This is a genomic window from Methylobacterium sp. HJ2, assembly GCF_056431005.1.
Window position 1 is genome coordinate 1 of sequence record NZ_JBWJYM010000006.1, and the last position, 57,127, is coordinate 57,127.

50 protein-coding genes and 2 pseudogenes (1 of these 52 cut by a window edge) are annotated in these 57,127 nt (G+C 72.3%); 41 read left to right on the forward strand and 11 right to left on the reverse strand.

The annotated features are described in order from the left end of the window. Window positions 1–707, reverse strand: a pseudogene (locus tag ACS5RC_RS15385) (hypothetical protein); the annotation flags it as partial. 674 nt (window positions 708–1,381) lie between these two features. Between ACS5RC_RS15385 and gltB the strand changes: the two are divergent. Continuing rightward, entirely contained in the window at window positions 1,382–6,076 is a 4,695-nt protein-coding gene (gene gltB, locus ACS5RC_RS15390) for a glutamate synthase large subunit (RefSeq protein ID WP_478344763.1), read from the forward strand. A gap of 101 nt (window positions 6,077–6,177) precedes the next feature. After that, the gene (locus ACS5RC_RS15395) at window positions 6,178–7,611 is read left to right on the forward strand and encodes a glutamate synthase subunit beta (RefSeq protein ID WP_478344764.1); all 1,434 of its coding nucleotides are present in this window, start codon (window positions 6,178–6,180) and stop codon (window positions 7,609–7,611) included. A 103-nt stretch (window positions 7,612–7,714) separates the two neighbouring features. Here the strand turns inward: ACS5RC_RS15395 and ACS5RC_RS15400 are convergent, their stop codons facing one another. Further along, a complete protein-coding gene (locus tag ACS5RC_RS15400) occupies window positions 7,715–7,984 on the reverse strand; it encodes a hypothetical protein (protein ID WP_478344765.1) in 270 nt (89 codons plus the stop codon). A 406-nt stretch (window positions 7,985–8,390) separates the two neighbouring features. Between ACS5RC_RS15400 and ACS5RC_RS15405 the strand changes: the two genes are divergently transcribed. Continuing rightward, window positions 8,391–8,801: a hypothetical protein gene (locus ACS5RC_RS15405; protein ID WP_478344766.1), complete on the forward strand. Its 411-nt coding sequence runs from the start codon at window positions 8,391–8,393 to the stop codon at window positions 8,799–8,801. A 312-nt stretch (window positions 8,802–9,113) separates the two neighbouring features. Here ACS5RC_RS15405 and ACS5RC_RS15410 read toward each other — a convergent pair whose 3' ends face one another. Beyond that, entirely contained in the window at window positions 9,114–9,464 is a 351-nt protein-coding gene (locus ACS5RC_RS15410) for a hypothetical protein (protein ID WP_478344767.1), read from the reverse strand. Between the two features lie 257 nt (window positions 9,465–9,721). Beyond that, complete coding sequence (locus ACS5RC_RS15415) at window positions 9,722–10,513, reverse strand: hypothetical protein (protein WP_478344768.1); 792 nt, start codon at window positions 10,511–10,513, stop codon at window positions 9,722–9,724. Between the two features lie 151 nt (window positions 10,514–10,664). On the opposite strand from ACS5RC_RS15415, the gene ACS5RC_RS15420 reads away from it, so the two are divergent. From ACS5RC_RS15420 to ACS5RC_RS15430, 3 genes are all read left to right on the forward strand, one after another. Beyond that, the gene (locus ACS5RC_RS15420; protein ID WP_478344769.1) at window positions 10,665–10,874 is read left to right on the forward strand and encodes a hypothetical protein; all 210 of its coding nucleotides are present in this window, start codon (window positions 10,665–10,667) and stop codon (window positions 10,872–10,874) included. 327 nt (window positions 10,875–11,201) lie between these two features. Beyond that, window positions 11,202–12,635, forward strand: a complete 1,434-nt coding sequence (locus ACS5RC_RS15425) for a mannose-1-phosphate guanylyltransferase/mannose-6-phosphate isomerase (RefSeq protein ID WP_478344770.1) — start codon at window positions 11,202–11,204, stop codon at window positions 12,633–12,635. Between the two features lie 596 nt (window positions 12,636–13,231). After that, entirely contained in the window at window positions 13,232–13,912 is a 681-nt protein-coding gene (locus tag ACS5RC_RS15430; protein WP_478344771.1) for a response regulator transcription factor, read from the forward strand. 147 nt (window positions 13,913–14,059) lie between these two features. Here ACS5RC_RS15430 and ACS5RC_RS15435 read toward each other — a convergent pair whose 3' ends face one another. The 3 genes from ACS5RC_RS15435 to ACS5RC_RS15445 all read right to left on the reverse strand — a co-directional run bounded on the left by ACS5RC_RS15435 (window position 14,060) and on the right by ACS5RC_RS15445 (window position 18,638). Further along, complete coding sequence (locus tag ACS5RC_RS15435) at window positions 14,060–15,808, reverse strand: flagellin N-terminal helical domain-containing protein (protein WP_478344772.1); 1,749 nt, start codon at window positions 15,806–15,808, stop codon at window positions 14,060–14,062. A gap of 485 nt (window positions 15,809–16,293) precedes the next feature. Beyond that, window positions 16,294–18,033 (reverse strand): flagellin N-terminal helical domain-containing protein, encoded by a 1,740-nt coding sequence (locus ACS5RC_RS15440; RefSeq protein WP_478344773.1) that lies wholly within the window; start codon window positions 18,031–18,033, stop codon window positions 16,294–16,296. A 368-nt stretch (window positions 18,034–18,401) separates the two neighbouring features. Beyond that, window positions 18,402–18,638 carry a PilZ domain-containing protein gene (locus ACS5RC_RS15445; RefSeq protein ID WP_478344774.1) on the reverse strand — a complete coding sequence of 79 codons (237 nt, stop codon included), beginning with the start codon at window positions 18,636–18,638 and terminating at the stop codon, window positions 18,402–18,404. Window positions 18,639–18,861: 223 nt separating this feature from the next. On the opposite strand from ACS5RC_RS15445, the gene ACS5RC_RS15450 reads away from it, so the two are divergent. The 18 genes and pseudogenes from ACS5RC_RS15450 to ACS5RC_RS15535 all read left to right on the forward strand — a co-directional run bounded on the left by ACS5RC_RS15450 (window position 18,862) and on the right by ACS5RC_RS15535 (window position 35,545). Beyond that, the gene (locus ACS5RC_RS15450) at window positions 18,862–19,560 is read left to right on the forward strand and encodes a hypothetical protein (RefSeq protein ID WP_478344775.1); all 699 of its coding nucleotides are present in this window, start codon (window positions 18,862–18,864) and stop codon (window positions 19,558–19,560) included. Window positions 19,561–19,678: 118 nt separating this feature from the next. After that, window positions 19,679–20,971 carry a DUF1217 domain-containing protein gene (locus tag ACS5RC_RS15455; RefSeq protein ID WP_478344776.1) on the forward strand — a complete coding sequence of 431 codons (1,293 nt, stop codon included), beginning with the start codon at window positions 19,679–19,681 and terminating at the stop codon, window positions 20,969–20,971. A gap of 4 nt (window positions 20,972–20,975) precedes the next feature. Then, window positions 20,976–21,701, forward strand: coding sequence for a flagellar basal-body rod protein FlgF (flgF, locus tag ACS5RC_RS15460; protein WP_478344777.1), 726 nt, complete (start codon window positions 20,976–20,978; stop codon window positions 21,699–21,701). A gap of 4 nt (window positions 21,702–21,705) precedes the next feature. Then, the gene (gene fliI / locus ACS5RC_RS15465) at window positions 21,706–23,031 is read left to right on the forward strand and encodes a flagellar protein export ATPase FliI (protein WP_478344778.1); all 1,326 of its coding nucleotides are present in this window, start codon (window positions 21,706–21,708) and stop codon (window positions 23,029–23,031) included. Between the two features lie 93 nt (window positions 23,032–23,124). After that, window positions 23,125–24,291, forward strand: coding sequence for a flagellar hook protein FlgE (locus ACS5RC_RS15470; protein ID WP_478344779.1), 1,167 nt, complete (start codon window positions 23,125–23,127; stop codon window positions 24,289–24,291). 37 nt (window positions 24,292–24,328) lie between these two features. After that, on the forward strand, window positions 24,329–25,810 hold the full coding sequence (gene flgK / locus ACS5RC_RS15475) for a flagellar hook-associated protein FlgK (RefSeq protein WP_478344780.1): 1,482 nt from the start codon (window positions 24,329–24,331) through the stop codon (window positions 25,808–25,810). Window positions 25,811–25,916: 106 nt separating this feature from the next. Then, window positions 25,917–26,957 (forward strand): flagellar hook-associated family protein, encoded by a 1,041-nt coding sequence (locus tag ACS5RC_RS15480; RefSeq protein WP_478344781.1) that lies wholly within the window; start codon window positions 25,917–25,919, stop codon window positions 26,955–26,957. Window positions 26,958–27,025: 68 nt separating this feature from the next. Further along, window positions 27,026–27,373 carry a flagellar biosynthesis regulator FlaF gene (flaF, locus tag ACS5RC_RS15485; RefSeq protein ID WP_478344782.1) on the forward strand — a complete coding sequence of 116 codons (348 nt, stop codon included), beginning with the start codon at window positions 27,026–27,028 and terminating at the stop codon, window positions 27,371–27,373. Window positions 27,374–27,381: 8 nt separating this feature from the next. Continuing rightward, a pseudogene (gene flbT / locus ACS5RC_RS15490) lies at window positions 27,382–27,747 on the forward strand (flagellar biosynthesis repressor FlbT); the annotation flags it as partial. 236 nt (window positions 27,748–27,983) lie between these two features. Next, entirely contained in the window at window positions 27,984–28,394 is a 411-nt protein-coding gene (flgD, locus tag ACS5RC_RS15495; protein WP_478344783.1) for a flagellar hook assembly protein FlgD, read from the forward strand. 88 nt (window positions 28,395–28,482) lie between these two features. Beyond that, window positions 28,483–28,749: a flagellar biosynthesis protein FliQ gene (gene fliQ, locus ACS5RC_RS15500; protein WP_478344784.1), complete on the forward strand. Its 267-nt coding sequence runs from the start codon at window positions 28,483–28,485 to the stop codon at window positions 28,747–28,749. 121 nt (window positions 28,750–28,870) lie between these two features. Then, complete coding sequence (flhA, locus tag ACS5RC_RS15505; RefSeq protein WP_478344785.1) at window positions 28,871–30,955, forward strand: flagellar biosynthesis protein FlhA; 2,085 nt, start codon at window positions 28,871–28,873, stop codon at window positions 30,953–30,955. A 7-nt stretch (window positions 30,956–30,962) separates the two neighbouring features. Then, the gene (fliR, locus tag ACS5RC_RS15510; RefSeq protein ID WP_478344786.1) at window positions 30,963–31,718 is read left to right on the forward strand and encodes a flagellar biosynthesis protein FliR; all 756 of its coding nucleotides are present in this window, start codon (window positions 30,963–30,965) and stop codon (window positions 31,716–31,718) included. Between the two features lie 4 nt (window positions 31,719–31,722). Beyond that, window positions 31,723–32,124: a hypothetical protein gene (locus ACS5RC_RS15515; RefSeq protein ID WP_478344787.1), complete on the forward strand. Its 402-nt coding sequence runs from the start codon at window positions 31,723–31,725 to the stop codon at window positions 32,122–32,124. Between the two features lie 59 nt (window positions 32,125–32,183). Further along, complete coding sequence (locus ACS5RC_RS15520) at window positions 32,184–32,687, forward strand: rod-binding protein (protein ID WP_478344788.1); 504 nt, start codon at window positions 32,184–32,186, stop codon at window positions 32,685–32,687. Between the two features lie 4 nt (window positions 32,688–32,691). After that, the gene (locus tag ACS5RC_RS15525) at window positions 32,692–33,024 is read left to right on the forward strand and encodes a flagellar protein FlgN (RefSeq protein WP_478344789.1); all 333 of its coding nucleotides are present in this window, start codon (window positions 32,692–32,694) and stop codon (window positions 33,022–33,024) included. Continuing rightward, window positions 33,021–33,467, forward strand: coding sequence for a hypothetical protein (locus tag ACS5RC_RS15530; RefSeq protein WP_478344790.1), 447 nt, complete (start codon window positions 33,021–33,023; stop codon window positions 33,465–33,467). Before ACS5RC_RS15525 ends, ACS5RC_RS15530 begins: the two co-directional genes overlap by 4 nt. Before the next feature lie 701 nt (window positions 33,468–34,168). Continuing rightward, window positions 34,169–35,545 carry an NAD(P)H-dependent oxidoreductase gene (locus tag ACS5RC_RS15535; RefSeq protein ID WP_478344791.1) on the forward strand — a complete coding sequence of 459 codons (1,377 nt, stop codon included), beginning with the start codon at window positions 34,169–34,171 and terminating at the stop codon, window positions 35,543–35,545. A gap of 278 nt (window positions 35,546–35,823) precedes the next feature. Here ACS5RC_RS15535 and ACS5RC_RS15540 read toward each other — a convergent pair whose 3' ends face one another. Beyond that, window positions 35,824–38,448 carry a heparinase II/III domain-containing protein gene (locus tag ACS5RC_RS15540; protein ID WP_478344792.1) on the reverse strand — a complete coding sequence of 875 codons (2,625 nt, stop codon included), beginning with the start codon at window positions 38,446–38,448 and terminating at the stop codon, window positions 35,824–35,826. Window positions 38,449–38,593: 145 nt separating this feature from the next. Here ACS5RC_RS15540 and flgB point away from each other — a divergent pair, with 145 nt between their 5' ends. The 17 genes from flgB to ACS5RC_RS15625 all read left to right on the forward strand — a co-directional run bounded on the left by flgB (window position 38,594) and on the right by ACS5RC_RS15625 (window position 55,332). After that, window positions 38,594–38,980: a flagellar basal body rod protein FlgB gene (gene flgB, locus ACS5RC_RS15545; RefSeq protein ID WP_478344793.1), complete on the forward strand. Its 387-nt coding sequence runs from the start codon at window positions 38,594–38,596 to the stop codon at window positions 38,978–38,980. Then, on the forward strand, window positions 38,977–39,393 hold the full coding sequence (gene flgC, locus ACS5RC_RS15550) for a flagellar basal body rod protein FlgC (protein ID WP_478344794.1): 417 nt from the start codon (window positions 38,977–38,979) through the stop codon (window positions 39,391–39,393). The genes flgB and flgC overlap by 4 nt, the downstream gene beginning before the upstream one ends. A gap of 8 nt (window positions 39,394–39,401) precedes the next feature. Further along, window positions 39,402–39,758: a flagellar hook-basal body complex protein FliE gene (gene fliE, locus ACS5RC_RS15555; RefSeq protein WP_478344795.1), complete on the forward strand. Its 357-nt coding sequence runs from the start codon at window positions 39,402–39,404 to the stop codon at window positions 39,756–39,758. Window positions 39,759–39,770: 12 nt separating this feature from the next. Beyond that, on the forward strand, window positions 39,771–40,559 hold the full coding sequence (gene flgG / locus ACS5RC_RS15560) for a flagellar basal-body rod protein FlgG (protein ID WP_478344796.1): 789 nt from the start codon (window positions 39,771–39,773) through the stop codon (window positions 40,557–40,559). Between the two features lie 134 nt (window positions 40,560–40,693). Then, on the forward strand, window positions 40,694–41,215 hold the full coding sequence (gene flgA / locus ACS5RC_RS15565; RefSeq protein WP_478344797.1) for a flagellar basal body P-ring formation chaperone FlgA: 522 nt from the start codon (window positions 40,694–40,696) through the stop codon (window positions 41,213–41,215). Window positions 41,216–41,241: 26 nt separating this feature from the next. Continuing rightward, on the forward strand, window positions 41,242–42,366 hold the full coding sequence (gene flgI / locus ACS5RC_RS15570) for a flagellar basal body P-ring protein FlgI (protein WP_478345098.1): 1,125 nt from the start codon (window positions 41,242–41,244) through the stop codon (window positions 42,364–42,366). After that, window positions 42,363–42,953 carry a MotE family protein gene (locus ACS5RC_RS15575; protein WP_478344798.1) on the forward strand — a complete coding sequence of 197 codons (591 nt, stop codon included), beginning with the start codon at window positions 42,363–42,365 and terminating at the stop codon, window positions 42,951–42,953. Before flgI ends, ACS5RC_RS15575 begins: the two co-directional genes overlap by 4 nt. Continuing rightward, entirely contained in the window at window positions 42,947–43,669 is a 723-nt protein-coding gene (flgH, locus tag ACS5RC_RS15580; protein ID WP_478345099.1) for a flagellar basal body L-ring protein FlgH, read from the forward strand. The genes ACS5RC_RS15575 and flgH overlap by 7 nt, the downstream gene beginning before the upstream one ends. Before the next feature lie 98 nt (window positions 43,670–43,767). After that, window positions 43,768–44,259: a flagellar basal body-associated FliL family protein gene (locus ACS5RC_RS15585; RefSeq protein WP_478344799.1), complete on the forward strand. Its 492-nt coding sequence runs from the start codon at window positions 43,768–43,770 to the stop codon at window positions 44,257–44,259. Further along, window positions 44,256–45,041, forward strand: a complete 786-nt coding sequence (gene fliP, locus ACS5RC_RS15590) for a flagellar type III secretion system pore protein FliP (RefSeq protein ID WP_478344800.1) — start codon at window positions 44,256–44,258, stop codon at window positions 45,039–45,041. Before ACS5RC_RS15585 ends, fliP begins: the two co-directional genes overlap by 4 nt. 300 nt (window positions 45,042–45,341) lie before the next feature. After that, a complete protein-coding gene (locus tag ACS5RC_RS15595) occupies window positions 45,342–47,012 on the forward strand; it encodes a methyl-accepting chemotaxis protein (RefSeq protein WP_478344801.1) in 1,671 nt (556 codons plus the stop codon). Between the two features lie 118 nt (window positions 47,013–47,130). After that, entirely contained in the window at window positions 47,131–48,810 is a 1,680-nt protein-coding gene (fliF, locus tag ACS5RC_RS15600; RefSeq protein WP_478344802.1) for a flagellar basal-body MS-ring/collar protein FliF, read from the forward strand. Further along, window positions 48,807–49,598 carry a hypothetical protein gene (locus ACS5RC_RS15605; protein ID WP_478344803.1) on the forward strand — a complete coding sequence of 264 codons (792 nt, stop codon included), beginning with the start codon at window positions 48,807–48,809 and terminating at the stop codon, window positions 49,596–49,598. The genes fliF and ACS5RC_RS15605 overlap by 4 nt, the downstream gene beginning before the upstream one ends. A gap of 2 nt (window positions 49,599–49,600) precedes the next feature. Further along, entirely contained in the window at window positions 49,601–50,950 is a 1,350-nt protein-coding gene (locus ACS5RC_RS15610; RefSeq protein ID WP_478344804.1) for a MotB family protein, read from the forward strand. Continuing rightward, complete coding sequence (locus ACS5RC_RS15615; RefSeq protein WP_478344805.1) at window positions 50,947–52,296, forward strand: chemotaxis protein MotC; 1,350 nt, start codon at window positions 50,947–50,949, stop codon at window positions 52,294–52,296. Before ACS5RC_RS15610 ends, ACS5RC_RS15615 begins: the two co-directional genes overlap by 4 nt. Window positions 52,297–52,298: 2 nt before the next feature. Continuing rightward, window positions 52,299–54,806 (forward strand): flagellar hook-length control protein FliK, encoded by a 2,508-nt coding sequence (gene fliK / locus ACS5RC_RS15620; RefSeq protein ID WP_478344806.1) that lies wholly within the window; start codon window positions 52,299–52,301, stop codon window positions 54,804–54,806. Beyond that, entirely contained in the window at window positions 54,760–55,332 is a 573-nt protein-coding gene (locus ACS5RC_RS15625) for a transglycosylase SLT domain-containing protein (RefSeq protein WP_478344807.1), read from the forward strand. Before fliK ends, ACS5RC_RS15625 begins: the two co-directional genes overlap by 47 nt. Window positions 55,333–55,357: 25 nt before the next feature. Here the strand turns inward: ACS5RC_RS15625 and ACS5RC_RS15630 are convergent, their stop codons facing one another. The 3 genes from ACS5RC_RS15630 to ACS5RC_RS15640 all read right to left on the reverse strand — a co-directional run. Further along, window positions 55,358–56,047, reverse strand: coding sequence for a response regulator transcription factor (locus ACS5RC_RS15630; protein WP_478344808.1), 690 nt, complete (start codon window positions 56,045–56,047; stop codon window positions 55,358–55,360). 279 nt (window positions 56,048–56,326) lie between these two features. Further along, complete coding sequence (locus ACS5RC_RS15635; RefSeq protein ID WP_478344809.1) at window positions 56,327–56,779, reverse strand: hypothetical protein; 453 nt, start codon at window positions 56,777–56,779, stop codon at window positions 56,327–56,329. Then, on the reverse strand, window positions 56,776–57,127 hold the 3' portion of the coding sequence (locus tag ACS5RC_RS15640; protein ID WP_478344810.1) for an EscU/YscU/HrcU family type III secretion system export apparatus switch protein. Its footprint extends 713 nt past the window's final position; only the last 352 of its 1,065 coding nucleotides appear in the window; its start codon lies beyond the right edge, outside the window; the stop codon is at window positions 56,776–56,778. The genes ACS5RC_RS15635 and ACS5RC_RS15640 overlap by 4 nt, the downstream gene beginning before the upstream one ends.

The following is a 57,127-nucleotide window of genomic DNA, read 5'->3' on the forward strand; positions in this document are numbered from 1 at the left end:
CGCCGCGGCGCGGCCGGAGCGCGGGCCGCCGGCGCGGCGCGGCCGGCCGCCGCATCCGGGTTGAGGCCGAGGGGATTGGCCTCGGGATTCGCGCCGGACCGGGCTGGGGCCGGGTCTGTGGCCGAGAGCCGCGGAGCGCTCGGGATCCGCGCCTCGCGGCGCGGGGGCTCGGCCGCGCGCGCCGGCTCGTCCGCCAGCGGGCGGGTCGGATAGGGGGAGCGCCCCGCCCGCAGCGGAGCCGCGTCCGGGATGTCGGCGGGCGGCAGCAGGCGCTCGGCCTGACGGAGGGGGCGGCGGGGCTCGTCCGCCTCGGTCCAGCCGTAGCCCGGCGCCGGACGGACGGGCCGGACGATCGCGACCTCCGGCTCGTCGAGGCGCCGGCGCGCCAGGATGGCGCCGTCCTCGGCATCGACGACGAGACGGACCCGGGCGCCGGCGGGGCTGTAGGCGTCCACGATGTAGGCGCGGCCGTCGAAGCGGGGCCGGCTGATCTCGGTGAAGCCGCGGTCGGCGAGGCGCCAGACGACGGCGCGCCCGGGGAGGATCGGGTCGTCGAAGACATATTGCGCCTGCGCGGGCGCACACAACGTCGCGGCCGCCAGGAGGGTGGAGGCCGCCAGGGCGATCCGGAGGCGCCGCGGGCCGGCGCTGCCGCGGCGGTCCCGGGCGTACGATCGAGTCCCGCCGGGCTTCTGGCTCAGGTCCATCGCTGTCTCATCCGATCTGGCTCGCCGGTCGGCCGCCGGGCCGGCACGGCCCCGCGCCTGGGCTGCCGCCGGCTGCGGGACCGTGCCTGCAGGATCGTTGCCCGCATGCCGCTTGTGCTCGGCACGCTCTTCTAAGCGAACGATTTGGGCGAGATTGCGGGCCGCGGCGCGAGCCGGCGCGGAATCGGTGCGGTCCTTGCTTCGCCGGTGCGGCGCGCCGCGGATCGGGGCTTGCCTCGGCCGGGCCGGGGCCCGGCCGGTCGGCAGGCGCGAGAGGGCCGGCCGCGTCGCGGCTGGACGCGATCGCAAGGCCTCTTGCTGGAACGTTTGAAATCTGGCAATTTCCCGCGTTAGGACAGTACCACTGTCCCATTTGACGGCGGGCGCCGAGGGCGGCGCCCGGATCCTGGGCAGAAGGTTTCGTCACGTGCACGCCGCAACGTCGAAACGGAATCCGAAACCGATCGCCTCGCGGGCGATCCGGGCCCACGCCGGCTGATCCCCAGCCGGCGAGCCCGCGGATGGCGGGCGCCTTCCCCCCGGGGGAAGAACCGGCCTGACCCGACGGGACGATATGACAGGCCCGACATCGGTTGATGATCGGGCACGAAACATGCTCGCATGCGGGCATGACCACGCAGGCATTCGGGTCGAACGTGATGAGAGAGTCGGGCATGTCAGCATCGGGCACCGCGCCGTCCGCCCCCGCCCCGCGGGGCGGCTCCGCGCCGCTGACCGTTCGCGATCCGGCCCTGCCGCGGGCGCAGGGGGCCTACGACCCGGCCCGGGAGCGGGATGCCTGCGGCGTCGGCTTCATCGCCGACATGCACGACCGGCGCACCCACGCCATCGTCGAGCAGGGCCTCAACATCCTGAAGAACCTCGATCATCGCGGGGCGGTCGGCGCCGATCCGAAGATGGGCGACGGCTGCGGCATCCTCACCCAGATCCCGCATGCCTTCTTCGCCGAGGAATGCTCGCGCCTCGGCTTCGAGCTGCCGCCGGCCGGCCAGTACGCCATCGGCCAGCTCTTCCTGCCGAAGGGCGAGGAGCAGCGCCGCATCATCGAGGAGATCGTCGCCAAGGCCCTGGCCGACGAGGGGCTGCCGCTGCTCGGCTGGCGCGACGTGCCGGTCGATCCCTCCGATCTCGGCAAGGCGGTGAAGGAGAGCGAGCCGCATCACCGGCAGGTCTTCATCGGCCGTCCCGCCACGGTGACGGACGAGGACGCCTTCGAGCGCCGGGTCTACGTCGCCCGCAAGGTCATCTCCGGCAAGGTCTACGGCGCGGGCGACCCGCGGCTGATGGAATTCTATCCGGTCTCGGTCTCGACCCGCACCATCGTCTACAAGGGCATGGTGCTGGTGACCCAGCTCGGCGACTACTTCCTCGACCTGAAGGACGAGCGCTTCGTCTCGGCGATCGCGCTGGTGCACCAGCGCTTCGCCACCAACACCTTCCCGACCTGGCGCCTGTCGCATCCCTACCGCTTCGTCGCGCATAACGGCGAGATCAACACGCTGCGCGGCAACGTGAACTGGATGGCCGCCCGCCAGGCGAGCGTCGATTCCGAGCTGTTCGGCAACGACATCTCGAAGATCTGGCCGATCTCCTACGAGGGCCAGTCCGACACCGCCTGCTTCGACAACGCCCTCGAGTTCCTGGTGATGGGCGGCTACCCGCTCGCCCACGCCATGATGATGCTGATCCCGGAGGCCTGGGCCGGCAACCCGCTGATGAGCGAGGAGCGGCGCGCCTTCTACGAGTACCACGCCTCGCTGATGGAGCCCTGGGACGGGCCCGCCGCGGTGGCCTTCACCGACGGGCGCCAGATCGGCGCGACGCTCGACCGCAACGGCCTGCGCCCCGCCCGCTACATCGTCACCGAGGACGGCCTCGTGGTGCTGGCCTCGGAGATGGGCACGCTGCCGATCCCGGACGAGACGATCGTCGAATCCTGGCGCCTGCAGCCGGGCCGCATGCTGCTGATCGACCTCCAGAAGGGCCGCATCGTCTCCGACGAGGAGATCAAGGGCGAGCTCGCCGCCGCGCATCCCTATTCCGAATGGGTCAAGAACACCCAGATCGTGCTGGAGGAGCTGAAGCCCGTCACCGCCCGCGAGACGCGCTCGGACGTCAGCCTGCTCGATCGGCAGCAGGCCTTCGGCTACACCCAGGAAGACCTCAAGCTGCTGATGCAGCCCATGGCGGTCACCGGCCAGGAGGCGGTGGGCTCGATGGGCTCGGACACGCCGCTCTCGGCGCTCTCCGACAAGCCGAAGCCGCTCTACAGCTACTTCAAGCAGAACTTCGCGCAGGTCACGAACCCGCCGATCGACCCGATCCGCGAGGAGGCCGTGATGAGCCTCGTCTCGTTCATCGGGCCGCGGCCCAACCTGCTCGACATGGAGGGCGCCTCGCGCCGCAAGCGCCTCGAGGTGCGCCAGCCGATCCTCACGAACGGCGACCTCGAGAAGATCCGCTCGATCTCCCATTTCGAGGACCGCTTCGACACCAAGACGCTCGACATCACCTTCCCAGCCGAGAGCGGGGCGGGCGCGATGGAGGGCGCCCTCGACCGGCTCTGCGACCGGGCCGAGGTGGCGGTGCGCGGCGGCTACAACATCATCATCCTGTCCGACCGCGCCGTCGGCCCGGACCGCATCCCGATCCCCGCCCTGCTGGCGACCGCGGCGGTGCACAACTACCTGATCCGCAAGGGGCTTCGCACCTCGGTCGGGCTCGTGGTCGAGTCGGGCGAGCCGCGCGAGGTGCATCACTTCGCGTGTCTGGCCGGCTACGGCGCCGAGGCGATCAACCCCTATCTCGCCTTCGAGACGCTGATCGCGATGAAGAGCGAGTTCCCGCCGGACCTCGTCGAGGACGAGATCGTCTACCGCTACATCAAGTCGATCGATAAGGGCCTGCTCAAGGTGATGTCCAAGATGGGCATCTCGACCTACCAGTCCTATTGCGGGGCGCAGATCTTCGACGCGGTCGGCCTGAACTCGGCCTTCGTCGAGAAGGACTTCTTCGGCACCGCCACCATGATCGAGGGCATCGGCATGGCCGAGGTCGCCGAGGAGACGGTGCGGCGCCACCGCGATGCCTTCGGCGACGCCCCGATCTACCGCAGCGCCCTCGATGTCGGCGGCGAGTACGCCTACCGCCTGCGCGGCGAGCTGCACACCTGGACCCCCGACACCGTCGCGACGCTGCAGCACGCGGTGCGCCTGGGCGTGCCCGAGCGCTACCGCGAATACGCCCGGCTGGTGAACGAGCAGGAGAACGAGCTCAAGACCCTGCGCGGGCTGTTCCGGATCAAGGGCGCGGCCGAGCTCGGCCGCGAGCCGGTCGACATCGCCGCGGTCGAGCCCGCCGCCGACATCGTCAAGCGCTTCGCCACCGGGGCGATGTCCTACGGCTCGATCTCCAAGGAGGCGCACGAGACGCTGGCCATCGCGCTGAACTCGTTCGGCGGGCGCTCGAACTCGGGCGAGGGCGGCGAGGAGGTCGAGCGCTTCAAGCCGCTGCCGGACGGGCGCTCGCGCCGCTCGGCGATCAAGCAGGTGGCCTCGGGCCGCTTCGGCGTGACCACCGAGTACCTCGTCAACAGCGACATGATGCAGATCAAGGTCGCGCAGGGCGCCAAGCCCGGCGAGGGCGGCCAGCTGCCCGGCCACAAGGTCGACGCCAAGATCGCCAAGGTCCGCTACGCCACCCCCGGCGTCGGCCTGATCTCGCCGCCGCCCCATCACGACATCTACTCGATCGAGGATCTGGCCCAGCTGATCTTCGACCTGAAGAACGTCAACCCGGCGGCCGACGTCTCGGTGAAGCTCGTCTCCGAGGTGGGCGTCGGCACCGTGGCGGCGGGCGTCGCCAAGGCGCGGGCCGACCACATCACCATCTCGGGCTACGACGGCGGCACGGGGGCGGCGCCGCTCACCTCCCTGAAGCACGCCGGCGGCCCCTGGGAGACGGGGCTGGCCGAGACGCAGCAGACGCTGGTGCTCAACCACCTGCGCGGCCGCATCGCCCTGCAGGCGGATGGCGGCATCCGCACCGGGCGCGACGTCCTGATCGCGGCCTTGCTCGGGGCCGACCAGTTCGGCTTCTCGACCGCGCCGCTGATCGCGGCGGGCTGCATCATGATGCGCAAGTGCCACCTCAACACCTGCCCGGTCGGGGTCGCGACCCAGGACCCGGTGCTGCGCAAGCGCTTCAAGGGCACGCCCGAGCACGTGGTGAACTACTTCTTCTACGTGGCCGAGGAGCTGCGCGAGCTGATGGCCGCGATGGGCTTCACCAAGCTCGACGACCTCGTCGGCCGCTCCGACTTCCTCGACAAGCGCGAGGCGATCGACCACTGGAAGGCCCGCGGCCTCGACTTCTCGAAGCTGTTCCACCGTCCCGACGTCGGGCCGGAGGTGGCGATCCGGCACGTCGAGTCGCAGCACCACCCGATCGACACGGTGCTCGACCGCCGCCTGATCGAGCGGGCGCGGGGCGCGATCGAGACCGGCGAGCCGGTGGTGATCGCGGACGTGATCAGGAACTCGGACCGGGCCGCCGGGGCGATGCTCTCAGGGATGGTCGCCAAGGCGCACGGCCACGAGGGCCTGCCCGACGACACCATCGTGGTGAAGCTGTCCGGCACCGCCGGCCAGAGCTTCGGCGCCTGGACGGCGGCGGGCATCACCCTCGAGCTGACCGGCCACGGCAACGACTACATCGGCAAGGGCCTGTCGGGCGGCAAACTGATCCTCCGCCCGAGCGACGCGCTGCGCTCGCCCGCGGGCCGGACCATCATGGCCGGCAACACGGTGCTGTACGGGGCGATCGCGGGCGAGTGCTACATCCGCGGCTCCGCGGGCGAGCGCTTCGCCGTGCGCAATTCCGGCGCCATCGCGGTGGTGGAGGGCATGGGCGACCACGGCTGCGAGTACATGACCGGCGGCGTCGTCGTGTCGATCGGCGAGACCGGGCGCAACTTCGCGGCCGGCATGTCGGGCGGCCTCGCCTACGTGCTCGACGAGGACGGCTCGTTCTCGGCCCGCTGCAACCTCTCGATGGTCGATCTGGAGCCCGTCGAGGAGGAGGACGACCTGATGCGCCGCTTCCACCAGGACGGCGACCTCGAGACCAAGGGCCGCGTCGACATCCTGGCCGACATGTCGGGCCACGACGAGGAGCGGCTCTCGCAGCTCATCACCAACCATCTCAAGTACACGGGCAGCCCGCGCGCCAAGGCGATCCTCGACGATTGGGCGACCTACCGCACCAAGTTCGTGAAGGTGATGCCGGTGGAGTACCGCCGGGCCCTGCGCGAGATGGAGATGGCGCGGATGCCGGTCGCGGCGGAGTAATCGACATCCGACCGGGCGGTCTCCGCCCGGTCTCCCGCTCTCAGGGTACGCTACGACGCGGGCAGCGCAGTCACGGGACTCGCCGGCCTAGGGACCGATCAATGGGCAAGATCACAGGCTTCCTCGAATTCGACCGGCAGGAGCAGAAGTACCAGCTCGCCGCCGACCGGATCCGGCATTTCCGCGAGTTCACGCTGCCGCTCGACGAGCATGACCTCACCAAGCAGGCGGCGCGCTGCATGGATTGCGGCATCCCGTTCTGCCACGGCCCGACCGGCTGCCCGGTGCACAACCAGATCCCCGACTGGAACGACCTCGTGTTCCAGTCCGACTGGGAGGAGGCCTCGCGCAACCTCCACTCCACCAACAACTTCCCCGAATTCACCGGCCGCGTCTGCCCGGCGCCCTGCGAGGAGGCGTGCACGCTGAACCTCGAGAACCAGCCGGTCGCCATCAAGACGATCGAGCAGGCGATCGCCGATCGCGCCTGGAACATGGGCTGGGTCAAGCCCGAGCCGTCCGCGACCCGGACGGGCAAGCGCGTGGCTGTGGTGGGCTCGGGCCCGGCCGGCATGGCGGCGGCCCAGCAGCTCGCCCGGGTCGGGCACGACGTCCACGTCTTCGAGCGCGAGCCGAAGGCCGGCGGCCTGCTCCGCTACGGCATCCCGGACTTCAAGATGGAGAAGCGCCACATCGACCGGCGCGTGAAGCAGATGGAGGCCGAGGGCGTCGTCTTCCACTACAACCAGAATATCGGCGTGACGAAGCCGGTGGAGGAGCTGAAGGCCGAGTTCGACGCCGTGATCTTCTGCGGCGGCGCCGAGGATCCGCGCAACCCGCAGCTGCCGGGCCAGGATCTCGAGGGCGTGCACTACGCCATGCCCTACCTCGTGCAGTCGAACCGGCGCGTCGCCGCCGAGCCGATGCGCGGCAACGGCGAATTGCCGATCATGGCGGCCGGCAAGAACGTGGTGGTGATCGGCGGCGGCGACACCGCCTCCGACTGCGTCGGCACCGCCTTCCGCCAGGGTGCGCTGTCGGTGACGCAGCTCGACATCCGCCCGCGCCCGCCCGAGCGGGAGGACAAGCTGACGGTGTGGCCGTACTGGCCGACCAAGATGCGGACCTCGTCGAGCCAGGCCGAGGGCGCCGAGCGCGAGTTCCAGGCCGCCACCCTGCGGGTCGAGGGCAACAGGAAGGGCCACGTCACCGGCGTCGTCTGCGCCCGGGTCGATGCCAAGCGTCAGCCGATCCCGGGCAGCGAGTTCGTGCTGCCGGCCGATCTCGTCTTCATGGCGATCGGCTTCGCGGGCTCGATCCAGAAGGGCCTGCTGGAGCAGTCCGGCGTCGGCGTGTCAAAGCGCGGCAATGTCGAGGCGAACGAGGAGGATTACCGCACCTCCGACGAGAAGATCTGGGCCGCGGGCGACATGCGCCGCGGCCAGTCCCTGGTCGTCTGGGCGATCCGCGAGGGCCGTCAGGCCGCCCGCTCGATCGACGAGGCGCTGACGGGCGCGAGCATCCTGCCGCGCTGAGAGCGGAACCCGGTCGGCCCGGTAGTCCCGGACCGGCCGCCGCAGGCGACGGACGGGGCGGGCCCGCACCGCCCGAGCCCGCGCGGAGACGCCCGGACGGCCGTCAGGCGAGCCAGAGGGCGAGCGCGATCACCGCGATCGCGAGCGCGATGAACCCCGCGAAAGCCGGCAGGACCCAGCTCCGGCGCCCATGCGGATCGGCGAAGCGCTGTGCCTTGCGGGTCGCCGCCTCGGTCTCGCGCGCCAGAGCGATCCGCTCGGGGGAGGGCGGCGTGCCCGCGACCTCGTCGCAGGTGCCGAGCTGCGCCATGCCGGGGTCGTAATGCGCGACCTTGTCGCCGGTTCGCCCGCTGTCGATGTCAGCCTTGAGCATGGCGGATGTCGGCTTGTCGGACGCCGGCGGCGCGCGAACGGAGAGGTCGCCGGGCGGCGGCGGATCTTCGGACCGGAACACCATCATACCCTCCTCGGGCCTCGCCCGCGCCCAATTCTGCACCGAGAACCGGACGGACCGACGCGCCGAACCCGCCCGGCGAACGCGTCGGCCGGTCCGCAGGCGACGCGCCGGCTCCCATAGGCGGGGCAATGCCCCAGGGGACCCAATGTTTCCCGCCGGGAGCGGCGCGGCCGCGGGGCGGCCTGTCCACGCGGCCTCCGCCTTGCGGCCCCGCCGCACCCGATCCATGGTCCGCCCGGCCCAGCTCCCGCCCGTCCGGGTGCGGCACGGTCCGCCACGCCGCCACCGGCGACGGGGTGCCTTGAATGACACGGAGGCTCGCATGCCGAACCATCGCCTCGCGATCGCCGCGCTGCTGCTCCTGCCGAGTGCCGGCTGCAGCACCCTGATCCAGGCCCCGATGCGGACGGGCAGCCTGCCCCAGGCGACGGGGCCGGATCCCGGCACCGCCGCCGAGCCCGGGCGACAGACGCGGCTCCGGCCCGCGCCGGGCCGGGTGCCGTCGGCGCGGGCCAACCGGGGCCGATCGGACCTGGTCGATCCCTATGCGGCGTTGCGCGAGTCCGAGGCGGATCGGCGCCACTGGGCGCAGGAGCCCGGCTCCGACGTCGCCAACCTCCAGCCGCGAGGCGCCCTCCGCCCGGCGACGGCATCGCAGGCGCAGCCCACCGCGACGTCGAGCCTGCCGGAGGGCCGGCCGCGGCGGGCCAGCGACGTCGTCCCGATCGATTGAGACCGCGCCGAAGCATCCCGCCCGAGCCTCAGGATGGCGGCCCCGGCCGGCATCCGCCCCGCCGGTCCGAAGCCGCGCCGCCGATCGGGGACGCGGGCCTCCGGTCGCGGCCGGCCGAGGCCCCGGAGGGGCCTGCGCCGGAATCCTCCAGGGGGCGGATGTCGAGAGCCCGTCGTCGGGACTGCCTGGGCGGGATCGGGACGCGGCCGGGGATGGGATGTCCGCGGGCTGCCCGCGATCGGCCAGGGCGAAGCCAGCCGTCCGGGACGGGCCATCGCTCAGCGAAGCGGCAGCCCCGGCGCCGGACGCGCTCTAGCCCCTGGCCTGTTCGGAGCGAACCGCCTCTCTGAGGACGTCGAGCACGCGGCGGCGCGCCTCCGCGCCCTCGAGGGTCGCCCACAGGCGGAGCATCTCCGCGGTGCCCGGATCCGCCGAGGCGGGAAAGAAACTTTCGACCGGGCAGCCGATCGCGTCGGCGATCCGGTGCAGCATCGCCTCGATACGAGATGGGGTGTTGCCGTCACGCGAGACTTCGGCGGGACGATTCACGAAGCTCCTCTCCTCCGCTGCCGTACCGGCACCCGCTGGCCCCGGCCCCGGAATCCCGAACCCGAGGCGATCGGTCGAACGGACCGGCGGCCACGGCGTATCGGGCAGAACCACGCTCGTTCATCGGCGCCGGAAACTGAATGACCCGTCTATACCAGATCCGGCCGGCGGACATGACTATTCCGGGCGGGATCAAGCGGACACGGATCGATGAAAACCGTGTCCGCTCAACAGATTGGTCGTCGCACGCGGTCGATTTGCCCGGCGCGGCGGGTTTGGTAGGAGCCGGTCATCTCACAAACTTGTGATGCCTCCGCTCGCGCGCTCGCACGGCGCGAGGGGCTCGTGGAGCGCGGTCGCGGCGGCCGGCGTCAGGCCGACCCGTCGATCGCGGCGACCGGTTCGGCCCCGTCCGCCCACCCGGGCTCCGGCCCGATGTCCGCTTCCGGGGACGCGCCGACGCGCCGCAGGCGGGCGCGCTCGGCCGCCTCGGCGGCGCATTTCGCGGCGTGGCCGGCGCGGTTCACGAGCTGGAGATTCGGCAGCCCCCAGAACCCGAGCAGGGTCGGCCACGCCGTCTCGCGATGCGACCGCCAGACCTCGTACAGGGGCACGCGATGATCGACCTCGGCGCTGCGGAGCAGGCGCTTGCCCGAGACGGCGCAGCGGCGGAGTTGGCGCACCCGGAGCACCTTCGCGGATTCGCTCGGCGCCGCCCAGAAGGTCCATGCCGTCACGCAGGCCGCGTGCCAGCGGGCCGTCCGGTTCGGGCTGCCCCAGAGATCCGCATGCCAGCCGAAGCGGTAGACCGGCTGGCCGCAGATGCAGCAGGTGCCCTTGCCCGTCCGGTGGGCGCTCTCGCGGTACGGAGCGGGCGGAAGCCGGAAGCTGCCGGGCAGCCCGTCTCCGGTCTCCGCGGACAGGCGCCACCGCCATCCCTCCGGTTGTCCCGAGCGCGCGGCGAGCGCCCGCGCCAGGCGGTCGGCGCGCAGGACGTGGCTCCGCCAGTAGCTCTCGACCGCGAGGCGGGGCGTCGGCGGGATTAGGGGACGCGCGAGCGCGTGGCGCAGGACCGGAGCGGGAAAGACCGCCGGCAGGCTCCGTTCCAGGCGTGCCAGCGCCCGCGCATTCCGTGCCGCCCGCCATTCCGATGACGCCGTCATATGCCCATCCCGCCGCCCTGGGGATCCTCGCGCCGCAGCGCCTGCAAGCCCCCGAAGCACCGGCAGCCATGTCCGGAGCGGGGTTGCGACGCCCGGGCCAGCCCTTATCACAAGCTGTGCCTTTCGAGGGCATGCCACCCGAGGAGTTCGGATGACCCTGGACGTTCCGCACGATCGCTCCGCCGCGCCGCTCTCGGACGTCGCCGCCACCCCCGGGCCGGCCGCGGCGCAATCCGGAGCCCCGGCGGATCCGGCTGCCGAAACGCCGCCCGTCGGCGGACCGGACGCGACGCAGCCGGACGCGCAGGCCGAGGAGCCCGCGGCAACCGACGCCTTCGAGGCGTTCGGGTCGTTCTCGTAGGCGGGAACGGCGGAGCCGGTGCGAAGCTTACTCGAAGTCGTCTCGGCTAGGGCGTGCCGCGAAGTCAGATACCGCACTCTGTCCCGGTGACCGCGTATTGAAAACGTGCAATATCCCGCCCCGTACCGGGGACAAACCCGATGCCGGGGGTCGGCCCCCTCGAAGGGTCGCGCGCGTCAGGGTTGCACGGTATCGACTTTGCAAGTGGACTTCCACGGACCGGCGGCGCACCCAGCGGCCGGTCGGGGCAGGCGGCACCGGGTCGATGGCTCCCCGCACGCCGGGAGTGACCGACGTGTTCGGAAATGGAGTATCGCAGTGATCGAGATGAGCCCTGAGCGCCACGCCGGCATCCGCCCCGTGATCCTGTGCGGCGGCTCGGGAACACGGCTCTGGCCCGCCTCGCGGGAGAGCATGCCCAAGCAGTTCGCCCGCCTCGTCGATCCGGAGCTGTCGACCTTCCAGGCCACGGCGCTGCGCGTCGCCGCCCCGGAGATCTTCGGCAGGCCCACCGTGATCGCCAACGCGGATTCGCGCTTCATCGTCGCCGAGCAGCTCGCCCAGGTCGGCCTAGGTGCCGACATCCTGCTCGAGCCGCAGGGGCGGGACTCGGCCGCGGCGGTGGCCGTGGCGGCGCTCCACGCCGCCCGGACCGAGCCGCAGGCGGTGGTGCTGATCATGGCCGCCGACCACGTCATCGGCGACGCGCCGGCCTTCCGGGCCGCGGTGGCCGCAGCCGCCGTCGGAGCCCGCGCGGGCTACACCATGACGCTCGGCATCGAGCCGACGCGCGCGGCCACCGATTACGGCTACATCCGCCGCGGGGCCCCCCTGGCGGAGGCGCCGGGCGCCTACGCCGTCGACCGGTTCGTCGAGAAGCCGGACGCGCAGGGGGCCGAGAGCCTGATCGCCGACGGCGCGCTCTGGAACTCGGGCTACTTCCTGTTCCGCGCCGACGTGATGATCGAGGAGTTCGAGACCCACGCGCCCGAGGTGCTCGCCGGCGCCCGCGCCGCCCTCGCGGCGGCCGTGACCGACCTCGACTTCACCCGCCTCGACGCGGCCACCTTCGCCCTGGTGCCCAAGATCTCGGTCGACTACGCCGTGATGGAGCGGACCGAGCGGGCGGGCGTGCTGCCGGTCTCCTTCCCGTGGTCCGACGTCGGAACCTGGGACGCGGTCTGGCAGGTGCTCGAGCACGACACGCAGGGCAACGCGCTGCGCGGCCGGGTCGAGCTGATCGGGACCCGAAACAGCCTCGTGCACAGCGAGGGCGAGGGGCTGACCACGGTGGTCGGGCTGGAGGACGTCGTAGTGGTGAGCACGCCCGACGCGGTGCTCGTCGCCTCCAAGGCCCGCTCGGGCCAGGTGAAGGAACTCGTCGGGCGCCTGCGCGCGCAATCCCATCCCGAGGCGGATGCGCATCTGCGGATGTACCGCCCGTGGGGCTGGTATCAGCGGATCGACATCGGCGAGCGCTTCCAGGTCAAGCGCATCCAGGTGACGCCGGGCGGCCGGCTCTCGCTGCAGAAGCACTTCCACCGGGCCGAGCACTGGGTGGTGGTGCGCGGCACCGCCGAGGTGACGATCGACGAGCGCGTGGTGCTGGTCCACGAGAACGAGGCGATCTACCTGCCGATCGGCTCGATGCACCGCCTCGCCAACCCGGGCAAGATCCCGCTCGAGCTCATCGAGGTGCAGGTCGGCTCCTACACGGGCGAGGACGACATCATCCGCGTCGAGGACATCTACGGGCGCTGATCCGCGCCGAACCGCGCGCGCCCGCCATCCGCGGGCAGCGCTCCGATCCTCCGAACATCCCGCCGAGGCTGCGACCGCCGCCTCGGCCGCTCCCGTGAGAACGACCCGTCCCGTCGGCTGACTGGGGAGCGGGACCCCGCCGCGCCCGATCCGGCACGGCCTGCGGCGCGCCCCGACGCGGCCCGATCGACGCCGACCCGGGCGGTCGATCCGCTAAGCGTCCCGTCCGATCGCCCGCGCCGTCCACCCGACCGCGCCTCGCATCGACCAGCCGCACGACCGCCTTCGACCGGCGGGCGGAGCCTGCGTCCGCGCCGCAGACCGGAACTCCCATCGCACCGAGCGTTGCAGCGCGGCCACAGTGCGGCCGTACCGGTGCTGGCTCAAGGCAGCGTTAACAGGCCGTTAACCATTGCCTTGCATGTCTGAGCTTAACAAAACGTTCACACATCGACCGGCCCGACAGTAATCGAAACCAGCAATCTCGATATTCGCGCTGGCCGTCGCTACCCGATTCAGATCAGCACACCAACCCGGCCTCACCGCACGCGGCGTTACGCGGAGCGAACGGGGTCGCGTGCCTGGGAAAGAGAAAGATGTACATCGTCGTCGACGAGCGGGAGAGTGTCACGGCCCAGTACGTGGCCGGGTTCACCCAGGAGGGCGTCCCCGCCCAGGGCCTCTTCGCCCGGCACTTCCAGGATTGGCTCAGCGTCGCCCCGATCGAGGATCTCTCGCGGATCGAAGGCTTCGTGCTCGGCGATTGCGACGATCGTCCGCGCTGCACCGCGGCGATCCGCAGCCTGTCCCAGGCCCCGATCATCGCCCTGAACGAGACCCGCTCCCTGGAGCAGACCCTCGCCCTCTTCACCGCCGGCATCGACGACGTGGTGCGCAAGCCGGTCCATGTCCGCGAGATCCTGGCGCGGGCCACCGCGATCCGCCGCCGGGTCAGCCGCGGCGTCGCGAAGCCGGCCTCTCCCGACCGCGACGGCCGCCTCGTCGTCCACATGGACGGGCGCGATCCCGAGATCGACGGCCAGAGCCTGCTCCTACCCCGGCGCGAGCGCCACATCCTCGAATACCTCGCCAAGAACCGCGGCCGGCAGGTGACCAAGGGCCAGATCTTCAACGCGGTCTACGGCGACCTCGAGACCGCCTGCGAGGAGAGCGTGGTCGAGGGCCACATCTCGAAGCTGCGCAAGAAGCTTCGCGCCCGCATCGGCTACGATCCGATCGAGGCCAAGCGCATGGCGGGCTACACCTTCGTGGGCTGAGGGGCCCGGCCGGACCGGCTGCGGGGCGGGGCGTTCGTTCGCCGATCCGCCGAACGCCGACACGCCCAAATTCAGGCCGCGCCGGGGACCGGCGCGGCCTCTCTGTTTGGGCCCCGGACCTCCCCGGCGCGGGGTGGCTCAGGCGTCCTAGCGGAAGAGCGAGAGGACGTTCTGGCTGGAGGAGTTGGCGATCGAAAGCGCCTGCACGGCCAGCTGCTGCTGGGTCTGCAACGCCTTCAGCTTTGTCGACTCCTCTTCCACGTCGGCATCCACCAGGATGCCGATGGTGCGGTCGTTGGCCTTCATCAGCGTGTCCACGAAGGTCTTCTGGCCGTCGATCTGGGTCTTGTTGGCGCCGAGCTTGGTGCCCGCGTCGGTGATCTTGGCGATGGCCTTGTCGACCTGGGTGATGATGTTGCCCAGCACGGTGTCGTCGGTGACGGCCGCGATGTTGATGGTCTTGACCGAGAAGCCGGTGGTGCCGACCGTGTCGAGGATGCCCTGCGCGGTCGCCGTGCCGGCATTGGTGCCGTTGCCGGTATAGACCGTCGCGCCGACGCCGCCCGCGCTGCCCGCGGCGGTCTGGCCGCTGGTGAAGCCGAAGCTCACGACGTTGGCGCCCGCCACGGTCACGCTGGCGCCGGTCCCCGTGAGGGAGTTCGTGAAGGTCAGCTTGCTCGCCGCGAAGGAGACCGTGGCGGTGCTGCCCTGGGAGGCCAGCGCCGAGTTGATCATCGCGGCGATGTCGGCGCCGTTCACGGAGGTGTTGGTGCCCGACGTCGCGCTGCCGCCGAGGTTCGAATAGGTCGTGGCGTTGAGGGTCACGGTCTTGGGGCCCGAGCCGTCGTCGACGGTGATCACCTTCGAGCCCGAGGACAGGTCGAGGTTGGCGTAGTTGGTGCCCGCGACGAGGCTGGGTGCCGCCGGGGGCGTCCCGGCATTCACGCCGAAGCCGATATCGATCGGGCTGCCCGTGGGCTGCGCCACCTGGACCGAGAGGTTGGCGGCCGACCCGACGGCGGTGGTGCTGAAGGTGAGGCGGCCCTGGCTGTCGAGGCCGGCCGCGACCTTCGTCTTCAGCGCGGTCGAGGCCGAGATCTGGTTGTTGATCGCCGACAGGAACTCGTCCGCCGTCACCTTCGACAGGTTGGCCGCCGCCGAGGCCAGCGAGGCCTTGTTCAGCCGGATCGTGTCCGTCGAGGCGCCCACCGTCACCTGGATCGCCACCTCGTTGGTGCCCGAGAAATCCGCCGTGCCGCTGTTGGCCGTGCCCGCCCGGAAGCCGCTCGTGCCCGTCAGCGAGGTCGTGCCGACGATGAGGGCGTTGGTGGCGTCGGTGGTCACGTTGGTGCTGTTGAGGTCGTACAGCTTGATCCCGCCGACATCGATGCCGACCTTCGAGAAGGTGATCGTGCCCGCCGCGTCGCGCGAGAAGCCCGCGATCACGTTCTGGATCGCCTTGTAGGCGGTGTTGGACGCGGCCGAGTTCACCGACAGCCAGTTCTGGCCCGAGGACACCGACGAGTCGGCCGTCGCCTGCATCTTGCTCTGGATGGCGGCGACCTCGGTCTGCACCTTGGAGCGGTCGACGCCGGGCTGCAGCGCGGTCTGCAGCTTGGCGCGCAGGTTCTGCATGTCGGACAGGATCGAGGTCAGGCCGTTATAGGCGGTGTCGACCGAGGAGGAGCCGAGGCCGAGCGAGTCCTTGACCGCCGAGAGCGAGGTGTTGTCGGTGCGCACGGTGGTGGCGATGGACCAGTAGGCGGCGTTGTCCGAGGCGGCCGAGACGCGCTGGCCGGTGGAGACGCGGTTGCTGGTCATGTCGAGCTGGCTGTTGATGCTTTTCAGCGTCGTCAGCGCCGTCATGGCGGCGTTGTTGGTCAGCAGGCTGGTCACGGGTCGGGCTTTCCGGGATCGAGAGTGCGGGGGGAGGTCCGTATCCGGGCTCGCACCGGGGCAGCGCGGCCATGCGGGACCGCAGGCCCCTGGCGGCGGGGCCGGACTGCGCGTTGGACATCCGGACTTTCACCGGGGCAGCGGGCCGACATCATGTCTCTGGGCGTCTCCGCCCATCCGCTGCACTCACCGCGGCGCCGCTCCACAGAGACCGATCGGAGGAAGCGCCGTGGATTGGACTCTCCGCAATCCGAGTTAGCGGCCGATTAAGCTAAACAACCGGCACCCGGAAAAATCGATCCGTTAACAGTAACTCTTCCTTAAGCTATGCAATCCGGCCGCTCATCCGCCCAGAACAGCAACAAGGCCGCACCCGTGGGATGCGGCCTTGCTTGAGTCTCGCGATGAGATCTTGCGCGTCCGGGACGCCGATACCGGCCCGGGGCCCGTGCCGGGCGTGCCCGGCGCGGGGTGGCTCAGGCGTCCTAGCGGAAGAGCGAGAGGACGTTCTGGCTGGAGGAGTTGGCGATCGAGAGCGCCTGCACGGCCAGCTGCTGCTGGGTCTGCAGCGCCTTCAGTTTGGTCGACTCCTCCTCGACGTCGGCATCGACCAGGATGCCGATGGTGCGGTCGTTGGCCTTCATCAGCGTGTCCACGAAGGTCTTCTGACCGTCGATCTGGGTCTTGTTGGCGCCGAGCTTGGTGCCGGCATCCGTCACCTTGGCGATGGCCTTGTCGACCTGGGTGATGATGTTGCCCAGCACGGTGTCGTCGGTGACGGCCGCGATGTTGATGGTCTTGACCGAGAAGCCGGTGGTGCCGACCGTGTCGAGGATGCCCTGCGCGGTCGCCGTGCCGGCATCCGTGCCGTAGCCGGTGATGCCGTTGGTGCCCGTGCCGGACGCCGTCTGGCCGCTGGTGAAGCCGAAGCTGGTGACGTCGGTGCCCGCGAGCGTGACCTTGGACGCGCTGCCCGCGACGGAGCTCGTGACGGTCAGCTTGCTCGCCGCGAAGGAGACCGTGGCCTTGCTGCCCTGGGAGGCCAGCGACGCGTTGATCATCGCGGCGATGTCGGCGCCGTTCACCGAGGTGTTGGCCGTCGAGGTCGCGGCGCCGCCGAGCGCCGTGTAGGACGCGGCGTTGAGGGTCACGGTCTTGGCGCCCGAGCCGTCATCGACGGTGATGACCTTCGAGCCCGAGGACAGGTCGAGGTTCGAGTAGTTGGTGCCCGCGACCACGCTCGGCGCGGCGCTGACGCCGAAGCCGACGTCGATCAGGGTGTTGCTGACGCCCGCGTTCACCGACGCGACGGCGTTCTGGACCGTGACGGTCTGGGTCGAGCCGCTGGCGGTGGTGTTGAAGGTGAGCCGGCCCTGGCTGTCGAGGCCGGCGGTGACCTTCGTCTTCAGCGCGGTCGAGGCCGAGATCTGGTTGTTGATCGCCGACAGGAACTCGTCCGTCGTCACCTTCGAGAGGTTGGCCGCCGCCGAGGCCAGCGAGGCCTTGTTCAGCCGGATCGTGTCCGTCGAGGCGCCCACCGTCACCTGGATCGCCACCTCGTTGGTGCCCGAGAAATCCGCCGTGCCGCTGTTGGCCGTGCCCGCCCGGAAGCCGCTCGTGCCCGTCAGCGAGGTCGTGCCGGTGACGAGGGCGTTGGTGGCGTCGGTGGTCACGTTGGTGCTGTTGGCGTCGTACAGCTTGATCCCGCCGACATCGATGCCGACCTTCGAGAAGGTGATCGTGCCCGCCGCATCGCGCGAGAAGCCCGCGATCACGTTCTGGGTGGACTTGTAGGCGGTGTTGGACGCGGCCGAGTTCACCGACAGCCAGTTCTGGCCCGAGGACACCGACGAGTCGGCCGTCGCCTGCATCTTGGCCTGGATGGCGGCGACCTCGGTCTGCACCTTGGAGCGGTCGACGCCGGGCTGCAGCGCGGTCTGCAGCTTGGCGCGCAGGTTCTGCAGGTCGGACAGGATCGAGGTCAGGCCGTTATAGGTGGTGTCGACCGCCGAGGAGCCGAGGCCGAGCGAGTCCTTGACCGCCGAGAGCGAGGCGTTGTCGGTGCGCACGGTGGTGGCGATGGACCAGTAGGCGGCGTTGTCCGAGGCGGCCGAGACGCGCTGGCCGGTGGAGACGCGGTTGCTGGTCATGTCGAGTTGGCTGTTGATGCTTTTCAGCGTCGTCAGCGCCGTCATGGCGGCGTTGTTGGTCAGCAGGCTGGTCACGGGTCGGGCTTTCCGGGATCGAGAGTGCGGGGGGAGGTCCGTATCCGGGCTCGCACCGGGGCAGCGCGGCCGTGCGGGACCGCAGGCCCCTGGCGGCGGGGCCGGACTGCGCGTTGGACATCCGGACTTTCACCGGGGCAGCGGGCCGACATCATGTCTCTGGGCGTCTCCGCCCATCCGCTGCGCTCACCGCGGCGCCGGCCCGTCTCGCGATGGGGGCGCCGATGCCTGCACTCTGACGGCATCGCCTTATCAAGCGATTAAGTCTGGCCTGCCGGGGAATCGCGGTGCGGGACGATTCGCGGCGCCGCACGCAAAGCTGCGGCCCCGGCGCATTCGACCGCCGCGCGCTTCCATCGGCCGCGATCTCACCCGAAGGTGACGCCCACGAACTCGCCCCGGCGCCAGCGCAGGTGCACCGCCACGGTGCGCAGGTCGTGGGCCGCGATCACGAGGTCGAAGCGCTCGGGCAGGGCGATGTCGGGCGAGACCCGGATCTTGGCGCCGCTGCGCGACAGGTCGCGGATCACGCAGGCGACGAGCTGGCCGCCGATCACGATCCGTCCCTGCTGCACCACGCGGTGGCGCTTCGGACGGTCGGACACCGCGGCTCCGGGAGCGGCTTCGGATCCCGGGCGCTCCGGACCGTCCCGCACGTCGTCGCTCCGTTGGTCCATGCCGGCCCCGCGCCTTCCTCCCGGGCGGCGCCCGGCCGTCCCCACGGGCTCGAAACCCGCCGGGGCCCGACCCTAGGGCGGGCGTCGTTAACGAAGCCTCAAGCATAACCGGCGACTTCTGGTTGACGCATTTCGGAGCCCGCCTGATCCCATGACCACCACCCCGGCCCCGTCAAAACCGGTCGCACCGGGTTCGACCGAGCCAGGGTCGTTCCCCGCGCGGTCGATCGAGACCGGCGCGCCCAAGGCTGGCGCGCCCAAGGCTGGCATGCCCAAGGCCGGCATGCCCAAGACAGGCGCGATCCGGGCCGGATCCGCGCCGGCGGCTTCGCGGGCCGCGGCGACGCGGCCGGACCGGCTGCCGCCACGCCCGCTCGCGGGCCTCATCGCCCTGCGGCGCGCCCGGGAGGCCAGCGTCGAGCGGGCGGCAGCGGCCGTCGCTGTCCTCGTCGCCGCGACGGCCAGCGGCTTCGCGGGCTACGCGATCGCCCACCGCAGCGACACCTACGACGTCCGGGCGGTTCTGCCGCCGCAGGCCGGCCCCTTCGCCTGGAAGCGCGGCGTGACGCCGACGCGCGCCGCGGCGCCCGATCTCGATCCCACCACCACGGGCGCGCTGCCCGAGCGCCCGGCCCGCGCCGCCGAGCGCGCCGAGCCGGCCGGCCCCGGCGACTACGTCCTGCGCGGCGTCAGCGGCAGCGTCGCGCTGCTCGAGGGCGAGGGCGGGCGCGTCGCCGTCTCGACGGGCGACGTGGTGCCGGGCGCGGGCCGGGTCCTGGCCATCCGCAACACCGGCGCGGGCTGGGTGGTGATCACCACGCAGACCATCTTCGGGCCCGCGCCGCAATGAGCGCCCGCCGCCGCCCGCTCCGCGGGCAAGCCTGGTGCAAGCGTGGCCCCCTAGAGCCCTGCGCGATCGTTCCGCACCCGGCGCCCCCGTCGGCGGCGCGCGCTCCGGAGACGCGGCCGTGAACAGCACCCTCACGAGCTACATGCTCATCGCCCGCGACATGCCGACGGCCCTCAAGCGCAAGGCCGCCGAGACCACGGTCGCGCGCGAGACGGCGTACTACAAGGCCAATATCGGCAAGGTGCACTCGATCGACGACCTGCTCGCCGACCAGCGCCTCTACAGCTACGCCATGAAGGCCTACGGCCTCGAGGACATGACCTACGCCAAGGCCTTCATGCGCAAGGTCGTGAGCGAGGGCACGACGGATTCCACGAGCTTCGCCAACCGCCTCGCCGACGACCGCTACGTCGCCTTCGCCAGGGCCTACGATTTCACCAAGGTCTACGGCACCTCCGCCACCGGCGCGAACGCCGTCACGGCCGACGACGGCACTACCACGACGGCCACGGCGGCCGCGGTGACGGGCACGCTCGCCCTCGACAAGCCGCTCGACTTCAGCGGTACCAACGCGGTGAGCCTCTCGATCGACACGCAGGTGGACGCCACCACCACCCGGACGGGCAGGATCGTGCTCGACGCCGCGACCTTGCGCGGCGCGGTGCGCAACCTCGCCAGCGTCACGGGCGCCGAGCTGGTGGCGGCGATCAACGACCAGATCGCCCGGACAGGGGAGTCGGGCCTCGCCGGCAAGGTCGCGGCGAGCCTCGACGGGCAGAACCGGCTCGTCCTCTCCACGACCGCCTACACCAATCTCGGGGCCGACGGCGCGCCGGGCGGCAGCGGCGCCGACGCCGACACCCTCTACGCGGGTGTGGGCGCCGCCCGCACCCTGCTGGTGCAGAACGTAACGCTGCCCCTGAGCGGCGAGACCGCGATCGACATCGGCTTCGGCGCAGAGACCGGCCTCGACGCGCAGACCCGGGCCGCCACCGACGCCTATCTCGACCAGTCCCTGGAGGAGGATGCGGGCGCGGAGGATACCGGGGTGCGCCTCGCCCTCTACTTCGCCCGGAAGGCGTCCACCATCACGAGCGCCTACGACTTCCTGGCCGACACCGCCCTGACCCAGGTCGCCAACACCCTGCTGGGGCTGCCCGCCACCACAGGCGCCACCAGCAGCGACGCCCTGACGAACCGCGTCAACGCGATCACGGCCAAGATCGACATCGCCAGCCTGAAGGATCCGGCCGCCGTGCAGGTGCTGGCCAAGCGCTTCGCGGCGATCTGGGACGCGCAGAACAACACCGCCGCCTCGCCGATCCTGGCGCTGTTCACCGATGCGGGCGCGTCCGACGGGATCGGGGTCGATCTGCTGCAGAGCCTGCAGACCGTCCGGTTCGGGAGCTGAGCCCGTGCAGAACAGTCTCTACGTCGCCCTCTCCAGCCAGATCGCCCTCGAGAAGCGCATCGACACCGTGGCGCAGAACGTCGCCAACATGGCGACCGCGGGCTATCGCGGCGAGGAGATGAAGTTCTCGGCGCTGCTCGCCCAGGCGAGCCGCGGCACCGTCGCCTTCGCGAGCGCGGGCGAGAGCTTCATCTCGAAGGCGTCGGGGCCGATCACCCGGACCGATTCCCCCCTCGACGTCGCGCTCCAGGGCGATGCGTGGCTCAGCGTCGGGAGCCCGGCCGGGCCGGTCTATACCCGCGACGGCCGCCTGACGATGGACGCCACCGGCCGCCTCACCACGCTCACCGGGCAGCCGATCCTCGATCCGGGCGGCGCGCCCCTGCTCCTCGACCCGCAGGCCGGACCGCCCACCATCGGGCGCGACGGCAGCGTCTACCAGGGCACGAACCAGGTCGGCGCGCTCGGCGTCTTCACCCTCGACCCGAAGGCGCAGATCACCCGCGCGGGCAGCAACGCCTTCAAGGCCAGCCTGCCGGGGCGCCCGGTCCAGGACTTCACCGGGATCGGCGTGGTCCAGGGCCATATCGAGGGCTCCAACGTCAACCCGATCCTGGAGATGACGAAGCTCATCTCGATCCAGCGCGCCTTCGAGAGCGCGGCCAACCAGACCCAGCAATCGGAGAGCTCGCTGCAGGACGCCATCAAGACGCTCGGGCCGCAGGGCTGAGGCGATGGCGGACGCGATCGAGCGGCTGGGCCGGGCGCTGGACGCGGCCCTCCAGGGGGATGCCCTGGTGCGGGTCGGCGGGCGGGTGAGCGAGGTCTCGGCCAGCGCCTGCCGCATCGGCGGGATCGCGCCCTACGTGCGCCTGGGCGACCGCGTGGGCTTCACGGCGAACGGGCGGGAGCAGATCGGCGAGATCGTGCGGATCGACGCCGAGGGCGCCACGCTCAAGACCTTCGAGAGCCGGATCGCGGCCGGGATCGGCACGCCGGTGTTCCGGCTCGGCGCCGCCGACCTGCGGCCGGATGCGAGCTGGAAGGGCCGCGTCATCGACGCCCTCGGGCGCCCGATCGACGGCGCCGGACCGCTGCGTCCGGGCCCCCGCACGGCCCCCCTCGACGCCGACCCGCCGGCCGCCTTCTCGCGGGCCCGGGTGCGCCGGCCCCTCGGCACCGGGGTGCGGGCGATGGACCTGTTCACGCCGCTCTGCGCCGGCCAGCGCATCGGCATCTTCGCGGGCTCGGGCGTCGGCAAGTCGACGCTGCTCGCCATGCTGGCGGATGCCGCGGGCTTCGACAGCGTCGTGGTGGCGCTGGTGGGCGAGCGCGGACGCGAGGTGCGGGAATTCCTCGAGGGCCCGATCGCCCAGGCGCGGGACCGCTCCGTGATCGTGGTCTCGACCGGCGACGAGAGCCCGATGATGCGCCGCCAAGCCCCCAAGGTGGCGCTTGCGGTGGCCGAGACCTTCCGCGACCGCGGCGAGTCGGTGCTGCTCATCGTCGATTCGGTGACGCGCTACGCCCATGCCGCCCGCGACGTCGCCCTCGCGGCGGGGGAGCCGGCGGTGGCCCGCGGCTACCCGCCGAGCGTGTTCTCGGACCTGCCGCGGCTGCTCGAGCGGGCCGGCCCGGGTCTCGAGGGCCAGGGCAGCATCACGGGCGTGTTCTCGGTCCTCGTCGACGGCGACGACCACAACGACCCGGTGGCCGACTCGATCCGCGGCACCCTGGACGGCCACATCGTGCTCGACCGCGCCATCGCCGAGCAGGGCCGCTACCCGGCGATCGACCTGCTCGGCTCGATCTCGCGCCTCGCCTCCGAGGTCTGGACGCCCGAGCAGCGCGACCTCGTGCGCCGCCTCAAGGCGATGATGGCCCGCTTCGAGGAGACGCGCGACCTGCGCCTGATGGGAGGCTACCGCGCGGGCACCGACGCGGAGCTCGACCAGGCGATCGCCCTGGTGCCGCGCATCTACGAGGCCCTGCGCCAGGAGCCCGGCGGGGCCCCGAGTCAGGACGCCTTCCTCGAGCTCGCCCAGGCGCTGCGGGGATGAGCACGATCCGTCCAAGCCCCGCACAAGCCTCTTCACCCCTTATGCGTCCCGAAACCGCGTCTCACGAATCCAGAAAGACCTGAAGGTGTCCGCATGAGTCTCATCGGTACGCTCCGGACCAGCGTTTCCGGCATGAATGCCCAGTCGAACCGGATCTCGACGGTGGCGGAGAACATCCAGAACGCGTCCACCACGGGCTACAAGAGCACGGCGGTCGAGTTCTCCTCGCTGATCCTCGAATCGGCCGATATCGGCAACTACAACTCGGGCGCGGTCGAGAGCACGGTGCGGCGCTCGGTGAGCCAGCAGGGCTCCGTCGCCTTCACCACCTCGAAGACCGACCTCGCGATCCAGGGCAACGGCTTCTTCGTGGTGCAGGACGCCAACAAGGCGCCCTACCTGACGCGGGCCGGCAACTTCGTCATGGACGGGGCGAGCGGCAACATCGTCAACGCGGGCGGCTTCACCCTGCTCGGCTACAAGATCGGCGCCGATCCCTCGCTCAACAGCGTCACCAACATGGTGCCGGTGGATCTCCAGCAGTTCGGCGCCCAGGCCCAGGCGACCACGAGCGCGACGATCGCCGGCAACCTGCCGCTCGCCGCCGACCAGACCGCGAAGAACACCTCGCTCGTGGTGTTCGACAGCCTCGGTCAGCAGAAGACCATCGGCATCGCCATGAAGAAGGACACTGCCGGGACCTGGACGATGACGTTCAGCGAGGGCGCGGCAGCCCCCAAGACCGAGACGCTGACCTTCGACGGCAACGGCAGGATCTCGTCCCCGCTGACGACGTCCGTGACGCTCGCCAGCGGCCAGCAGGTCGCGCTCAACCTGAGCGGCATGACCCAGCTCGCCGCCGACTACTCGCTGACCGGCAAGACCAACGACGGTTCCGCCGCCGCGCCGGTGACGGGCGCGGAATTCGGCACCGACGGCACCGTCTACGCCACCTACGCCGACGGCACCCGCACCGCCGCCTACAAGGTGGCGCTCGCCAACGTCGCGAGCCCGGACAACCTCGAGCCGCGTGCCGGCAACGTCTACAAGCCGAGCGTGGATTCGGGCGACATGCAGATCGGCTTCGCCGGCCTCGGCGGGCTCGGCGCGATCAAGTCGGGCGCGCTCGAGCAGTCGAACGTCGATGTGAGCACCGAGCTCACCTCGATGATCGAGTCGCAATCGGTCTACAACGCCAATTCCAAGGTGTTCATGACCGGCAACGAGCTGCTCGACACCTTGATGAACCTGAAGCGCTGAGCCTCAGCACGCCTGACCGCTCGCCCGGAGCCGAAAGATGGGCCTTCAACTTGCGCTGAACACGGCGCGCTCCTCGCTCCTGGCCACGTCGAGCCAGATCGCCGCCTCCGCCCGCAACACGGCGGGGGCGAGCGATGCGAGCTATTCGCGCAAGATCGCCACGCTGGTGACGGCCGACGGCGGCGCGCGCGTGGTGATCACCCGGGCGAGCGACGCGGCGCTGCTCGCGCGCAAGCTCGGCGCGAGTTCGGACGCGAGCGCCGCCGAGGCCCGGCTCGACGGGTTGAAGACCCTGTCGCTGACGGTGGGCGACACCGCCGACGCGGCCTCGCCCGCCGCCCGGCTGGGCGCCCTCGGCGCCGCGCTGCAGGCGGCCGCCAACCAGCCCGACAACATGGATCTCGCCCGGGCGGCGATCGACGGCGCCAACGACCTCGCCGACAGCCTGAACACGGCGGCCCAGGCCGTGCAGGGCGTGCGCGCGGAGGCCGATGCGGGGATCGCCAAGTCCGTCGGCACGATCAACGACCTCCTCACCGCCTTCGACACGGCCAACCGCGCGGTCATGCGCGGGACCGCGGCCGGCGCCGACGTCAGCGACGCCGAGGACGACCGCGACCGGATCCTCGGCCAGCTCTCCCAGGAGATCGGGATCACCACGCTCGCCCGCGCGGGCGGCGACATGGCGATCTACACCGACAGCGGCGTGCCCCTGTTCGAGCGCAGCGCCCGTCAGGTCAGCTTCGCGCCGAGCACGAACCTCGCCTCCGGCGCGGCCGGCAACGCCGTGATGATCGACGGGGTGGCCGTCACCGGCGCCAACTCGCCGATGCCCCTGGCGTCGGGGCGCATCGCCGGCCTCGCGGGCCTGCGCGACGGGGATGCCGCCGAGTACGGCCGGCAGCTCGACGCCATCGCGGGCGGTCTGATCGACGTCTTCGCGGAGACCGATGCGATCGCGGGTGCCCAGGAGCCGGCGCCCGCCACCGGGATCCGCGCCGGCCTGTTCACCGGCGACGACGGCCGCGCCGTGCCCTCCCAGGGCGCCGCGGTGACGGGGCTCGCCCTGCAGATCCGGGTCGCCGCGCGGGTCGACCCGCAGCGCGGCGGGGACGTGGCCCGGCTGCGCGACGGCGGCATCTACAACGACGACACCCGGGTGAACCCGGCGGGTGGCGATGCCGGCTACGCGGGCCGCCTGCTCGCCCTGAGCCAGGGGCTCGCCGCCCCGCGCGACGTCGGCACCGGCACGGCGATCTCCGCCCACGCCACCCTCGCCGACTTCTCCGCCGGGGCCGCGGGCTGGCTCGAGGCGCAGCGCAAGGACGCCACGGGCCAGGCCGACTACCAGTCGACCCTGCTCGGCCGGGCGGGCGACGCCCTCTCCAACGCCGTCGGGGTCAACGGCGACGACGAGACCGCCCTCACGCTCCAGCTCGAGCGCTCCTACACCGCCTCGGCCAAGATCATCGCGATCGTCGACCAGCTCCTGCAGACCCTGATGGATTCGATCCGCTAGGGCCGCGCCCGACGGCGCCCGGTGCGGCGCCGACCGGTCCCGTCACCGACCTTCCCGCGCCGAACCGGCGGCCACTTCGGCGAACAGCACTTTCGAGAGCCCGGCCATGATGACCACGAACTTCATCTCAAGCCTCAACCTCTGGAACGCCCCGCGCAGCGGCCTGCCGCGGCTCCAGAACGCGCTGGCCCAGGCGAACGCCGAGATCGTGAGCGGACGCCACGCCGATATCGGTCTCGCCCTCGGCGCGGATGTCGGCCGCAGCATCGGCCTGCGCCAGCAGACCGACACGCTCTCGGCCCTCACCGACAGCAACGGGGTCGCCGCTCTGCGCCTCGGCACCAGCCAGGCGGCCCTCGGGCAGATGCAGGGCGGCGCCGACACGATGCTGAAGACCCTCACCGGCCTGCCGCTGCTTCAGCGGGCGCAATCGCTGGCCGACACCGCGCAGAGCGCGCTCGCAGCGCTCGGCGCCGGGCTCAACGCCTCGGCGGGCGGGCAGTACGTCTTCGGCGGAACGAACACCACGACGCCGCCGATCGACACCGCGGCGCTCGCCGGCGCCAGGGATGCGGTCGCCCTGGCCTTCAGCCAGTACTTCAGTGTCGCTCCGGGCAGCGCGGGCGCGGCCTCCATCACGGCCGCGCAGATGCAGGGCTTCCTCGACGGTCCGGTCGCGGCCCTGTTCTCGCCGGCCGGCTGGAGCGCGTGGTCGCACGCGTCGAGCACGCCGATCACCAGCCGGATCTCGCTCAGCGAGAGCGTCACCACCTCGACGAGCGCCAACACGGACTCCGTCCGCACCCTCGCCATGGCCTACGCGATCGGGGCGGGGACGGGGCTCGCGAGCCTGTCGGCGGAGGCGCAGCAGACCGCGACCGAGGGGGTGATGGGGATGCTGAGCCGGGCGAGCAGCGGGCTCGTCTCGATCCAGTCCGATCTCGGCCGCTCGCAGGCGCGCATCACCGAGGCCAACACCCGGATGGATTCGCAGAAGACCCTGCTCGCGCGCGAGGTGACGCGCCTCGAATCGGTCGATCCGGCCGAGGCCAAGACCCGCGTCGACGCCCTGACCACGCAGATCCAGATGTCCTACGCGCTGACCAGCCAGCTGCGTCAGCTCAGCCTCGTCTCGTTCCTCTCCTGAACGCGGCACCCGAGACCTGAACCGCCCGACGACGGGCCCATGACATCGCAACGAGGCACCGCCCCACGATGTATCGGTTTTCCTATTCGGAGATTCTCGAGGACGCTCCCGACACGGCGCGCAAGCGCGAGCGGGAGGCCTTCGACCGGGCGCTGGGGCTCCTGCGCGATGTCGAGGCGCGCCGGGCCGGCGGCAGCGAGCGCACGCAGGCGGTCGGGGCCGTGCAGGACCTCTGGAACGTCCTGATCGCCGACCTCCTCGATCCGGAGAACGGCCTGCCCCAGGGCCTGCGCGACGACCTCGTCCAGATCGGCGTCTGGAACATGCGCGAGGTCGGCGAGGTCCTGCGCGTGCCCGATCGCAGCCTCGCGGCGCTCATCGCGGTCAACACCTCGATCCGCGACGGATTGCAGTGAGCCGGACCATGCGCCTGTCGCTGCGTCCGGGGGAGCGCGTCTACATCAACGGTGCGGTGCTGCGCGTCGACCGCAAGGTCGGGATCGAGCTCCTCAATGACGCGACCTTCCTGCTGGAGGCCCACGTCCTTCAGGCGGACGAGGCGACGACGCCCCTGCGCCAGCTCTACTTCGCGGCGCAGACCATGCTGATCGACCCGGCCAATGCCGGGCCGGCGCGCAGCCTCTACGCCAGCCTGCAGGCGGGCATCCTGGCGCTGACCGGCTCGGACGCGATCCGCCAGGGGCTGGCCGCCGCCGAGGCCCAGCTCGCGGCCGGGCGCCCCTTCGACGCGCTCAAGACCATCCGGGGCCTCTACCCGGCCGAGAGCGCCCTGCTGCTCGGCGAGCCCTTGGCCGAACATTTGGCCAACCCCTTGGCCGAGACCTTGGCCGAGCCGGCCGTCGCGCCGCCCGGCACCCCGCCGCGGCCCGCACCGGAGGCCCCGGCGCGCCGCCCGAGCCCGCCCGTGCGCGTCGAGGCCCGGCACCGCCGCCCGGCCGCGGCCCTCGCGGCGAACGCCGCGGTCGTCCGCGCCGCCCCGATCCCCGAACCGGAAGCCTGACCGCCATGGACGTCACCAGCGCCACATCGACCACCGCCAGCGGGGCCGCCGCCGCCGCGGCCAAGACCACGAGCTCGGTCGCTTCGAAGCTCAACGCCGAGACCTTCCTGACGCTGTTCATGACGCAGCTCCAGAACCAGGACCCGACGAAGCCGATGGATTCGACGGAGTATGTCAGCCAGCTCGCGACGCTGTCGCAGGTCGAGCAGGTGACCCAGACCAACAAGAAGCTCGACTCGATCCTGTCCTCGAGCTTCCTCGACCAGGCCGACGCCATCATCGGCCGCACCGTCACCTCCGCCGACGGCACGGTCTCCGGCATCGTCCAGTCCGTGAAGGTGACGGGCGACGGGGCGCTCGCCACCATGACCAACGGCCAGAGCCTGCTCCTCGGCTCCGGGATCTCGGTCTCCTGACCGGAGCGCGCGCCTTTCGCGCCGGGCCCGGCCGTCGTATCCCCGCATCCGAGAGCCTTGGGCGGCACCCGTCGGGCGGAGTAAGGTCATGAACGAGGTCGACGCCCTCGAACTCGTGCGCGCCGCGATCTGGACGGTGCTCGTCGCCGCCGGCCCCTCCGTCGGGGCCGCGATGGTCGTCGGCATCGGCATCGCGCTGCTGCAGGCCCTGACCCAGGTGCAGGAATCGACCCTGACCTTCGTGCCCAAGATCGTGGTGATCCTGCTGGTGCTCCTCGTCACCGGCACCTTCGTGGGCGCGCAGATCTACGCCTTCGCCGAGATGACCTACGGGCGCATCGCCACCGGGTTCTGACGGGGCCGCCCCCGCGGCCGCGGGCGGGCGCCCGGCGCGGGCCCATCCTCGCACAAGCTTGAGACGCCAAACCCCTTCGTGAGACGCGGCGCAGCGCGCGCCGCGACCGGAGGGAGCCTCGATGGCGGTGAGCGGCGCGCTCGTCGTGGAGCAGAAATCCCGGCGCGACTTCGGGTTCGCGGCGGGCATCGTCGCGATCCTGGCGGTGCTGTTCCTGCCCGTCCCGGCGGTGCTGCTCGATATCGGGCTGGCGCTGTCGATCGCGCTCTCCGTGCTGATCCTGATGGTGGCGCTCTGGATCCAGAAGCCCCTCGAGTTCTCCGCTTTCCCGACCGTGCTGCTCATCGCGACGCTGCTGCGCCTCGCGCTCAGCATCGCCACGACGCGGCTGATCCTGGCCAACGGCCAGAAGGGCGTCGACGCCGCCGGCCACGTCATCCAGGGCTTCTCGCAGTTCGTGATGAGCGGCGACTTCGTGATCGGGATCGTGGTCTTCGTGATCCTGATCACCGTGAACTTCCTGGTCATCACCAAGGGCGCGACCCGCATCGCGGAGGTGGGCGCCCGCTTCACCCTCGACGCGATCCCGGGCAAGCAGATGGCGATCGACGCCGATCTCAACGCCGGGTTGATCGACGACAAGCAGGCCCAGCAGCGCCGCCGGGAGCTCGAGGAGGAATCGGCCTTCTTCGGCTCGATGGACGGCGCCTCGAAATTCGTGCGCGGCGAGGCGGTGGCCTCGCTCATCGTCATCGCCGTCAACGTGTTCGGCGGCATCATCATCGGCACCACGCGGCACGGCATGCCGCTGGGTCAGGCGGCCGACGTCTTCACCAAGCTCTCGGTCGGCGACGGCCTCGTCTCGCAGATCCCGGCGCTGATCGTCTCGCTGGCGGCGGGCCTCCTCGTCTCGAAGGGCGGGACGCGCGGCACCGCCGAGCAGGCGGTGATGGGCCAGCTCGGCGCCTATCCGCGCGCGCTCACGGTCGCCGCCGCGCTGATGTTCCTGTTCGCCCTGGTGCCGGGCCTGCCGTTCCTACCCTTCATCGCGCTCTCGGGCCTGATGGGCTTCATCGCCTACGTGATCCCCAGGCGGGCCGCCGCGCGCCAGGCCCTGGCCGAGGCCAAGAGCGCGGCGGAGGCCGAGGAGAAGGCCGCCGCGACGACCAAGGAATCCCTCAAGGACTCGCTGCGGACGCCGGAGATCGAGCTGATCCTCGGCCGCCAGGTCTCGGCCCAGATCCAGCCGAGCCACGCCGAGATGAGCCACCGGGTGGCCAAGATGCGGCGCAAGTTCGCGCGCCAGTACGGCTTCGTCGTGCCCGACATCAAGCTCACCGACAGCCTCGCCCTGCCGCCCAAGAGCTACCAGATCCTGATCCACGGCACCGTGGTGGCGACGCAGGAGATGCGTCCCGGCGAGATGCTCGTGGTGGTAGGCGACGGGCCCAAGCCCGACGTGCCGAGCGACGAGGTGCGCGAGCCGGCCTTCGGCATGAAGGCCCTCTGGGTGATGGATTCCTACGCTCCCGAGGTGCGCCGCTCGGGCTTCGAGCCGATCGACGGCGCCTCCGTGCTGCTGACCCACCTCTCCGAGGTGATCCGCAACAACCTGCCGCAATTCCTCTCCTACAAGGATATGCGCGGCCTGCTCGACCGGCTCGACCCCGAGTACAAGCGCCTGCTCGACGAGATCTGCCCGTCGCAGATCTCGCATTCGGGCCTGCAGGCGGTGCTCAAGCTCCTGCTCTCGGAGCGGGTCTCGATCCGCAACCTGCACCTGATCCTGGAGGCGGTGGCCGAGATCACCCCGCATGCGCGGCGCGCCGAGCAGATCGCCGAGCACGTCCGCATGCGCATCGCCCAGCAGATCTGCGGCGACCTCGCCGAGAACGGAATCCTCAGCGTGCTCCGGCTCGGGGCCAACTGGGACCTCTCCTTCCACCAGAGCCTCAAGCGGGACGCCAAGGGCGAGGTCATCGAGTTCGACATCGATCCGCGCCTCGTCGAGCAGTTCGGCACCGAGGCGGCCGCCGCGATCCGCGAGCGGATGAAGCAGGTGCACAGCTTCGCCCTGGTCACGGCGCCGGACGCGCGGCCCTACGTGCGGATGATCGTCGAGCGCCTGTTCCCGACCCTGCCGGTGCTCTCGCACCTGGAGATCGCGCGGGGCGTCGAGATCAAGGCGCTCGGCACGGTCAGTTGAGCGCGCCATGCTCGCGGCCGTCCCCGACACGATCCTCGCGGTCTTCCTGATCTTCTGCCGGATCGGCGGCTGCCTCCTCGTGGTGCCGGGCTTCTCGAGCCCGCGCGTGCCCCAGCAGGTGCGCCTCCTCATCGCGGGCTCGGTCTCGCTCGCGCTCTCGCCGCTGCTGCTGCCGCTGTTCCAGGGCCGGATCGCCGGCCAGGCGCCGACCGACACCCTGGTGTTCATCGGCAGCGAGACCCTGACGGGGCTGCTGATCGGCTTCCTCGGGCGCGTCTTCCTGATCGTGCTGGAGACGGTGACGAACGCGGCTTCGGTCATGGTCGGGTTCGGCAGCATGCCGGGCGCCCCGGTCGAGGGCACCGACCCGGTGCCGGCGGTCGAGGCGTTGATCCTGCTCACCGCGACGGTGCTGCTGTTCGCCTCCGGTCTGCACTGGGAGCTGTTCCGCGGGCTCGTCGAATCCTACGCGCGGATCCCGCCCGGGGAGGGGATCGGCACGCAGGACACGCTGGTGCGCGTGGTCGATCAGGTCGCCGACGCCTTCACCCTCGGCCTGCGCATCACCGCGCCGTTCGTGATCTACGCGATCACCGTCAACCTCGCGGCGGGCTTCGTGAACAAGCTCACCCCGACGATCCCGGTGTACTTCATCGCCACGCCGTTCGTGATGGGCGGCGGGTTGCTGCTGCTCTACTACCTCTCCGGCGAGATGCTGATGCAGTACCTGCAGGGCTACGCCGCCTGGCTGCGCAAGGGCTGAGGCGATGAAGGACAAGCGCCTCCTGCGCGCCCGGCGCCTGATGGACGTGCAGGAGCAGATGCGCCGCGTCGCCGAGATGGACCTCGCGGCCGCGCGCGACGCGGCGGCCCGCATCGAGGCCGACCGCACGGCGCTGCTCGCCTCGGTCGCGACGGGAGCGTTCGGGCACCTCCTGCTCCAGGCCGCGACGCGGCGCCTGCGCGGCCTCGCGGCGGAGGCGACCGAGGCCGAGGCCGAGACCGCGCGCCGGGCCGAGGCGCTGCGCGAGAGCGGGCTCGCCGAGAAGCGGGCCGAGGCGCAGGCCGACCGCCTCGCCCGCGCGCACCGGGTCGAGCTCGAGCGCCGGGAGGCGATCGACCGCCTCGACACGCTGGGCCAGCCCCGCCGGGACGCAAGCCTCCCGTAAGCCACGCGGGCTAGGGACTCTCCCAGCATCCCCCATCCGGTGCCGAGGAGAGCCGCCCGATGAGCATCACCCCGCCCTCCGACATCGTGATGGACGTGGCCCGCGCCGCCGATCCGGCCCGCTACCAGGAGGCCACGGCCAAGCTCTCCGTGCCGGGCGACCCGGCGGCCTTCACCGACGCGGCGCGCGCGGCCGGGCTCTCGCTCCACATGCCTCTCGACGCCCGCGGCACGCTGACCGCCCTGCAGAACCAGACGCAGGTGGCCGGCAAGGGCACGGGCGGCGCGAGCGACCCCTACAAGAAGTTCGAGGGCCTCGTCCTGCAGCAATTCGTCGAGGCGATGATGCCCGAGAAGTCCGAGGCCGTGTTCGGCAAGGGCAACGCGGGCGGGATCTGGAAGTCGATGCTCGCCGACAAGATCGGGGAGCAGATCTCCAAGGCCGGCGGCATCGGCATCGCCCGGATGCTGGGCGCGGCCCACCCGGCGCCGGGGGCGGCGACCGGCGCGGCGCCCGTCTCAGACGCGACGGCGGTGCGGCCCGCCGCGGCGAGCCGGAGCTAGGCCGATGCTGCTCGCCTCCCTCAAGCGGCTCGAGGCCACGGTCGAGACCGAGACCGAGGCGCTCGCCGCCAACCGGCCCCTCGACCATGCCGCGATCAACCGGGCCAAGAGCCAGAGCCTGCTGGAACTCACCCGCCTCACCCGCGGCCTCGAGACCGATTCCATCGACGCCACCACCGCGATCGTGCTCGCGCGCCTGCGCGACAAGCTCGTGCGCAACCAGGAGGTCGTCGCCATGCACCTGCGCGCGGTGCAGGAGATCGGCGACACGATGGCCGAGGCGGCCCTCGGCGCGGATTCGGACGGCACCTACGCCGCCTGGGGCGGGCGGCCGTGAGGGTCCTGATCACCGGATTGTGGATCTGCGCCGTCACCATCGGGTCCTGCTACGGCGCGGTGACCTGGGGCGGCGGGCTGTTCTCCAAGAAGACCGAGCCCTATCTCGAGGGTCTCCAGTACCAGAAGCTCGCACCGATCAACATTCCGATGATCGCCGAAGGCAAGGTCCAGGGTTACGTCATCACCGTGCTGGTGTTCACCGCGGATGCCAAGTTGATGCACACCCTGCCGGTGCCGCCGAACGCGTTCGTGGTCGACGAAGCCTTCCGGCAGATCTACGCCGATCCGAGCCTCGATTTCCGCAAGCTCGCCAAGTACGACATCACCAAGCGCCTCGCCGAGGTCCGCGCCAAGGTCAACGAGCGCCTCGGCGCCGACGTGGTCAAGGACGTGCTGGTGGACGAGATGAACTTCGTCGCCAAGCGCGAGGTGCGGTCGTAGGGGCGGGAGCGGGCTTGGGTGCCCTGCGGCACCGTGCCGGGGGTGCGGGCGGATGTCGGCGCCGTCCGTCATCGACCGCCCGGCACGTCCGGTACCGGGGACGGTCGCGCCCGGGCCGCCGCGCGAGCCGACCTTCGCGCTGCCCTGCCTCGACCGTCCGCCGTGTCGCGTCGCGTCGCCGGAGACCCGCACCGGGTCGTCGGACCTCTCCGCGGCCGCCTGTCTGTCGACCGTCGCGGGCCACGGATGGCCTGACCGATCAGGCTGGGATCCAAGCCTGCCGCACGTCCGCGCGGCCCCGTCATGCGGTCATCCAGAGGACCACGTACGCCTCCGGCGGACATTCCGCGACGCGGCGTCACCGGAGGCCGATCGCGCCCCTCGTCCCGCGCGATCGGCCAGCCGGAGGGCACGGGGCGCACCGCCTCCGGCAGAGCGGCGATCCGGTACGGATCGCCGCGCGCCATGCGATGCTGCGGCCTGCACGGCCCGATGCCGCGCATCGCGTCCGGCTGCGTGACGGCGGTCGAGACCGGCGGATCGTCCCGGTCCGCCTCAGGCCTGAGGTTTTCTGCGCGGCGCGTTTGTGAACCGTCGCGTGGGCTTGCAGACCCGCGACGGATAATTCTGGACGCGCGCCAGCAGGCCGGACGGGAAGGCGGATCCAGACCCGCCCGCCGGCAGACCAGGGAGGACGGACCATGTCATTGTTTTCGAAATTGCAGCGCCGTGCCCACGAAGGCCGGCCGGTCCGCGTCGGGTTGATCGGCGCCGGCAAGTTCGGCTCGATGTACCTCTCGCAGGTGCCGCGCACGCCCGGCATCCACCTCGTCGCGGTCGCCGACCTCTCCCCCGACCGGGCCCGCCTCTCGCTGCGGCGTGTCGGCTGGGACGAGGCCCGCTTCGCCGCGACCGGGATGGAAGACGCCGCCCGGGCCGGGACGACCTTCGTCACCGACGACGCGGACGCGATGATCGCGAGCCCGCACGTCGACATCGTGATCGATGCGACCGGTAGCCCCGCGGCCGGCATCCATCACGCGCTCAGGGCCTGTGACCACCGCAAGCACATCGTGATGGTCAACGTCGAGGCCGACGTGCTGGCCGGGCCGCTGCTCGCGCGTCGCGCCGCCGAGGCCGGCATCGTCTACACCATGGCGTCGGGCGACCAGCCCGCCCTGATCGCCGAGCTCGTCGACTGGGCGCGCACGATCGGCCTGGAGGTGATCTGCGCCGGCAAGGGCACGAAGTACCTGCCCGCCTATCACGCCTCGACGCCCGACACGGTCTGGGGTCACTACGGCTTCAGCGAGAGCCAAGTCGCGGGCGGCGACTTCAACGCCCAGATGTTCAACTCCTTCCTCGACGGGACCAAGTCGTCCCTGGAGATGGCGGCGGTCGCCAATGCCTGCGGTCTCACTCCCCCGCGTGACGGGCTGGCCTTCCCGGCCTGCGGCGTCGACGACCTGCCGAACCTGCTCCGTCCCGTGGCCGAGGGCGGCATCCTGGCCGAGCGCGGCACCGTCGAGGTCGTCTCCTCCCTGGAGCGCGACGGTCGGCCGGTCTTCCGCGACCTGCGGTGGGGTGTCTACGCGGTGTTCGAGGCGCCGAGCCCCTACGTGCAGGACTGCTTCGCGCAGTACGGGCTGAAGACGGACAGCACCGGGCGCTACGCCGCGACCTACAAGCCCTATCACCTCATCGGCCTGGAACTCGGCATCTCCGTCGCCTCGATCGCCTGCCGGGGCGAGGCGACGGGTGCCACCAGCGACTGGCGCGGCGACGTGGCGGCGACCGCCAAGCGGGCCCTGCGGGCCGGTGAGCGGCTCGACGGCGAGGGCGGCTTCACCGTCTACGGCAAGCTGATGCCGGCCTCCGAGGCCCTGCGCCAGGACGCCCTGCCGATCGGGCTGGCCCACGACATGGTGCTCACGCGCGACGTCCCGGCCGGCCGAGCCGTGCGCTGGAGCGACGTCGCGTACGACGCGGGCAGCCAGGCGATCCGGGTCCGCCGCGAAATGGAGGCCCTGTTCCGCGGCGAGCTCGGCCTCGCGGAGACGGCGCACAAGCCCGCCTGAGCCCGTTCCGAGATCGACCGGCCGACGGGTCGCCCGGCCGGTCGAGGATTTCGACACGCCGGAGCATCCGGGAACGGGGCCGAGCGCAGGGCCCTGGGCTCCACGGCGAGCGGGGCCCTGCCGCCAGCGGGACGACGGTCTGGCGCGAGATCGCGTGGCGGATGACGCCGTCCATCGCGGTCCGCGACCTGTTCGCCTCTCGCGACCGGTTGAGATTCGGCTTCGCCGCGTCGCGGATGCTCGGGCAGCCCGGCTGCGGCGATGCCGTGCCCCGGCGCTCACCCGCCCGCCAGGAACTCCGCCATCGCGGGGCTCGCCAGCAGCCGCAGCAGGCGCTCCTCCACGGTGATGTCGGCGGTGATCAGGATGCCGCCGCAGACCGTGCCCTCGCCCGTGAAGAGGGCGCGCAGGGTGCTCGCGGGCTGGAGCCCCCGGGGGCCGGCGACGAAGCCCTGCACCGCGCCGGGCGGGTCGGCCCGGCCGTTGACGATCTCGAGGCCCGCGCTCCGCCCGGCCTCGGCCCAGGGCACGAGGCCGATGCGCCGCGCGCCCTGCTGCGCCAGCGCCCGGCGCGGCCCCGACAGGGCGACCACCGCCTCGGGAGCGAGGTGCAGCAGGGTCTCGAACGCCACCGGGCGGCCGGCCGCGAAGCGGTCGATCACCGCGATCCCGTCGAGGTCGTCGGCGAGCACGAAGATCCGGGCATGGGCGTAGTCCGGCCCGTGCACGGAGGTGGCGATCCGGTGGGCGGTGGCGCCCTCGAGCCGCAGGCTGCCGCCGTAGCGCCCGAGGCCCGCCATCGGCTCGCGCCCGTCCGGGATCGCCACGTTGTGGGCGCGGGCCGAGAGCAGGTAGTGGCGGGCCGGGCCCGGATCGACGCCCTCGCCGCCGCCGCCCTCCACGATCCAGCGCACCCCCTCGCAGGCGAGGACGAAGCTGGTGCAATCGGCGTGGCCGTGCGGCGCCGTCGCCGCGAAGGTGCAGGCGAAATGGCCCCAGCCGCGCCCGACCGCGTCGGCGCGGAACGCCAGGGTGTCGACGGGCGCGGGGTCCGGCGCCCGCGGGCCCTGGCGCTCGGCGACGAGGGGCCGGGCGGGCGCCGCGGCGAGCCGGCCGATCCAGGCGGCCTCGTCGAGACCCGGCATCGCGTCCCCGAAGGCCGGCAGCCGGCCGCCGGGATCGAGGAGCGCGGCGAGGGGAGGGAGGGCGGCGGCGACCCGGGCGGCGATGTCCGGGCCCGGCTCCGCCTCGGCCAGTGCCTCGGCCAGCGCCTGCCCGAGCCCGAGGATCTCCAGGCGCCGGTGCGGGCCGGGTTCGGTCATCGTGCCGTCCGGGCCGACGAGGGCGGCGACGCTCTCGGCGAGGCTGGCGCGGGCGAGCGAGGCCCAGTACGGCGCGAGCGGCTGCCCGGGCAGGGCGCGGGCGATCACGAGGAGCGCCGCGCCCGCCTGGAGGCCGTGGAGCGAGCGCCCGAATGCGTTCTGGCCGACGATCTCGGCCAGCGCGAGCCCGTGCCGCACCGTCTCGGCGCACAGGACCGTGCCGTTCGCGGCGAGGCCGGCCAGCGTCTCGGCCCGCGCGGTCAAGGCCGCCGGGTGCAGGCTCAGCGGGTCGGCGGGCTGGCCCCACGGATTGGCGGCGGACCACGCGGCGGCGAGCGCGGCGGCCTCGTCGGGCAGGGCGGCGAGCCAGGCGAGGGCCTGATACTCCAGGCGCCAGGGCACCGAGCGGAACGGGTCCTCCCGCCAGTCCGGCACCTCGGGCAGCGGCCAGTCCGGGAGGCCTGCGAGGCGCAGGAGCGGGCGGCCCCCGGCCTCGCGCCGCACCGGCTTCTCGGGGCCCTGCCGGAGGGCGCGGGCGCGGGCGAGAACCGCGGCCGGGGCGGCGGCCGTCCAGCCCACGGGCGCCTCGGGATCCTGCCCGAGCCGGTCGAGGAGCCGCGCGAGGAAGGCGGGGGCGTCGAGGAGGTCGTCGCCGCAGAGCGCCTCCAGGCGGATCTCCTCCTCCAGCGCCACCTCGGGCGCGGCGACGAGGTCCACCTCCGGGAGCGCGTCGCCGGCCTCCTGCCAGGTGCGGAAGCCGAGTTCCACCGCGGCGGCGCCGGTCGGCGGGCGCAGGGACAGGGTGAAGCGGCGGGCCTGGGGCACCGCCGCGAGGTTCACCGAGGCGCCGAGATCGGGCACCGATATCAGACCCGGATAGGGCGGAGGAATCGGTGCGCCGAAGCCGTCCCGGTAGAGCACGCCGGCGCGCGCGGCGTGCTCGTCCGGCCGCTCGGCATGGATCTGCCCGCGCAGCACCAGCCCGACGCCCGGGACGAGGGCGTGGCGGACCAGCCGGGGCTCGGGCCCGAGGCGGCGGCGGCGATCCGGCCGGTCCGGATCCGCCGCGCCCCGGCGCAGCCGCAGCTCGGAGATCCAGAAGGTCTCGGTGTTGCGCCAGGAGCGCAGGCCCAGCGTCAGGCCGCGGGCGCCCGCCGGCACCCGGAAGGCGAGGCGGATCCCCGCGGCGCGTCCCCCGGCGGAGCCCTCGGGCAGGTAGGCCGGCCCCGGGATCCAGGCGCCGTGCGGGTCGGGCAGGGTGCGGACCAGACCCGGCACGCTCTCGACGTCGAGGCTGGAGCCGTCGCGGGCGAGGAAGTCGAAGCCCGCCAGGGCGAAGTCGAGGGTGTGGCCCGCCGCCTCCGCCCCGTCCCAGGCGAGGCGAAATCCGAGGCTCCACCACGTCTCCGGCACGAGGTCGCGGAACTCGAGGAGCACCCGCGCCCAGCGGTTCTTGGCCGCGACCGCGTGCTCGCCCGCGCGCCCGCCCGCGCCGGCCCCGCCCGCGTAGCGCGCCGCGCGCGGGCGCAGCCAGCCGCCGGCATCGTCCGTGGCATCCTGAATCGGCCCCTGCTGCGTCATCGTCGGGATCGCGGCTCGTCGGTCTCGGAGGGGCGCGCACGGGCCCGGCGGGCGCCAGCCTCGTGCAAGATTGCGGACCTACACCCCATAGCAGAGGACGGCTCCGCGTGAGTCTCCGATCCGTGGCGCGCGAGGGGAGCACAGCATGAACGGCGTTTATCTGTTCGATCTCGCCTCGCAGCAGGCCCGCTACCTCGCGGTGCGCCAATCGACCATCGCGGGCAACGTCGCGAACGCCAACACCCCGGACTACAAGGCCCGCGACGTGACCCCCTTCGCCCAGGTGCTCGCCCGCACCGGGATCGAGCTCGCCACCACCGCCACCGCCCATGCGGGCACCGAGGGCACCGGCGTGCCGGTGAAGACGGTGCCGGCCCGCGACGGCTGGGACGTGCTCCAGACCGCCAGCGCGGTGAGCCTGGAGCAGGAGATGCTCAAGGCCAGCGACGTCTCGCGCGAGCACAACCTCAACACCGGCATCGTCAAGTCCTTCCACCGGATGCTGATGCTCGCCGTGAAGGGCGGGGCATGATCGACCCCCTGCTCTCCGCCTCGCGCCTCGCCAGCGCCGGGCTCGAAGCGCAGTCGCTGCGCATGCGCGTGGTCTCCGAGAACCTCGCCAACGCCCAGTCGACCGGGACCGAGCCGGGCGCGAACCCCTACACGCGCAAGACCGTGACCTTCCGGGCCGAGCTCGACCGGGCCCTCGGCGCGGCCTCGGTCCGCGTCTCCGACATCGGCGCCGACACCGCCCCGTTCCGCACCGAGCACGACCCCGGCAACCCGGCGGCGGATGCCAACGGCACCGTGAAGCTGCCGAACGTGAACATGCTCGTGGAGATGGCCGACATGCGCGAGGCCAACCGCTCCTACGAGGCCAACCTCCAGGTGATCAAGCAGGCCCGCGCCATGGTGGCCAGCGTGATCGACCTCCTGAAGACCTGAGAGACCCGATGATCGAGGCACTCGCATCGCTGTCGGCCTTCGACAAGGCCGCGACCACCGTCAGCCTCGCGCGGCCCGAGGCGGCCGCGATCCAGAAGACCGGGTTCGCCGGCCTGACCGGGCTCGCGGGCGCCGCCCCGTCGAGCCCCACGGACTTCTCCGACATCATGGCGCAGCTCGCCACGGGCGTGCGCGACTCGGTGCGGGCGGGCGAGGCGGCCTCGATCGCCGGCATCCAGGGCAAGGCCAGCGCGCAGCAGGTGGTCGAGGCGGTGATGTCCGCCGAGCAGAGCCTGCAGACCGCCGTCTCGATCCGCGACAAGGTCGTGGCCGCCTATCTCGAACTGAGCCGCATGGCGATCTGAGGAGCCACGACGATGAGAGCGCTTGCGATCGCCGCCACGGGCATGTCCGCCCAGCAGCTCAACCTCGAAGTCATCGCCAACAACATCGCCAACCTGAACACCACCGGGTTCAAGGGCGCGCGGGCGGAGTTCACCGACCTGCTCTACCAGGCCGAGCGCCTGCAGGGGGTGCCGAACCAAGCGGGCCAGGAGCCGGTGCCCGAGGGCGCGATGCTCGGCCTCGGCGTGCGGGCGGCGGCGATCCGCAACCTGCACCGGCAGGGTTCGCTCGCCCAGACCGGGAACCAGCTCGACCTCGCCGTCAACGGGCGCGGCTACTTCCAGATCACCAGCCCCAACGGCGAGATCAACTACACGCGGGCCGGCTCGTTCAACAAGAACGCCACCGGCCAGCTCGTGACGCTCGAGGGCTACGCGGTCGATCCGGCGATCACCCTGCCGACCAACGCCACCGCGATCACCATCAACCAGTCCGGCCAGGTCTTCGCCTCGATCGACGGGCAGGTCACGCCCCAGAACGTCGGCCAGATCACCCTCGCCAACTTCGCCAACGAGGCGGGGCTCGATCCCCTCGGCAACGGCCTCTACCGCGAGACCCCGGCCTCCGGCCCGCCGGTCGTCGGCGTCGCGGGGGATCCGAGCTTCGGCAAGATCCAGCAGGGCTATCTCGAGGGCTCGAACGTCGATCCCGTCAAGGAGATCACCAGCCTGATCACGGCCCAGCGCTCCTTCGAGATGAACTCGAAGGTGATCCAGGCCGCCGACGAGATGGCCGGCACGGTCTCCAAGGGTATCCGCTGAGCGCCCGAACCGGCCTCTGGCCCGCTCGCGAGACCCAACGCACGACCAGACGACGGCCCGGCGCGGATGCGGCGGGCCGCCCCCGCCGCGCGTCCGCTTCCCGGGCGCGTCGCCAGTCACACGGCGCGAACATCATGGCCCGCACAGCTCTCCGCCTCGCCCCGGCCGCCCTCCTCGCCGCGCTCCTCGCGGGCGTGCCGGCCACGTCGCCCGTCGCCGGCCCGTCGGCGCTGCAGCCGGCGGCCGGCCCGCTCGCCGCGGGCCCCGACGAGATCCTGCTGCCGGTGCCGACGGTGACGATCTACATCGGCGACACCATCAAGGACACGATGCTGCGGATGCAGGCCTACCCGGCGAGCTACCGGGCCCGGGCCGCCGTGATCGACGCCCCGATGGCGATCGTCGGGCGCAGCGCCCGCCGGATGCTGCTGCCGGGCGAGCCGGTGCCGGTGAACGCGATCGACGATCCCCGCCTCGTCAGCCGCGGCGCCCCCACGCAGATGATCTTCGAGGAGAACGGCCTGATCATCACCACGGTGGGCTCCCCCCTCCAGAACGGCGGCCTCGGCGAGCTGATCCGGGTGCGCAACACCGATACGGGCCGCATCGTGCTGGGCACGGTGATGGCCGACGGCCGCATCAAGATCGGCCAGTGATGGGCGCCCGAGAGACGGCCCCCGCGATGCGCCGGCTGCTGCCGCTCCTCGCCCTGGCGCTCGTGGCCGCCCTCGTCGCGACCCTGGGCCTGGCGCGGCCGGCCGCGGCCGGCACCCGGATCAAGGACATCGCCACCCTGAAGGGCGTGCGCGACAACCAGCTCTTCGGCTACGGCCTCGTCACCGGCCTGCAGGGCAGCGGCGACACCCTGCGCAACGCGCAGTTCACCGAGCAGTCGCTGCAATCGCTGCTCGACCGGCTCGGCATCAACGTGCGCGACGCGCGCCTGCGCACCCGCAACATCGCCGCCGTGATGGTGACGGCCGACCTGCCGCCCTACACCGGCACCGGCTCGCGCATCGACGTCACGGTGACCTCGCTCGGCGACGCCACCTCGCTCAAGGGCGGCACCCTGCTGATGACCCCGCTCACCGGCGGCGACGGCCTCGTCTACGCCGCCGCGCAGGGACCGCTCGCGGTCTCGGGCTTCACCGTCCAGGGCCAGGGCGAGCAGCTGACGCAGGGCGTGCCCACCGCCGGCCGCATCCCGAACGGGGCCCTGATCGAGCGCGAGGTGCCGGGCACCTTCCGCGACCTGCCGGAGCTGATCTTCGAGCTCAAGAACCCCGACTTCAAGACCGCCACCCTGGTCGCCGACGCGATCAACGCCTGGTCGATCGCCCGCTTCCACCGCCGCATCGCCACCCCGCGCGACCAGCGCTCGGTGGTGATCCTGCGCGGCCGCGACGCCAGCCAGACCCGGCTGGTGGCCGAGATCGGCGACCTGACGATCCAGCCCGACGTGCCCGCCCGCGTGGTCGTCGACCAGCGCACCGGCACGGTGGTGATCGGCCGCAACGTCCAGATCTCCACGGTGGCCGTCACCCACGGCAACCTCACGGTGCGGGTGACGGAGACGCCCGAGGTCTCGCAGCCCGCGCCGTTCTCGCGCGGCGAGACCACGGTGGTCCCGCGCACCGAGGTCTCGGCCCGGGAGGAGCAGGGCAAGCTCGCGATCCTAGCCGGCTCCGACCTGCAGACGCTCGTGCGCGGCCTCAACTCGGTCGGGCTGAAGCCCACCGACATCATCGCGATCCTGCAGGCGGTGAAGACCGCGGGGGCCCTCCAGGCGGAGCTCGTGGTGCAATGAGGATCGGGATCTCCCTCGCCCTCTGGGTGGCGCTCGGCACGGCCGCCCTGGCGGCCGGCGGCGGCGATCCGGGCGCGGACGCGGCCAAGGAGGCGGCGCTCAGGGCGATCGCGGCCCGCGACGCGCAGAAGCCGGTGAGCGCCCAGGACTTCGTCAAGGAGCCGGCCAAGGCCGGCTACTGCGCCAACATCGCGGACGCGGCCGCCGATGCCCGCTTCGCCTGGCAGAAGGAGCAGCTCGCGAGCCTGGAGCGCGAGGTCGAGGCCCGCATCCAGAAGCTCGAGGAGAAGCGGGCGGAGTACGAGACCTGGATGCGCCGCCGCGAGGCCTTCCTCGCCAAGGCCGACGAATCGGTGGTGGCGCTCTACGCCAAGATGCGCCCGGACGCCGCCGCGCCGCAGCTCGCCACCATGCCGGAGGACGCGGCCGCCGCGATCCTGACCAAGCTGAACGCCCGCGCGGCGAGCGCCATCCTGGCCGAGATGGAGGCGGCCCGCGCCGCCGGGCTCGCCCGCAAGATGTCGGAACTCGGCCGCAAGGCGAGCGAGGCCCGGCGCGACGACACCCGAAAGGACGACCGATCGTGACCCGCCCCCGGATCGCCGCCGCGCTGCTCTGCGCCGTGCTCGGCCCCCATCTCGGCGCCTGCCAGAGCCGCCTCGACGAGCTCGGGCGTCCGCCGGTCCTGACGCCGATCGGGACCGGGCTCTCCGCCCCGCGCGAGCCGCTGCCCGTGACCTTCGGGGCGCTGGGTCCGCGCTCGGGCTACCACTCGACCTGGGCGCCGGGCAGCTCCGAGCTGTTCCAGGACCCCCGCGCCCGCAACGTCGGCGACGTCATCACCGTCAACATCGCGATCAACGACAAGGCGCAGTTCGACAACGCCAGCGACCGCTCGCGCAGCCAGAAATCGAGCCTCGGCTTCGATTTCGGCTACGGCGTCTCGGGGCTGAAAGATTCGGCCACGGCCGACACGGGCATCCGCTCGGGCACCGAGACCAAGGGCCAGGGCTCGATCGACCGCAAGGAATCGCTGAGCCTCTCCGTCGCCGCCGTGGTCACCGAGACGCTGCCCAACGGCAACGTGCTGATCTCGGGCTCGCAGGAGGTGCGGGTGAACAACGAGGTCCGGGTGCTCAACGTCGCCGGGATCGTGCGCCCGCGCGACATCTCGCGCAAGAACACCATCGACTACGACAAGATCGCCGAGGCGCGGATCTCCTACGGCGGGCGCGGCCGTCTCACCGACGTGCAGGGCCCGACCCTCGGCCAGCAGATCTTCGAGACCGTGGCGCCCTTCTGACGCCGGGGCTTGCGGGAGGACAGGCTCCCGCAAGCCAGGGGCCCCACACAGGAGCCCGAAGGCAGCGGCCCCCACGGGTCCTGAAGGAACACGAGGCCATGGCGGGATCGGCGGACGGCGCTGGCGGGAAGACGGGCGGCAAGGGCTGGATCGGGGCGCTCGCCCTCGTCACCCTGGTGGCCGTCGGCACGGGCGGCGCGCTCGGCGTCTACCTGCTCTCGTCCGTCGAGAAGGCGGTCGACCTCAAGAAGCGCGACGAGGAGGACAAGGCCGTCAAGGTGCTCGCCTATAGCGGCGACCTCACCCTGCGCAGCGTCGGCTCCGTGGTGACGAACCTCTCCGAGCCCGCCGATTCCTGGGTGCGGCTCGAATCCTCGGTCGTGTTCAAGCCCGGCACGCTCCCCAATCCCGATGTCAGCATCGCGGAGATCCGCGCCGACGTGATCGCCTACCTGCGCACCGTCTCGATGGCCCAGATCGAGGGCGCGAGCGGGCTGCAGCACCTGCGCGAGGACCTGAACGAGCGCGTGGCGCTGCGCACCAAGGGCGGCGTGCGCGAGCTCATCGTCGAATCCCTGGTGGTCCAGTGAGCGCCGCCCGGTCCCGGCTGGTCGCCGGCGCCGCGCTGCTCGCAGCGGGGCTCCTCGCCGCGGGCGCGGCCCAGGCGCAGGGCGCGGCGGGCGGCGGCGTCACCGGCGTGCCGGGGCTCGACGCCCTGCTGCCGGCCGGCAACGGGGCGGCCTCGGGCCGCATCCTCCAGCTCGTCGCCCTGCTCACGGTGCTGTCGCTGGCGCCCGGCATCCTCGTCATGGTGACGAGCTTCACGCGCTTCGCCGTGGCCTTCTCGTTCCTGCGCTCGGGCCTCGGGCTCCAGAGCACGCCCGCCAACATCTTCCTCGTCAGCCTGTCGCTGTTCATGACCCTCTACGTCATGGCTCCGACCTTCGACCGGGCCTGGAACGAGGGGGTGCGCCCGCTCCAGGAGAACCGGATCGGCGAGGAGGAGGCCTTCGGCAAGATCGTCGATCCGTTCCGCGAGTTCATGGCGGGGCAGGTCCGGCCGAAGGACCTGCAGACCTTCTCGGATCTGGCGAGCCGCAACTTCCCGAAGGCCGAATCGGGCGAGAAGATCGACCTGCGCATCCTGATCCCGGCCTTCATGATCTCGGAACTGCGGCGGGGCTTCGAGATCGGCTTCCTGATCGCGCTGCCATTCCTCGTGATCGACATCATCGTCTCGACCATCGTGATGTCGATGGGCATGATGATGCTGCCGCCGACCGTGATCTCGCTGCCGTTCAAGGTGCTGTTCTTCATCCTGATCGACGGATGGAACCTGCTGGTGAGCGGGCTGGTGCGCTCGTTCTTCTGACGGGGGCGCCCTGAAGCCCCCCGTCGTCGGACGGGATGCCGGGCCGGACCCGCGCGGGCGGCAGACTGCAATTTTGGCGCGCGCTTCGAAGACCTACAACTGAGTATTGAACATTTGACGGGGCCTAGCGGCAATACTGATATACCGCCCCGTTTCGAGGGCGCGAGGCCGGCGAAGATTGCTCATTGAGAAAAGATTTACTGTCCGGCGGCATAACGCGAAGGTTCCCGGAACGACCTGGGACGCGCTCAGCCGTGCTCGCAGCAGGATGGGCGGCAACTTCTTCGCGCGGAACGATCCATGCGCCTCACCCTCAAGACGACGCTGATCGGCGTCATGACCCTCCTGCTCGCGGCGCTGGCCGGACAAGGACTCCTGGCCCTGAACCGGATCCGCCTCGTCAACGCCAGCACGGTCGAGATCGGCACGAACTGGATGCCGAGCATCCGCGCTCTCGGTGACATAAAGTACGCCCTGGCCAACCTGCGCCTGGTCGATGCCCGCATGAGCCTCGGAAGCGAGCCCATCGCCGAGCTGATGGCCATCGCGGCCGAGCGGCAGGAGGCGCTGCAGGCCGCGATCCGCACCTACGAGCCGCTGATCTCGAGCAGCGAGGAAACCGCCCTCTGGAAGCAGGCCATCCGGAGCCTCGACGCCAACCAGGCCGAGCGGTCGAGCCTCCAGGCCGCGGCCCGCGCCGGCGACAGAGCTGCTGTGAGCGCGGCCTTCGCCCACTCGCGCGCCTCGTTCGAGGCGGCGGCGGCGGAGATCACGGCGGATGCCGCCCTGAACATCCGCGGAAGCGAGGCCGCGGTCGCCGCGGCCGCCGAGAATTTCGGGAGCGCCGTGTTCGTGACGAGCCTGACCCTGGCGCTCGCCACCGCGATGGGCATCGGCGGGATCGTCTACGTGCTCCTCGGGATCTGCCGCCCGATCGACCGCATCACCCGGGCGATGCAGGCGATCTCGGCCGGGCGCCTCGACGCCGCGATCCCCTACGCGCAGGCGCGCAACGAGATCGGCGCCATGGCGGCGACCCTCGCGACCTTCCGCGACGGCCTCGCCGAGGCCGAGCGCCTGCGCGCCGAGCAGGCCGCGCTCGAGCACGCGGCCGAGGTCGAGCGCAGGGCCGCCGCGCACCGGATGGCGGACGGGTTCGAGGCGGTGGTGGGCGGCATCGTCGGCCAGGTCTCGGCCTCGGCGAGCGCGCTCCAGGCCACGGCCGGCACGATGACGACGACCGCCTCCGAGACGGCGGCGCAATCGACCACCGTGGCGGCGGCGGCCGAGGAGGCCGCCTCCAACGTCAACACCGTGGCGGCGGCGGCGGAGGAACTCGGCGTCTCCGTCCAGGAGATCGGCCGGCAGGTCTCCGGCTCGGCCGACCTCGCCCGGCGCGCGGTCGCGGACGCCGACCGCACCGGAGCGCTGGTGCTGGACCTGAGCGGCGCCGTCACCAAGATCGGCGACGTGGTGAGCCTGATCTCCTCCATCGCCGGCCAGACCAACCTGCTGGCGCTGAACGCCACCATCGAGGCGGCGCGCGCCGGCGAGGCGGGCCGCGGATTCGCGGTGGTCGCTGCCGAGGTCAAGGAGCTCGCCGCCCAGACGGCGCGCGCCACCGAGGAGATCTCGTCCCAGATCGGGCAGATCCAGGGTGCGACCGGGCAGGCCGTGCAGGCGATCGGCGGGATCACCGCACGCATCCGGGAGATCGACGCGACCGCCTCGGCGATCGCGGCGGCGGTGGAGGAGCAGGGCGCGGCGACCCAGGAGATCGTGCGCAACGTCGCGCAGGCCTCCGTCGGCACCACCGACGTCACGCGCACCATCGCGGGCGTCGCCAACGCGGCCGAGGGGACCGGGGCGGCGGCCACGGGGACGCTGGCCTCGGCCTCCGAGCTGTCGCGCCAGTCCGACCACCTGCGGGCCGAGGTGGCGCGCTTCCTCGCCGGGGTTCGGGCCGCCTGAGGCGGCGCGCCGGAGGCCGGCTCCGGGCTCGCGATCGCGCCACGCAATCCCCGCGCAAGGCTGACCCGCAAGATGGGTGTCCGAACAGGATCTCGTCGGAAGCAGGGTTGGTCCAGGGATGTCCGGTCGCGAGCAAGCCGAAAGGCTGTGGAGCAACATCGTCGATCTCGGCGCGCGCAGGCTCGTCGCGCTCGGGCTGATCGGGCTCGTGGTCTTCCTGGCGGTCGGCCTCGGCGCCTATTACCTGAGCCGCCCGGCGCAGGAGACGCTCTACACGGGCCTGTCCCGCGAGGACGTGGCGCGCATCGGCGGCGTGCTCAAGGATTCCGGCATCCCCTTCGACGTCAGCGCCGACGGCTCGGCGGTGCTCGTCGCCTACGGCAACACCGCCCAGGCCCGCATGCTGCTGGCCGAGAAGGGCCTGCCGCAGAGCTCGAAATCGGGCTACGAGCTGTTCAACGACCTGGGCTCGCTCGGCATGACCTCGTTCATGCAGGAGGTGACGCGGGTGCGCGCCCTCGAGGGCGAGATCGCCCGCACCATCCAGGGCATGAAGGGCGTGCGCGCCGCCCGCGTCCACATCGTCCTGCCCGATCGCGGCTCGTTCCGGCGCGACCAGCAGCCCCCGTCGGCCTCCGTGGTGGTGCGCACCGAGCCCGCCGACGACGTCAGCGGCGCCCAGGCGATCCGCCACCTCGTCGCCTCGGCGATCCCCGGGATGAAGCCCGACCGCGTCACGGTGATCGGCTCGGACGGCACGCTGCTGCTGTCGGGCGACGACGCGAGCGCGGCCCCCACGGGCAAGATGGCGAGCCTGGAGAAGGTCGTCAGCCGCGAGGTGCAGGACAACATCCGCCGCACGCTGACGCCCTATCTCGGCGTGGGCAACTTCGAGGTCAGCGTCGCGACGCAGCTCAACACCGACAAGACGAGCACCAACGAGACGATCTACAACCCCGACCAGCGGGTGGAGCGCTCGACCCGCTCGGTGCGCGAGAACGAGAACGCGCAGAACCGCTCGGCCCAGCGCCCCACCAGCGCCCAGCAGAACCTGCCCGACCAGCGCACGCGCTCGGACGGCAACGACACCTCGAGCAACGAGACCTCCAAGAAGGAGGATCTCACCAACTACGAGATCTCGCAGAAGACCATCCAGACGGTGAGCGACGGCTACGCCATCCGCCATCTCTCGGTCGCGGTGCTGGTCAACCGCTCGCGCCTCGCGGCGCTCGCCGGCCCGGACGGCAAGGGCACCAGCGTCGAGGCGCAGATCGCCGAGATCGAGCAGCTCGTCGGCTCGGCCGCAGGCTTCAGCAAGGATCGCGGCGACAACGTGAAGGTGGCCGCCGTCGGCTTCGTCAACGACGGGCAGGCGCTGGAGCCGGTGGCCCCGCTCAGCATCACCGACGTGATGCTGCGCCAGTCCGGCACGCTCATCAACGCCGCGACGATCCTCGTCGTCGCCGCCCTGCTGATCTGGTTCGGCCTGCGCCCGGCGCTGCGCGCGATCCTGGCGGTGCCGGAGACGGCCCAGACCGAGGTCGCCGCCCTCGAGGCCGCCGGGAATCCGGCGCTCGGCGGACCCGCGGCGCCGGGCGAGGCGGCCCTGGCGGGGCCCGGCGCCCCCGAGGCGCCCCAGCTCGCCGCCCCCTCCGCGATGGCGAGCCTGATCGAGGACATGGCCGAGAAGATGGAGCGCTCGCCGCAGAAGCGGCTGGAGCAGATGATCGACCTCGACGAGGAGCAGGTCGCGGCCATCCTGAAGCGCTGGCTGATGCGTGAGGAACCCGCCCTGTGAGTGCGATCCTCGCGAGTTTCCTGCCCGATTTCTCCGACGCCCTGACCCGCTCCCTCCCGCATCCGGCGCGGATCGTGCCGCCCCAGGCGCCCGCGCTTCCGCTCGGGGCGGCGCCGCTCGGCCTCCCCCCGGTCGCCCCGCTCTCCGCGCCGCCGGCCGCGCAGGTCGCGGCGGGCGGACGGGCGCCCGCATCCGATCCCTTCGCCAACCCCTGGGCCGGGCTCAAGCGCCAGGCCGCGCCGGCGGCGCCCGAGCCCGAGCCCGCGCCGGCCGAGGACCCCGCGGCGCTGATCGCCGAGGCCGAGGCGCGGGGCCGCGAGCAGGGGCTCGCCGAGGGCCGGGCCGAGGCCGAGGCCGCGCTCGCGGCCGAGCGCGCGGCCTTCGAGACCCGCTTCGCCGAGGCGCGGACGCGCTGGAGCGAGAGCGAGGCGGAGGCGCTGGCCTCGGGCTTCGCGGCAGCGCTGCGCGCCCTCGATGCCGAGCTGACCGGGCGCATCGCGCGGCTGCTCGAGCCGGTCCTCACCGAGGCCCTGCGCCGGCGGGCGGTGACCGAGCTCGGCGCGGCGCTGCAGCGCCTCCTCGCCGATCCCCAGCACGCCGCCGTGCGGGTGAGCGGGCCGGAAGATCTGCTGGCCGCGCTCGCCGCGCGGCTCGGGCCGCTGGCGGACGCCGTCGTCTTCGCCCCCGGCGAGGCGACCGAGGTCTCGGTCGTCGCCGACCAGACCGTGATCGAGACGCAGCTCGCGGCCTGGCAGCGCATCCTCGCCTCGGCGGTCGCGGAGTCCTGACGATGGCCGACGGCACCCACCACGAGATCATCATCATCAAGCGCCACGGCGACCACGAGGACGGTCACCACGGCGGCGCCTGGAAGATCGCGCTCGCCGACTTCATGACGGCGATGATGGCGCTGTTCCTGGTGATGTGGCTGATCAACTCCACCAGCAAGGCGCAGAAGCAATCGATCGCCGAGTATTTCAACCCGGTGAAGCTCGCCGAGGTCACCCACGACCGCAAGGGTCTGAGCGACCCGCAGGACACGCCCTCGGAGCAGGGTGCCTCCGGCGGCAAGGCCGAGGAGGGACGCAGCGAGGGCGAGACCGGCGCCCGGGAGGGCGGCAAGGAGGGCGCCCGGGAGGGCAAGCCCGCCGCCAAGGGCGAGCCGGGCAGCCATGCCCGCGAATCCGCCCTGTTCCAGGATCCCTACGCGGTGCTGGCCAAGCTCGCGGGCGAGGCCGACCGCGAGGCGGCGGCGACCGCCGATGCGGCGGCGCTCGAATCCGGCCGGCCCGGCATCAGCGGGGGCGAGGCGGCGCGCGATCCCTTCGACCCGCTCTACTGGCAGGTCGAGGCGCTGCCGAGCCACAGGACCGAGCAGCCGGGCGCCCTCAACACGGCGGCGCGGGCCCCGAGCGAGATCCGCCTCGACGCCCGCGGCCAGATCGTGCTGCCGGCCCTGAAGCCGCGCGACCGCCCGAAGCCCGAGACCAAGGAGGCGGCCAGAGAGCCCGCCAAACCCGTGCAGGTCGCCTCGGCCGACGACATGGCGCCCGTGGCGGCGCCCGAGCCCGCCAGGGACCCGGTGAAGGCGGCTCCCCGGACCGAGGCCGCAGCCAAGCCGGAGACGAAGCCCGAGACGAAGCCTGGGGAGCCGGACGCGCGGGCGGCCGAGACCGCGGCGATGGCCGAGATCAAGGCCGAGATCGCCAAGGCGGTGCAGCCGGGCGCCGTCGGCGCACCGACGCCGCAGATCGAGGTCCGGCGCACGGGCGAGGGCGTCCTGATCAGCGTGACCGACGCGATCAACTTCAGCATGTTCGAGGTCGGCTCGGCCGAGCCCTCGCCGAAGGTGGTGCGCGCCCTGGAGCGCATCGCCAAGGTGCTGAACGCCCGTCCCGGCCGCATCGTGGTCCGGGGCCATACCGACGGGCGGCCGTTCCGCTCCGAGACATACGACAATTGGCGCCTGTCCTCGGCCCGCGCCCAGATGGCCTCCTACATGCTCGTGCGCGGCGGCGTGGACGAGAAGCGCCTGGAGCGGATCGAGGGCTACGCCGACCGGCTGCCGCGCAACCCCGCCGACCCGAAGGCCGCCGAGAACCGCCGGATCGAGATCCTGCTGCGGGGGCAGACGGAATGAGCCGCGTCGACGGCTCCGCGCCGCGGGCGCGCCGGAGCGCGGGCGGCTGGGCCTGCCGGCTCGCGCTCCCGTTGGCGCTTCTCCTGGCCGTGCCGGCCCTCGCGGCGGGCGACGGGCACGGCGCGGCGGCGGAGGCCCCGGCGGACGCCCATGGCGGGCACGGCACCCCGCCCAAACCGATCGAGCCGCTGCCGGTCGCCCCGCGCGGGCTGGCGGTGGAGCTGGTGCGGACGCTCCAGCTCCTGCAGGACAGGATCGCCGCGGGGTCGACCCAGGCCCATACCGCCCAGCGCCAGCTCCTCGGCCATATCGAGCAGCGCCTCGTCGCCCTTGAGCCCGAGGCCTGGGCGCAGCCAGAGAACGTGCGCGCCGCGGTCGCCTTCGCGCTGTCGGGCGGCGGGCCCCTGGTGCTGCGGCGCATGCTCGACGGCGGCAGGCTCGCGGAGACCGACGCGCCCCTCGTGCTGGGCGCGCTCGCCTACGTGGAGGGCCGGGAGAAGGAGGCGCGCACGCTGCTCGCCAAGTTCGATCCGCGGCAGATGAGCCCCGGGCTCGCCGGGCAGCTCGCCCTGACGCAGGCGGCGCTCGCGGTGCGCGACGCGCCGGTGCGGGCGATCGAACTCCTCGACCTCGCCCGCCTGCTCGCTCCGGGTACGCTGGTGGAGGAAGGCGCGCTGCGCCGCGAGATCTTCGTCGTGGCCCAGGGCGGCGACGCCCGCCGCTTCGAGGCGCTCTCGATCCAGTACCTGCGGCGCTTCCGGCGCTCGGTCTATGCGGGCAATTTCCGCCAGCGCTTCGCCGTGGCCCTGACGCGCCTCGATTTCGTCGACGACGGCGCGCGCGCCGCCCGCCTGGAGCGCATGCTCGCCGAGATCGAGCCCGAGGGGCGGCGTGACCTCTACCTGCTCGTGGCCCGGGCGGGGCTCGACCAGGGCCGGCGCGAGACCGCCCTGTTCGCCGCCGAACGGGCGGCCGGCCTCGCCGCAACCGATTCGCGCGCCGCCGCCCAGGCACGGCTGTACCGGGCCGCGGCGATCATCGTCGCCGACGGCCGCTACGACGAGGGGCTGGAGGCGCTCCGCGCCGTCGACCGGACTATCCTGCCCGAGATCGACGCGATGCTCCTCGATGCGGCGCTCTCGACGGCCGAGCAGATCCGGATCCCCGCGCCGACGGCGCCCGCTCAGGCGACGCCCGCGCAAGCTACGGTCGCCATACCGGGCGCAGCGGCCACGGCGCCGGGCACCCGGACCGTGCCGGGCGCCAGAACGGTGCCGGACGCCGCCGCGATCGGCAGAGCCCGGGAAGCGCTCGCGCGCGCGGACCGGATGATGGGAGCGGAGTAGACTTGACGGCCTTCGACGCCCTGCTGCCCGGCCTGCGCCAGCGGCCCGACCCGTCCTGGAGCCGGGCCGCGCCGGAGCCCGGCCCGGGCGACCGCAGCCCGGCCTTCGGCACCCTCCTCGGGGATCTCGAGGAGAGCGGCGCGGGCCATGCGGGGCAGCCGCCATCGGCCCGGGCAGCCGGCGAAGGCGCCGCGGCGGAGCCGCCGGAGGCCGAGGCGCCGGCGCAGACGTCCGGTCCCGCGACCGGCGCGGCCACCGATCTGCAGGCGGCCCTGCGCGCCCTGATCGCCCAACCTGCGTCCTTGCCCGCCTCCGGGCTCGCGTCGATGCCCGCCCCTGTGCCGGCGGGATCGCCGCCCCCGGCGCGGCCCGCCTCCGCCCAGCCCATCCCCGCCGCTCCCTCCCGCGACGACCTCGCCGCCCTGGTGGCCCGCGCCGCATCGCCGCGCGCCGCGACCGAGGCGGTGTCCGGACCCGCATCCCGCGAGACCGCGCCGGCCTCGAGCGGGGGGCTGGATCCCCATACGGCCGACCCGGCGGTGCGGCCGGACTTCGCGGACCGCCCCAGCATCGCCGTGATCGCGCAGGAGACGCATTTCGCCCCCGTTCAGAGGGGTTCGGCCCCCGGCCGGCTCGTCCAGGAGGCCGCACCGGGTCGCTCGGGCCTCGACCTCTCGCAGCCGAGCGCAGGCCCGGTTCGCGCGGCCGACGCCGTGCCGGGCGCCCCGACGGACGTGCCGGGCGCCCCGACGGATCCGCCGATGCCCGCCCCGATCCCGGGCCGGCCGCAGGCGGGATCGGCGCCGCCTCGCGGCGGTCCGGACACGGGGCAGGCGGCCCGCACAGAGCCGGGCCGCCTGCCCGCCGTCGCGCCGGAGCCACCGGCGGCGCCGTCCGCACCGGGTCGCTTCGCGGATCCCGCCGCATCGATCGGCGGAGCGGGATCGGCCACCGAACTCGCCCGGACCCCGGCCGAGCCCGCCGATGCGGCACGCGCGCCGGCCGTTGCGCCGGACCCTCGGGCCCTCGGCGAGACGACGGCGCCAGTCCCGGCCCGGACCACGCCATCGATGGACGATGCGGCAGCGGGCGGGCCTGCATGGGCCGCGCCCGGCCCGTCCCTCGCGGCCGCGCAGACCGATGGCGCCCCGGCGGGCGCCGGTGCGTCCGCCGCGATGCTCCGCCGTGCCCGGATCCCGGATGCACCGGAGCCCGCGGCTCCGGTGCCGACCGGTTCCGGCGATGCGGCTCCCCTGCGGGAACCGGCCGCTGACGCCCCCGCGGGCGGGGCGCCCGCCTTCGCGTCGGCCGGCCTCGGCGCTCCGGCCGACGTCGCGACGGTCGAGGCCGGTTCGGACCGGGGAGGCACGATGCCGCCGCAGGCCGGCACCGACGCGGCACCGGACGCGTCCGCGACCGCCGCCGCGCTCGATCCGCGAACCCCGCTCCGGCGCGGCTCGGACGGGGCCGCGCCGCGCGCGGCCGATCCGGGGCCGCCGGCAGCGCCGCCAGCACCGATCGCGGGGGCGAATCCTGGGGCGATCCCGGCCGCCGCGCAGGTTCGCGCCGCGGCCGAAGGGCCCGGACAGCGGCCCGCCGACCCGCGCGTTTCCGATACCGAGCGGCGCGGAAGCCCGCGCGCCGCGCCTGCGCGGAGTGCCGATGCGGGCACGCCCGCCGGGTCGATGCAGCGGGCGCCCGTCGCCCCGGACCGAACGGCCTTCGACCCGGGTGGCGAGGCGGACCGGGCAGCGGTTCCCGCCACGGATCTGCCCGGAGGGGCCCACCCGCGCGACCCGGTTCGCGCAGCCGCGTCCGTCGGGGAGCGGATCGAGAGCGCGTCCGCGGGGCCGCGCGAGGCGGCCGAGCCGGCCGCCACCGCGCTGCCGCTCGCCACGTTGCGTCAGATCGTCGACGCCGTCGCCTCGGCGCCGGCGCTCGATGCCGGGCCCCAGCCGGCCGCGGCGCCCTCGGCACCGGCCGCACTCGCCGCCGCGGGCCAACCGGCCGCGGCGCAGGCTGCGGCGCGGGGCGCGCTCGACGGCCCGCTGCGGATCCTCACGCTCCAGCTCCACCCGGCCGATCTCGGGATCGTCACCGTCCGGATGCGGCTGCAGGACGGGCACCTGGAGATGAACCTGCGCACCGGGCGCGAGGAGACGGCGGAGCTTCTGCGCCGGGACGGAGACGCCCTGGCCGGCCTGCTGCGCGAGTCCGGCTACCGGCCCGACGCGATCACGATCCAGTCCGGCGGGCAGGATCCGTCGCAGGGCCAGGGCTCCGGGCGAGAGTCAGGGCAAGGGGCAGGGCAGGGCGCCGGCCAGAACCAGAACGGCCGCGGGCAGCCCGCCTTCGCGGCGATGGCGGGCGGCGAGAGCGGCCGGAACGGGAGCCCAGACCAGCCGGGCCGCCGCGAGCCGGACCCGCAGGACGTGGAACCGGTACGGAGCAGGGAAGGGGCCCATGAACCGCATCCTGGCGAGCGCGATCGCGGCGGCGTGTATCTGTAGCCCCGCGCGCGCCAACACGGCGGACGGCATGGTGGCGAGCCGGGTCTGCGAGCAGCAGATGGCGGAGGCCGCCCGGCGTCACGGCGTCCCGCTCGGCATGCTCTACGCCGTGGGACTGACCGAGAGCGGCAAGCGCGGCTCGTTGCAGCCCTATGCCATGAACATCCAGGGCAAGGCCTATTTCGCCAGCAGCGCGGCGGACGTGGTGCGCAAGCTGTCCGAGGCCCAGGCCGGCGGGGTGCGCCTGGTCGATCTCGGCTGCATGCAGATCAACCATCATTACCACCGGGCGAAGTTTCCCTCGCTCGAGGCCATGATCGATCCGGGCCAGAACGTGGATTACGCCACGCGCTTCCTGAAGGAGCTGAAGCAGCGCGAGGGGAGCTGGACGCTGGCCGTGGCGCGCTACCACGCCGGCCCGAACAACAACCCGGCCCAGAAGCAGTATGTCTGCCGGGTGATCACCAACATGGTCGCCACCGGCTTCGGCAACTGGACCCCCGGGGCGAAGACGTTCTGCCAGTGACGCGGCGCCGGAGGCCGCTGCCGGCTCAGCCGACGTAGACGTAGCCCATGTAGCGCTTGGCCTCGATCGGGTCGTAGCCGAGGCGCTGGCTGAGCTTCTTGCGCAGCTTGCTCACGTGGCCCTCGACGACGCTCTCCTCGACGCCGTTGCTGTAGACGCCGTAGATCACGTTGAAGACCTGCGCCTTGGTCAGGCGCCGGCCGCGGTTGCGCACGAGATATTCGAGGATGTGGCGCTCGCGCCGGGGCAGGGCGAGGGGCTCGCCGTCGACCTCGGGGTCGCGCCCGTCGAAGAACACCTTGAGGCGCTCGGGCCGCGCGGCGGCCTCGCTCGCGGGAGCCGGGAGCACGCCGCCGTTGACCCGGCGCCAGATCGCCTCGGAGCGGGCCAGGATCTCGCGGACATGGACGGGCTTGGGCAGGACGTCGTCGATGCCGGCGTCGAACAGCACCAGCGTCTGCTCCAGGGAGCGCACGTCGGAGAGCGCGATGATCGGCGCGCGCGAGTGCTTGCGAATCGCCGCGGCGCAGCGCGCCCGGTCGTCGAAATCACCGAGCAGGAAGCCCTGCACGGCGTCGAGGTCGGTGCGCGAGGCCGTGCGCAGCCAGCCCGTGAACTCGTCCGGGGACAGTCCGAAGGCCGGGACGCCCTCGCGATCGAAACTTGCCGTGTAACCGGCATTCACCGATTCTCTGGCATCGACCAAACAATACATCCGCCCCGTTCCCGATCCGGCCCGCCCGAAACCCGGCCGATGCCGTGTGTTGAGGAAGCTGCCCGGAGAACTACTACTTGCGATTGTGGGGCGCAATTATGTCGCGCATCAGCCGTCCCGGTCTGTAAGCTGCGCCCCGCTTCGCGTTGCAGACGTCACCTGATTATCCGGCGCACCGCTGAGGTCAATCGCGCCGGAGCCGATTGGGGGTGCGTCACGGGGCTTGGTATCCGGAATTCCAGGCGCTGTGGGCAGGACGCCGCAGCGCGAGCGGCGTCGTCAGGCCCGGGCGCGCTCGAGGCGGGCCTCCGACAGGGCACGGGCGAATCCGTCGACCGAGAAGGGCGGATCGGTCTCGGCGAGGATGCGCTGGATCGCGACGCCCGCGAAATAGCCGTCGAGGACCAGCTTGAAGAACACCGTCACGGGCTTCGTCACGAACTCCATGTCGAGCACCACCTGCATCGAGCGTCCCCAGGCGAGGCTGACGTCGGCGGCATCCGCGTAGGCGACGGTCGCGTCCTTGAAGAAGGGCTCGGCCGAGGAGGCGACGAGATCGGCGATGTTGCCGTGGTGCTCGCCCTTGACCCAGCCGATCAGCACGCCCCCGTCGAGGAGGCAGAGTTCGGCGATGAAATCGCGCAGCTCGGTGGCGAAGACGCGCTCGGCCGCCGCGAAGACATCCGGGGGGGCGTTGCGCCCCTGCGTGAAGTCCTGGGCCGTGGAACTCATCGGGGCCTCGCGAACAGGAAGAATAGGATCTGGGCAACGGCGCGGTAGAATTCCGCCGGGATGGTCCGGTCGACCTGCACAGCATCGTACAGCGACCTTGCGAGAGGCTTGTCCTCGATCACCGCGATGCCGTTCTCCTCGGCGATGGCGCGGATGCGCAGGGCGATCAGGTCCTTGCCCTTGGCGAGCACGAGGGGCGCGGGGTTCTCGGCGGGCTCGTAGCGCAGCGCGATGGCGAAGTGGGTCGGGTTGGCGATCACCACGGTCGCCCGGTTGACGTTCGACAGCATGCGGTTGCGCGAGCGGTCCTGGGCGAGCGAGCGCAGGCGCGCCTTCACGCTGGGATCG

Bases quoted from the DNA above. Each gene is read 5' to 3' on its own strand.
- gltB (WP_478344763.1), top strand. From the start codon at position 1,382: ATGTCAGCATCGGGCACCGCGCCGTCCGCCCCCGCCCCGCGGGGCGGC.
- ACS5RC_RS15395 (WP_478344764.1), top strand. From the start codon at position 6,178: ATGGGCAAGATCACAGGCTTCCTCGAATTCGACCGGCAGGAGCAGAAG.
- ACS5RC_RS15400 (WP_478344765.1), bottom strand. From the start codon at position 7,984: ATGCTCAAGGCTGACATCGACAGCGGGCGAACCGGCGACAAGGTCGCG.
- ACS5RC_RS15405 (WP_478344766.1), top strand. From the start codon at position 8,391: ATGCCGAACCATCGCCTCGCGATCGCCGCGCTGCTGCTCCTGCCGAGT.
- ACS5RC_RS15415 (WP_478344768.1), bottom strand. From the start codon at position 10,513: ATGACGGCGTCATCGGAATGGCGGGCGGCACGGAATGCGCGGGCGCTG.
- ACS5RC_RS15420 (WP_478344769.1), top strand. From the start codon at position 10,665: ATGACCCTGGACGTTCCGCACGATCGCTCCGCCGCGCCGCTCTCGGAC.
- ACS5RC_RS15425 (WP_478344770.1), top strand. From the start codon at position 11,202: ATGAGCCCTGAGCGCCACGCCGGCATCCGCCCCGTGATCCTGTGCGGC.
- ACS5RC_RS15430 (WP_478344771.1), top strand. From the start codon at position 13,232: ATGTACATCGTCGTCGACGAGCGGGAGAGTGTCACGGCCCAGTACGTG.
- ACS5RC_RS15450 (WP_478344775.1), top strand. From the start codon at position 18,862: ATGACCACCACCCCGGCCCCGTCAAAACCGGTCGCACCGGGTTCGACC.
- fliI (WP_478344778.1), top strand. From the start codon at position 21,706: ATGGCGGACGCGATCGAGCGGCTGGGCCGGGCGCTGGACGCGGCCCTC.
- ACS5RC_RS15470 (WP_478344779.1), top strand. From the start codon at position 23,125: ATGAGTCTCATCGGTACGCTCCGGACCAGCGTTTCCGGCATGAATGCC.
- flgK (WP_478344780.1), top strand. From the start codon at position 24,329: ATGGGCCTTCAACTTGCGCTGAACACGGCGCGCTCCTCGCTCCTGGCC.
- ACS5RC_RS15480 (WP_478344781.1), top strand. From the start codon at position 25,917: ATGATGACCACGAACTTCATCTCAAGCCTCAACCTCTGGAACGCCCCG.
- flaF (WP_478344782.1), top strand. From the start codon at position 27,026: ATGTATCGGTTTTCCTATTCGGAGATTCTCGAGGACGCTCCCGACACG.
- flgD (WP_478344783.1), top strand. From the start codon at position 27,984: ATGGACGTCACCAGCGCCACATCGACCACCGCCAGCGGGGCCGCCGCC.
- fliQ (WP_478344784.1), top strand. From the start codon at position 28,483: ATGAACGAGGTCGACGCCCTCGAACTCGTGCGCGCCGCGATCTGGACG.
- flhA (WP_478344785.1), top strand. From the start codon at position 28,871: ATGGCGGTGAGCGGCGCGCTCGTCGTGGAGCAGAAATCCCGGCGCGAC.
- fliR (WP_478344786.1), top strand. From the start codon at position 30,963: ATGCTCGCGGCCGTCCCCGACACGATCCTCGCGGTCTTCCTGATCTTC.
- ACS5RC_RS15515 (WP_478344787.1), top strand. From the start codon at position 31,723: ATGAAGGACAAGCGCCTCCTGCGCGCCCGGCGCCTGATGGACGTGCAG.
- ACS5RC_RS15520 (WP_478344788.1), top strand. From the start codon at position 32,184: ATGAGCATCACCCCGCCCTCCGACATCGTGATGGACGTGGCCCGCGCC.
- ACS5RC_RS15525 (WP_478344789.1), top strand. From the start codon at position 32,692: ATGCTGCTCGCCTCCCTCAAGCGGCTCGAGGCCACGGTCGAGACCGAG.
- ACS5RC_RS15535 (WP_478344791.1), top strand. From the start codon at position 34,169: ATGTCATTGTTTTCGAAATTGCAGCGCCGTGCCCACGAAGGCCGGCCG.
- ACS5RC_RS15540 (WP_478344792.1), bottom strand. From the start codon at position 38,448: ATGACGCAGCAGGGGCCGATTCAGGATGCCACGGACGATGCCGGCGGC.
- flgB (WP_478344793.1), top strand. From the start codon at position 38,594: ATGAACGGCGTTTATCTGTTCGATCTCGCCTCGCAGCAGGCCCGCTAC.
- flgC (WP_478344794.1), top strand. From the start codon at position 38,977: ATGATCGACCCCCTGCTCTCCGCCTCGCGCCTCGCCAGCGCCGGGCTC.
- fliE (WP_478344795.1), top strand. From the start codon at position 39,402: ATGATCGAGGCACTCGCATCGCTGTCGGCCTTCGACAAGGCCGCGACC.
- flgG (WP_478344796.1), top strand. From the start codon at position 39,771: ATGAGAGCGCTTGCGATCGCCGCCACGGGCATGTCCGCCCAGCAGCTC.
- flgA (WP_478344797.1), top strand. From the start codon at position 40,694: ATGGCCCGCACAGCTCTCCGCCTCGCCCCGGCCGCCCTCCTCGCCGCG.
- flgI (WP_478345098.1), top strand. From the start codon at position 41,242: ATGCGCCGGCTGCTGCCGCTCCTCGCCCTGGCGCTCGTGGCCGCCCTC.
- ACS5RC_RS15575 (WP_478344798.1), top strand. From the start codon at position 42,363: ATGAGGATCGGGATCTCCCTCGCCCTCTGGGTGGCGCTCGGCACGGCC.
- ACS5RC_RS15585 (WP_478344799.1), top strand. From the start codon at position 43,768: ATGGCGGGATCGGCGGACGGCGCTGGCGGGAAGACGGGCGGCAAGGGC.
- ACS5RC_RS15595 (WP_478344801.1), top strand. From the start codon at position 45,342: ATGCGCCTCACCCTCAAGACGACGCTGATCGGCGTCATGACCCTCCTG.
- fliF (WP_478344802.1), top strand. From the start codon at position 47,131: ATGTCCGGTCGCGAGCAAGCCGAAAGGCTGTGGAGCAACATCGTCGAT.
- ACS5RC_RS15610 (WP_478344804.1), top strand. From the start codon at position 49,601: ATGGCCGACGGCACCCACCACGAGATCATCATCATCAAGCGCCACGGC.
- ACS5RC_RS15615 (WP_478344805.1), top strand. From the start codon at position 50,947: ATGAGCCGCGTCGACGGCTCCGCGCCGCGGGCGCGCCGGAGCGCGGGC.
- ACS5RC_RS15625 (WP_478344807.1), top strand. From the start codon at position 54,760: ATGAACCGCATCCTGGCGAGCGCGATCGCGGCGGCGTGTATCTGTAGC.
- ACS5RC_RS15630 (WP_478344808.1), bottom strand. From the start codon at position 56,047: ATGTATTGTTTGGTCGATGCCAGAGAATCGGTGAATGCCGGTTACACG.
- ACS5RC_RS15635 (WP_478344809.1), bottom strand. From the start codon at position 56,779: ATGAGTTCCACGGCCCAGGACTTCACGCAGGGGCGCAACGCCCCCCCG.